The 57,671-nt window shown below is 44.7% G+C and carries 44 protein-coding genes (2 of these 44 running past the window's edge); 25 read left to right on the plus strand and 19 right to left on the minus strand.

What is annotated here, in order from left to right; genetic code table 11:
* Positions 1–8: the end of a type III pantothenate kinase gene (locus DN752_RS12545; RefSeq protein ID WP_112784266.1), read on the plus strand. It extends 763 nt beyond the left edge of the window; the window shows 8 of its 771 coding nt (coding positions 764–771); the start codon falls outside the window, past its left edge; it ends in the stop codon at positions 6–8.
* A 389-nt stretch (positions 9–397) separates the two neighbouring features.
* Here DN752_RS12545 and DN752_RS12550 read toward each other — a convergent pair whose 3' ends face one another.
* The 3 genes from DN752_RS12550 to DN752_RS12560 form a co-directional block, all read right to left on the minus strand.
* Positions 398–1,969 carry an Rne/Rng family ribonuclease gene (locus tag DN752_RS12550; protein WP_112784267.1) on the minus strand — a complete coding sequence of 524 codons (1,572 nt, stop codon included), beginning with the start codon at positions 1,967–1,969 and terminating at the stop codon, positions 398–400.
* 183 nt (positions 1,970–2,152) lie between these two features.
* A complete protein-coding gene (locus DN752_RS12555; RefSeq protein ID WP_112784268.1) occupies positions 2,153–2,971 on the minus strand; it encodes a tetratricopeptide repeat protein in 819 nt (272 codons plus the stop codon).
* 21 nt (positions 2,972–2,992) lie between these two features.
* Positions 2,993–3,301 (minus strand): HU family DNA-binding protein, encoded by a 309-nt coding sequence (locus DN752_RS12560; protein ID WP_112784269.1) that lies wholly within the window; start codon positions 3,299–3,301, stop codon positions 2,993–2,995.
* 158 nt (positions 3,302–3,459) lie between these two features.
* Here DN752_RS12560 and mutY point away from each other — a divergent pair, with 158 nt between their 5' ends.
* The 5 genes from mutY (at position 3,460) to DN752_RS12585 (ending at position 14,228) form a co-directional block, all read left to right on the plus strand.
* Positions 3,460–4,533 carry an A/G-specific adenine glycosylase gene (mutY, locus tag DN752_RS12565; protein WP_112786531.1) on the plus strand — a complete coding sequence of 358 codons (1,074 nt, stop codon included), beginning with the start codon at positions 3,460–3,462 and terminating at the stop codon, positions 4,531–4,533.
* A 116-nt stretch (positions 4,534–4,649) separates the two neighbouring features.
* Positions 4,650–5,123, plus strand: coding sequence for a single-stranded DNA-binding protein (gene ssb, locus DN752_RS12570; protein WP_112784270.1), 474 nt, complete (start codon positions 4,650–4,652; stop codon positions 5,121–5,123).
* Positions 5,124–5,190: 67 nt separating this feature from the next.
* Positions 5,191–6,540 (plus strand): gliding motility-associated protein GldE, encoded by a 1,350-nt coding sequence (gldE, locus tag DN752_RS12575; RefSeq protein WP_112784271.1) that lies wholly within the window; start codon positions 5,191–5,193, stop codon positions 6,538–6,540.
* Between the two features lie 1,705 nt (positions 6,541–8,245).
* Positions 8,246–12,745, plus strand: coding sequence for a glutamate synthase large subunit (gltB, locus tag DN752_RS12580; protein WP_112784272.1), 4,500 nt, complete (start codon positions 8,246–8,248; stop codon positions 12,743–12,745).
* A gap of 1 nt (position 12,746) precedes the next feature.
* A complete protein-coding gene (locus tag DN752_RS12585) occupies positions 12,747–14,228 on the plus strand; it encodes a glutamate synthase subunit beta (protein WP_112784273.1) in 1,482 nt (493 codons plus the stop codon).
* Positions 14,229–14,611: 383 nt separating this feature from the next.
* On the opposite strand, the gene DN752_RS12590 is transcribed toward DN752_RS12585, so the two are convergent.
* The gene (locus DN752_RS12590; protein WP_112784274.1) at positions 14,612–16,039 is read right to left on the minus strand and encodes a sulfatase family protein; all 1,428 of its coding nucleotides are present in this window, start codon (positions 16,037–16,039) and stop codon (positions 14,612–14,614) included.
* A 158-nt stretch (positions 16,040–16,197) separates the two neighbouring features.
* Positions 16,198–16,635 carry a VOC family protein gene (locus tag DN752_RS12595; RefSeq protein WP_112784275.1) on the minus strand — a complete coding sequence of 146 codons (438 nt, stop codon included), beginning with the start codon at positions 16,633–16,635 and terminating at the stop codon, positions 16,198–16,200.
* A 244-nt stretch (positions 16,636–16,879) separates the two neighbouring features.
* On the opposite strand from DN752_RS12595, the gene DN752_RS12600 reads away from it, so the two are divergent.
* A complete protein-coding gene (locus DN752_RS12600; protein ID WP_112784276.1) occupies positions 16,880–17,485 on the plus strand; it encodes a nitroreductase family protein in 606 nt (201 codons plus the stop codon).
* Positions 17,486–17,584: 99 nt separating this feature from the next.
* On the opposite strand, the gene DN752_RS12605 is transcribed toward DN752_RS12600, so the two are convergent.
* From DN752_RS12605 to DN752_RS12620, 4 genes are all read right to left on the minus strand, one after another.
* On the minus strand, positions 17,585–17,842 hold the full coding sequence (locus tag DN752_RS12605) for a DUF6952 family protein (RefSeq protein WP_112784277.1): 258 nt from the start codon (positions 17,840–17,842) through the stop codon (positions 17,585–17,587).
* Positions 17,823–18,137, minus strand: coding sequence for a thioredoxin family protein (locus DN752_RS12610; RefSeq protein WP_112784278.1), 315 nt, complete (start codon positions 18,135–18,137; stop codon positions 17,823–17,825). The genes DN752_RS12605 and DN752_RS12610 overlap by 20 nt, the downstream gene beginning before the upstream one ends.
* A gap of 96 nt (positions 18,138–18,233) precedes the next feature.
* Complete coding sequence (yjjX, locus tag DN752_RS12615) at positions 18,234–18,818, minus strand: inosine/xanthosine triphosphatase (protein ID WP_112784279.1); 585 nt, start codon at positions 18,816–18,818, stop codon at positions 18,234–18,236.
* A 60-nt stretch (positions 18,819–18,878) separates the two neighbouring features.
* Complete coding sequence (locus tag DN752_RS12620; protein WP_112784280.1) at positions 18,879–19,586, minus strand: YebC/PmpR family DNA-binding transcriptional regulator; 708 nt, start codon at positions 19,584–19,586, stop codon at positions 18,879–18,881.
* Between the two features lie 692 nt (positions 19,587–20,278).
* Between DN752_RS12620 and DN752_RS12625 the strand changes: the two genes are divergently transcribed.
* Positions 20,279–21,619 (plus strand): NAD(P)/FAD-dependent oxidoreductase, encoded by a 1,341-nt coding sequence (locus DN752_RS12625; RefSeq protein WP_112786532.1) that lies wholly within the window; start codon positions 20,279–20,281, stop codon positions 21,617–21,619.
* Between the two features lie 348 nt (positions 21,620–21,967).
* Here DN752_RS12625 and DN752_RS12630 read toward each other — a convergent pair whose 3' ends face one another.
* The 3 genes from DN752_RS12630 to DN752_RS12640 all read right to left on the minus strand — a co-directional run bounded on the left by DN752_RS12630 (position 21,968) and on the right by DN752_RS12640 (position 26,306).
* Positions 21,968–22,414, minus strand: coding sequence for a gamma-glutamylcyclotransferase family protein (locus DN752_RS12630; protein ID WP_112784281.1), 447 nt, complete (start codon positions 22,412–22,414; stop codon positions 21,968–21,970).
* A gap of 821 nt (positions 22,415–23,235) precedes the next feature.
* A complete protein-coding gene (locus DN752_RS12635) occupies positions 23,236–24,792 on the minus strand; it encodes a glycoside hydrolase family 43 protein (protein WP_112784282.1) in 1,557 nt (518 codons plus the stop codon).
* Positions 24,793–25,661: 869 nt separating this feature from the next.
* Positions 25,662–26,306, minus strand: a complete 645-nt coding sequence (locus DN752_RS12640; protein WP_112784283.1) for a CPBP family glutamic-type intramembrane protease — start codon at positions 26,304–26,306, stop codon at positions 25,662–25,664.
* Positions 26,307–26,740: 434 nt separating this feature from the next.
* Here DN752_RS12640 and DN752_RS12645 point away from each other — a divergent pair, with 434 nt between their 5' ends.
* The 7 genes from DN752_RS12645 to DN752_RS12675 all read left to right on the plus strand — a co-directional run bounded on the left by DN752_RS12645 (position 26,741) and on the right by DN752_RS12675 (position 36,666).
* The gene (locus DN752_RS12645) at positions 26,741–27,145 is read left to right on the plus strand and encodes a DUF4890 domain-containing protein (protein WP_112784284.1); all 405 of its coding nucleotides are present in this window, start codon (positions 26,741–26,743) and stop codon (positions 27,143–27,145) included.
* Between the two features lie 157 nt (positions 27,146–27,302).
* On the plus strand, positions 27,303–27,908 hold the full coding sequence (locus DN752_RS12650; protein ID WP_112784285.1) for a TIGR04282 family arsenosugar biosynthesis glycosyltransferase: 606 nt from the start codon (positions 27,303–27,305) through the stop codon (positions 27,906–27,908).
* 328 nt (positions 27,909–28,236) lie between these two features.
* Positions 28,237–29,562, plus strand: coding sequence for a MutS-related protein (locus tag DN752_RS12655; RefSeq protein ID WP_112784286.1), 1,326 nt, complete (start codon positions 28,237–28,239; stop codon positions 29,560–29,562).
* A gap of 101 nt (positions 29,563–29,663) precedes the next feature.
* A complete protein-coding gene (locus DN752_RS12660; RefSeq protein ID WP_112784287.1) occupies positions 29,664–30,011 on the plus strand; it encodes a TfoX/Sxy family protein in 348 nt (115 codons plus the stop codon).
* Between the two features lie 22 nt (positions 30,012–30,033).
* Positions 30,034–31,218: an MFS transporter gene (locus tag DN752_RS12665; RefSeq protein WP_112784288.1), complete on the plus strand. Its 1,185-nt coding sequence runs from the start codon at positions 30,034–30,036 to the stop codon at positions 31,216–31,218.
* Positions 31,219–31,765: 547 nt separating this feature from the next.
* Positions 31,766–34,942: a SusC/RagA family TonB-linked outer membrane protein gene (locus DN752_RS12670; RefSeq protein WP_112784289.1), complete on the plus strand. Its 3,177-nt coding sequence runs from the start codon at positions 31,766–31,768 to the stop codon at positions 34,940–34,942.
* Positions 34,943–34,962: 20 nt separating this feature from the next.
* Positions 34,963–36,666 carry a SusD/RagB family nutrient-binding outer membrane lipoprotein gene (locus DN752_RS12675; protein WP_112784290.1) on the plus strand — a complete coding sequence of 568 codons (1,704 nt, stop codon included), beginning with the start codon at positions 34,963–34,965 and terminating at the stop codon, positions 36,664–36,666.
* 472 nt (positions 36,667–37,138) lie between these two features.
* On the opposite strand, the gene DN752_RS12680 is transcribed toward DN752_RS12675, so the two are convergent.
* A complete protein-coding gene (locus DN752_RS12680) occupies positions 37,139–38,227 on the minus strand; it encodes a phosphotransferase enzyme family protein (RefSeq protein WP_112784291.1) in 1,089 nt (362 codons plus the stop codon).
* A 357-nt stretch (positions 38,228–38,584) separates the two neighbouring features.
* Here DN752_RS12680 and DN752_RS12685 point away from each other — a divergent pair, with 357 nt between their 5' ends.
* On the plus strand, positions 38,585–40,366 hold the full coding sequence (locus DN752_RS12685) for a sodium:solute symporter family protein (RefSeq protein ID WP_112784292.1): 1,782 nt from the start codon (positions 38,585–38,587) through the stop codon (positions 40,364–40,366).
* 69 nt (positions 40,367–40,435) lie between these two features.
* Here the strand turns inward: DN752_RS12685 and DN752_RS12690 are convergent, their stop codons facing one another.
* A complete protein-coding gene (locus tag DN752_RS12690) occupies positions 40,436–42,052 on the minus strand; it encodes a family 10 glycosylhydrolase (protein WP_112784293.1) in 1,617 nt (538 codons plus the stop codon).
* 55 nt (positions 42,053–42,107) lie between these two features.
* On the minus strand, positions 42,108–42,686 hold the full coding sequence (gldD, locus tag DN752_RS12695; RefSeq protein WP_112784294.1) for a gliding motility lipoprotein GldD: 579 nt from the start codon (positions 42,684–42,686) through the stop codon (positions 42,108–42,110).
* Positions 42,687–42,886: 200 nt separating this feature from the next.
* Between gldD and DN752_RS12700 the strand changes: the two genes are divergently transcribed.
* The 6 genes from DN752_RS12700 (at position 42,887) to DN752_RS12725 (ending at position 49,138) form a co-directional block, all read left to right on the plus strand.
* Positions 42,887–43,411, plus strand: coding sequence for a DinB family protein (locus tag DN752_RS12700; RefSeq protein ID WP_112786533.1), 525 nt, complete (start codon positions 42,887–42,889; stop codon positions 43,409–43,411).
* 456 nt (positions 43,412–43,867) lie between these two features.
* Entirely contained in the window at positions 43,868–44,872 is a 1,005-nt protein-coding gene (locus DN752_RS12705; RefSeq protein WP_112784295.1) for a glycoside hydrolase family 43 protein, read from the plus strand.
* Between the two features lie 310 nt (positions 44,873–45,182).
* On the plus strand, positions 45,183–46,205 hold the full coding sequence (gene pdhA, locus DN752_RS12710; protein WP_112784296.1) for a pyruvate dehydrogenase (acetyl-transferring) E1 component subunit alpha: 1,023 nt from the start codon (positions 45,183–45,185) through the stop codon (positions 46,203–46,205).
* A 275-nt stretch (positions 46,206–46,480) separates the two neighbouring features.
* Entirely contained in the window at positions 46,481–47,200 is a 720-nt protein-coding gene (locus DN752_RS12715; protein ID WP_112784297.1) for a tetratricopeptide repeat protein, read from the plus strand.
* Positions 47,201–47,299: 99 nt separating this feature from the next.
* Complete coding sequence (ribH, locus tag DN752_RS12720) at positions 47,300–47,776, plus strand: 6,7-dimethyl-8-ribityllumazine synthase (protein ID WP_112784298.1); 477 nt, start codon at positions 47,300–47,302, stop codon at positions 47,774–47,776.
* Positions 47,777–47,818: 42 nt separating this feature from the next.
* The gene (locus DN752_RS12725; RefSeq protein WP_112784299.1) at positions 47,819–49,138 is read left to right on the plus strand and encodes an aspartate kinase; all 1,320 of its coding nucleotides are present in this window, start codon (positions 47,819–47,821) and stop codon (positions 49,136–49,138) included.
* Positions 49,139–49,437: 299 nt separating this feature from the next.
* Here DN752_RS12725 and DN752_RS12730 read toward each other — a convergent pair whose 3' ends face one another.
* Genes DN752_RS12730 through DN752_RS12745 form a run of 4 tightly spaced genes read right to left on the minus strand, consistent with a single transcriptional unit; the run spans position 49,438 to position 53,799 of the window.
* A complete protein-coding gene (locus DN752_RS12730) occupies positions 49,438–50,076 on the minus strand; it encodes an AlbA family DNA-binding domain-containing protein (RefSeq protein WP_112784300.1) in 639 nt (212 codons plus the stop codon).
* Positions 50,077–50,088: 12 nt separating this feature from the next.
* A complete protein-coding gene (locus DN752_RS12735; protein WP_112784301.1) occupies positions 50,089–50,526 on the minus strand; it encodes a hypothetical protein in 438 nt (145 codons plus the stop codon).
* Positions 50,523–52,562: an excinuclease ABC subunit UvrB gene (uvrB, locus tag DN752_RS12740; RefSeq protein WP_112784302.1), complete on the minus strand. Its 2,040-nt coding sequence runs from the start codon at positions 52,560–52,562 to the stop codon at positions 50,523–50,525. Before uvrB ends, DN752_RS12735 begins: the two co-directional genes overlap by 4 nt.
* A gap of 52 nt (positions 52,563–52,614) precedes the next feature.
* Complete coding sequence (locus DN752_RS12745) at positions 52,615–53,799, minus strand: Lnb N-terminal periplasmic domain-containing protein (protein WP_112784303.1); 1,185 nt, start codon at positions 53,797–53,799, stop codon at positions 52,615–52,617.
* Positions 53,800–53,948: 149 nt separating this feature from the next.
* On the opposite strand from DN752_RS12745, the gene DN752_RS12750 reads away from it, so the two are divergent.
* From DN752_RS12750 to DN752_RS12760, 3 genes are all read left to right on the plus strand, one after another.
* Positions 53,949–56,150: a T9SS type A sorting domain-containing protein gene (locus tag DN752_RS12750; RefSeq protein ID WP_162633208.1), complete on the plus strand. Its 2,202-nt coding sequence runs from the start codon at positions 53,949–53,951 to the stop codon at positions 56,148–56,150.
* 116 nt (positions 56,151–56,266) lie between these two features.
* Positions 56,267–57,406, plus strand: coding sequence for an acyl-CoA dehydrogenase (locus DN752_RS12755; RefSeq protein WP_112784305.1), 1,140 nt, complete (start codon positions 56,267–56,269; stop codon positions 57,404–57,406).
* Positions 57,407–57,545: 139 nt separating this feature from the next.
* A protein-coding gene (locus DN752_RS12760; protein ID WP_112784306.1) for an AraC family transcriptional regulator crosses the window boundary here: on the plus strand, positions 57,546–57,671 show its 5' portion. It continues 804 nt past the right edge of the window; only the first 126 of its 930 coding nucleotides appear in the window; the start codon lies at positions 57,546–57,548; the stop codon falls past the right edge of the window.

The following is a 57,671-nucleotide window of genomic DNA, read 5'->3' on the forward strand; positions in this document are numbered from 1 at the left end:
ACAGCTAATATAGTCCCGCCACTTTGACCACTATCTGTCTCCTCTGTGTCTAATGTAGTTGTCAAATAAGTTAACTGATTTACCCAGGGCAAACGCGTTTAGTGTTTTGAAGGGAGACAATTTTCGTGTAGGCATAGCTATCATCCATGCCGCTGGCACTTTGCCCCGATTTGTACATTGGAAACCGCAGTAACCTATCTTACCGAATGGCGGGATGGGCTGAAAGAATGATTAGTTGGTTTGGTTGAGGTTAAACCCTGAATATGCGTTAGCAACTGAGCATCCTGCCTAATCCGACTTTGGCGGAGGGTCATACAGAAGGTGCAAGTGACAACCTGCACTTTTTGGATGTCTTGGAATTCGGGTTGCACATTATAGGCCAAAAAAAAAACGGAGCTTATTCGGCTCCGTCTTTTATATTAAGTTCTATTTCTTCTCCTGTTTCGTCCAGGAATTTATACTCCGTCACTGGTAATGAAGAATCTTTGATCAGTTTTACCCATTTGAAATATTTAAAAAACCATTTCATCCTTTTTGACATCATGCCTTGGGTAAAGTAGGCATGAAGATAAGGGTGTAAACCTATTTTTATTTTTGGCAAGTTTTGGTGTACAGCAGTGTACTCAAGATCTCTTTCCAATTTATCAGCTACCAGGATGGAGGCCTGGATTTTGCCTGTACCATTACAAGACGGACAGGTTTCTTTTGTTACAATATTGACCTCTGGTCTTACACGCTGCCGGGTAATCTGCATTAGACCAAACTTGGTCAGTGGCAGTATGGTGTTTTTGGACCGGTCATCTTTCATTGCTGTTTTCATGGCTTCATAGACAGTCCGTTTGTTATCGGCCTTTTTCATGTCTATAAAGTCAATGACAATGATGCCTCCCATATCCCTAAGGCGAAGCTGTCTGGCAATTTCTTTTACGGCGACCAGGTTGGTTTTTAATGCTGTCATTTCCTGGTCACTTTCTTGATTGGACTTGTTTCCACTGTTCACATCGATGACGTGCAGCGCTTCGGTGTGTTCGATAATCAGGTAGCCTCCATGCGGAAGGCTCACCGACTGTCCAAAGAGACTTTTTATCTGCTTTTCAATTCCAAAACTTTCAAAGAGCTTAGCTTTTCCGTTGTAAAGCTTAACAATTTTTTCCTTTTCAGGGGCGATCGATCTGATATAAGACCGAATCTGATCATAGATTAATTCATCCTCTACCGTGATTGCATCGAATGATTCGTTGAGCAGGTCTCTCACAATGGAGCTTGCCATACTCATTTCTCCTATCACCTTGTCTTTGCTCTTGGCTTTCATGAGCTTTTTCATTCCATCTTCCCAAGAGTCTACTAGATTTCTGAGGTCTTTGTCCAGCTCTGTGACCGATTGGCCTTCAGCGACTGTTCTAATAATGACCCCAAAATTATCGGGCTTGATGGAAGTAATCAGTCTGGCAAGCCTTCTTCTTTCTTCAGCCTTACGGATCTTTTTGGATACGTTGACTGCATTCGAAAAAGGCACCAATACCAAGTAGCGACCGGCGAGGGAGAGCTCACAGGATAGTCGTGGGCCTTTCGTTGAGATCGGCTCCTTTACAACCTGAACTAATATCTGGTTATTTTTAGAAAGGACTTGGGAAATCTTTCCCAGCTTTTCTATCTCAGGTTCTAGTTGAAACCCTTTGAGGGTAGGTTGCTGATTGTGATTGTTCCTGATCTGTTTGGTGTATTTGATCAAGCTTTTCACTTTCGGCCCCAAGTCCTGGTAATGCAAAAATGCATCCTTTTCGTATCCCACATCAATGAATCCCGCATTTAGGCCATTGACGATCTTACGAACCGTTCCCAGGTACATGTCCCCTACTTTGAACTGGTTGCTTTCTTCATCGGAATGAAGCTCTACCAGTCCTTTGTTCTTCAAAAGGGCTATGCGACTACCGTTTTGAGCAGAATCAATTACTAATTCCGTACTCAAATCGTGTCTCCTTTCTTATGTTAATGAACGTGTTTGTGTAAAAACTCAAAAAGAAGAAGTGTATTACTTCTTCTTATGTCTGTTTTTTCTCAGTCTCTTTTTACGCTTGTGCGTAGCGATCTTATGTCTTTTTCTTTTTTTACCGCAAGGCATAATCTTATGGATTTAAGTTTAACAATACTTTTATAGTTGTCCCAGATAGTTGTCGATACTTGAGAGGATCATCGGATCTTCCGTCATATCTTTTACTTTCTGAAACTGATTTTTTGCTTTTTTCTTTTGTTTCGCCTCGAAGTAGCTCACTCCCAAGTAAAACTGACCTTGGACATTGTCGGGATAATAACCTACTAAGTCCTCAAAACGTTCCACAGCCCTTTTGTATTGGCCGGACTGCATAGAAAGCACTCCCATATTATAGATCGCTTCTTCATTTTGGGGATCTTCTTCCAGTACCTCACGGATCATCATGATTCCCTGCATGGGATTGGAAGAAGACACATAGGTCATGGCCACCTTTGTCTTTAGGTCAAGTCGTTCAGGATTGGCTTCCAAGACTTGGTTCAGGTAATGTCTGGTCTTTTCGGCCAGGTCATTCATTTTTCCCTGATCCATTGCGAAACCGTATGCTTCGTAATAGGCATTTCCTGCTTTTTCTTTCAATGCCAAGTCCGAAAATTGCTCGGCTCCGCTTCCCAAATAGTAGGCAGCGCTGTCGTACATTCCGGCTTTTTGATAAAAAGCAGCTAATGAATCTGCAAATATAGTAAATTTTTCTTTACTTTCTGCTTTTTCCAGATTGGCAATCAGGCCACTAACCGTTCCGCGCTCAGTTTCCGGGAGCTGGACATCGTGTGCCTGCACCACCGAATCGGATGCCGCAACATCCTCCTGCCCGATGTTTTCACTGTTTTCCTCATTGTCAACCACCACACGGGGCAGGGAATACAAGATTCCTATGGCTACAATGACTACAACGACCAGGATGATTTGCGTCTTTTTCATACAGTCTCGTTCATCTCAGGATTAATCCTGAAAAGCTACCTCTTTAACTTTTTTACTGTTTTTGATTTTGTCGATAAACACTTTTGAAGGCTTGAACGCCGGCACATAATGCTCATCGATTACGATAGCAGTGTTTTTGCTGATGTTTCTGGCGATCTTTTTAGCTCTCTTCTTGTTGATGAAGCTGCCAAATCCCCTCACATAAATATTCTCTCCCTCAGACATAGAATCTTTTACTACTTTGAAGAATGCCTCAATGGTTTGAGTTACATCATCCTTCTGAATTCCTGTCTTGTCCGAAATCTTGGTAATTACCTCTGCTTTAGTCACTGTATTTAAATTTTAATTTGATTAAATTGCTTAACAATCTATTAACCAACTAATTTTGGGACTGCAAATTTAAATGATGGTTTTCAATATAAAAACAAATTGATGAAATTTAGCATCTTTTGTTCAACGAAAATCTCAAACATAAAATTCCAAAAGTTTTGACTTTCAGCCATTTTCACCAAAAGCTACTACAATGGTACCCCCAAAATAAAAGGGATCTGCCATGGAGAAATACCCAAAACCCATACATCATTTGGCTCTCAGAAATTATCTTGCAGCAGACTCGCGTGGCACAAGGACTCCCTTATTTTGAAAAATTTGTTAAGTTTTACCCCACTGTGCAGGACCTTGCCCAAGCACCAATAGAGGATGTGCTCCGACTATGGCAAGGCCTAGGCTACTACAGCCGTGCCAGAAATTTACACCATTGCGCCCGACAGGTAGCTGAAGAATATAACGGACATTTCCCCACTGACTATAAATCCCTTCTTCGTCTCAAGGGCATCGGACAATATACCGCCGCAGCCATTGCTTCCTTTGCCTACAAAGAAAAAGTCGCCGTGGTGGACGGCAATGTGTTCAGGGTCCTGAGTCGCTATTTTGGAGTAGATGCGGATATCAGTAGCACCAATGGCAAAAAACAATTCCAGCAATTGGCGAACAAGGCCATTCCGGATAGCCAGCCGGACGAGTACAACCAGGCTATCATGGAATTTGGCGCCCTTCAGTGCACGCCCAAAAAAGTGGATTGCCAAGTATGTCCACTGCAAGACAGCTGCTTTGCCCATGCAAACGACCAAGTGGAAATGTTACCTGTCAAAAGCAAAAAAATAAAAGTGACCACCCGGGCGTTTCTCTATCATGAAATCGACTGTGGAGACAAAAAACTGGTAAAAACCCGTGGACCAAAAGATATTTGGCAAGGACTGACCGATTTTCCCCTGGTAGAATTTTCCTCTCCGGAAAAAATCGATCCCGAAGCATCAGATTTATTCAAAGAACTTCAGGAATTTAAGCCCTTGGTCGATTTCCAAAGTGAAAAGACTTATAAGCATATACTGTCCCATCAAAAAATTTTTTCAAACTTTGTCACGTTCAATATAGCAGCCGAAAAGCAGACTGAAGTAAAAAAATGGGCTGACTCCAAGGGCTATCGGTTATGTAATGCAGAAGAACTGGAAGCATTGGGCAAACCACAACTGATCGTGCGCTATTTGAACGATAAAAAATAATCCTTAATTTAGATTAAACTCTTCGAGGGTTTTGTATAACCAATGTAGAATAATATAGACCCCCAGAAGCGTTTAGAGAGAAAATAAATTTAAATACTGAATACTAAAAGTAAATTATGGCCGGTGTAAACAAAGTAATATTAGTTGGCAATTTGGGCAAAGACCCAGAAGTGAGACATTTGGAGAGCGGCAGTGTAGTGGCCAACGTAGCACTAGCGACAACAGAAGCCTACAAAGACCGGAACGGAAACCGTGTAGAAAATACCGAATGGCACGACCTGGAAATGTGGGACGGCCAAGCAAAAGTGGCCGAGCAGTACCTCAAAAAAGGCAGCCAAATCTTCGTGGAAGGAAAAATCAAATCGGACACCTGGCAAGACGAACAGGGCAACAACCGCAAAAAAGTAAGAATCCGCGTACTTAGCTTCACCATGTTGGGCTCCAGAAACGCGGACGGAGGATCTTCCGGAGGAAATTACGGTGGCGCTGGACAATCTCCCCAGTCCGCTCCTAATAATGCACAACCCGCTGCATCCATGCCATCCTCAGGAGGTAACACTGATGAAGTAGAAGATGATCTGCCATTCTAATACAGTCAGTTATGAGTTTTGTAATGGATAAATCATTATTTTTGCCAATCAACATTTGAATCATTTAATGGACGATCCATACCCGAGTATTTTATTGCTGGCTGAAATCAACCAGGTTTCAGCCGGCTATATCATTACCAACAGTCTCATTTTTCTCTTTCTGCTATTGGGGTCTGCCTTGATCTCAGGATCAGAAGTAGCCTACTTTTCGCTCTCACACGATGACCTGAGTCTCCTCAATGCCGAGTCAGATGAAAAATCCGAACTGGTCATCCGATTGATCGAGGCACCGCAGAAGCTGCTCAGTACCATCCTGATCCTGAACAACATGATCAATATTGGCATCGTGACCTTGACGACCTTCTTCACCCTGACCCTTTTCGGTGCCAATGCCACCGGGATCGTAGTGGTGTTGATACAGACTGTCGGTATCACATTTGCCATTGTGTTCTTTGGCGAAATCGTGCCAAAGGTGTATGCCAATAATGCTCGGGTGGCCTTTAGTAAACTAATGGCCAAGACCCTGAATTTCTTCTCTATCATATTGGCCCCGCTTTCATCATTTTTGATGACCATCAGTAACATCATCGAACGACGTATCGAAAAAAAAGGCTATACCCTTTCAGTAAATGAACTCCACCAAGCCCTAGAAATCACTGCGGAGAACTCTACTGATGGCGAAAAAGACATCTTTAAGGGTATTGTAAACTTCGGCACCTTGTCGGTGAAGCAGGTGATGTGCTCCCGCATGGACATCACCGCAGTGGATGTAGAAATGGACTTTCATGAGCTGATGGACAAGATCAACAAAAGCGGCTACTCCCGTATCCCTGTCTATCGCGAAACCATCGATAATATAGAAGGCATACTCTATATCAAGGACCTCCTGACCCACATCGAAAAAGAAGAGGATTTTCAGTGGCAAACGCTGCCCCGCAAAGGGTTCTTTGTCCCGGAAAACAAAAAAGTGGATGCCTTGCTCAAAGATTTCCAAAATAAGCGCGTACACATGGCCATCGTCGTAGACGAATATGGGGGCACTTCAGGCCTAGTGACGTTGGAAGACCTTATCGAAGAAATCATCGGGGAAATCAACGACGAGTTTGATGATGCAGACGATATGTTTTACAAACGAATCGATGAAAGCACCTTTATTTTTGAAGGAAAAGTGTCGCTTAATGACTTTTGCAAAAAGCTCGAATTGGAGCCTCAGGTATTTGATGAGGTGAAAGGCGACAGTGAATCACTTGGAGGATTATTGCTAGAGCTCAACACCAAGTTTCCCAATGCGGGTTCCAAGATCAAGTTCGAGCACTTCACCTTCACCATCATGGCCGTAGATGCCCGCCGTATCAAAAAGGTAAAAGTGCACTTAGAGCGCCAAGAGGCCAAAGGTGCTGCCCATAATGAGGATTAAACCCGGGTTCTAAGACGTTGAGGAAGTAACGTAAAGTAGCTAACTTATGAGACAACCACATTATTACACATAGCGCACGATAGGGAAAATGCGGTAATCAATATGCTGAAGGCCTTAATCGCATTAGCCCGAGGCAAGTCCTTTGGGAAAGTGTCGAAAAAACATTCCCCTTATGCAGACTGAAAGCCTAGTTAAGCACTCCTATCCCGCCATACCCCGTTGTCCCGCCGACTCTGTCGCGGGACCACAAAAGTTGAGTCTCAGACTCAGTACCTCATGTTGCCAAGTCAGAGACTTTGCACAACCGACCTCGTCTTTGCACAATATCTCATTTTCCTCAGGCAGAGCAGGAAGTAGGCACGATCGGGTGACGGTCCATATTTTACTTTAAGATGAGATGATAAAAGTGGTAAAACCGGGGTGGATCTCGCTTGTCCACTGTACGAGGAAACCCATTTTCTTAACATCCCCATCAACTGTCCCAAAACCGAATGCTCCAACGGTCGACTAAGGGACTCACATCGAAGCGACTGATTTTGTCCGCCGCGGCGGATCAGGCCGTAATAGATAGGCTAATGCATATTCCGGGCAATGTCGTTTAGTTAGTGTGTATCTGGAAATACTGGTTTAATTATTTTTCTTGCTAAATTCTAAGATAGTTTTCATCTCTTTAGCTTTGTTACTTTTTTGCTGCAGGTCAAAAAAGTAACCAAAAAACCCCGCCGCTGTGCATCTATTGGCCTAAAATTAAAACCTTCTTAACTAAACGACATTGATGTTCCGGGTTAAACTTATCTAAATCATTCTCCCCACTTGGGCAGACAGGTGCGATGCTTTATTCGTCCTCTAAACCAACTGATGACCTTGCTCTTTCAGCATTTTCTGCGAATAGGTTGCTGCTATTCTATTGTACAAACATGGAAGAAAGTGCCAGCGGCACGATGGATTTAGTAACCTGCGGATTCATCCGCTGGATGTTAAGGCCTCCTCTACCTCCAGAAGGAGTGCCAGCGGCACGGATGATAGCTGCCCTACACGAATTAATGTTAAATGCGTTTGCCCTGGTCGCCTGCCTGTCTACTGTGTTAAGCTATCATGGTTCTTACTGTCGGGTTAAAAATGGGACACCTGTTATAATTGGTGTTTCATGATCAAAATGCAGTTGACAAAGTAGTCAATAAGGTAATTGAATTAATACCCCCTTATACTATACCAATTCAATTCAAATTTACAGTTAAAATCCCCCAACACCACCACAACTTTAAATTCCCCCAAATAGTGCATAAATACTTAAACTCCTGCATCATTGCCCTGCCGATCTGACACAAATCAATACAATTAGGTTTTTTTTACATTTTTAGCAATAATTTCTTTGTAAGAGCTCGGAACTTGAAATTTTTTGAAAAAATTCAATTGTGAGTAAAAATACTGGAAATTCGATTTTTTGAACCATATTTTAGTTGATTTACATTTTTTTCAAAAAAAACAATTAAAACCGAAACCTATTTCAAGCAGTTTTACATAAAATTACAAATACTCAATGTGTATCACTCCCAAATTTCCATTTTAATAATTGTAAAAATCAAGGGGCAATTTGGTTATTAATGCATTTTTTTCGTTCTTTTGTTGCCGAGATTTTAAAAAAAGAAAAATTCTTTGTAATTTATTCAATCGAATTTACAAACCTATCTAAATAACACTAACTATGAATGAAGGATTATACCGTTCACAGTTTGAGCATGACGCCTGTGGGATTGGCGCTGTGATCAACGTGAAGGGCGTGAAAAGCCATGAGACGATCAGCGATGCGCTATTTATGCTGAGCAATATGGAGCACAGAGGAGGGAGAGGCAGTGATCCTAAAACCGGTGATGGAGCGGGCGTTTTGATTCAAGTACCCCACGATTTTCTTAAAATAGTGACCCATCGTGCCGGCTTTGAGCTCCCTGAAGAAGGTAGCTATGGCGTTGGCATGACATTTTTCCCAAAAAACAAACAGCTACACAAAAAATCAAAAATACTGCTCAACAAAATCCTTGAAGAAATGGATTTTGAACTAATCGGTTATAGGACAGTGCCTGTGGACGAAACCATACCGGGATCTGGCGCACTTGAGGTAATGCCCAATATCGAGCAGCTATTTGTAAGACATAAGGAAGGACTCGTAGGAGCCGCACTGGAGCGTAAGCTTTATGTGCTGAGAAACTACGCTTCCGAGGCCATTAATTCCAGTATCCCAGGAGTAAACAGGTCTTTCTATTTTGCCAGTTTCAGTTCCAGGACCATTATTTATAAGGGTCAACTGAGAACGGATCAGGTATTGCCTTTCTACAAGGACCTTCAAAACAACAAAATCACCTCTGCCCTTGCATTGGTGCATTCTAGGTTCTCGACCAACACGTTCCCTAACTGGAGATTGGCGCAGCCATTCAGGTACCTGTCCCATAATGGTGAGATCAACACCATCCGTGGCAACCTGAACAAGATGCGTTCGAAGGAGTACCTGATGAAGTCCTCCTTGTTTACAGATGATGAACTGGATAAGTTGATGCCAGTGACCAATTCCACCTATTCGGATTCTGCAAACTTGGATGCCATGGTCGAATTGCTCACCCTAAGTGGCCGTTCTTTGCCACACGTCATGATGATGTTGGTACCGGAGGCTTGGCAGGACAATAAGGCCATGAACAAGGCCAAAAAAGCATTCTATAAGTTCCATGCAGCTCTTATGGAGCCATGGGATGGCCCTGCTGCCTTGCTCTTTACCGACGGCAAGTCACTGGGTGCGACACTTGACCGAAACGGACTGAGACCATTGCGTTACTTCACTACCAGTGATGACCGTTTGATCCTTTCTTCCGAAGCAGGTGCTCTCCCAATTCGTGAAGCTACCGTAACCGAAAAAGGACGTATCAGCCCTGGCAGGATGATCCTTGCCGACCTTGAAAAAGGTAAAGTGATGTTTGACGAAGAGGTGAAAGCGGAAGTTTGTGAAAACAAACCTTATGATGCTTGGGTAAGAAAAGAGCGGCTGAAGCTGAGACTGATGCCTACGCCCAAAAAGCTTTCCCAGCCTTACAATACACAAAATATCAAGCAGCGACAATCTGTATTTGGGTTTACCACAGAGGATGTGAACACCATCCTTGCACCAATGGGCGATACCGCCTACGAGCCGCTGGGCTCCATGGGTGCGGATACTCCTCCGGCGGTTCTTTCCAAACAGAGTCAACATATCTCGAATTACTTTAAGCAGCTATTTGCACAGGTAAGTAACCCGCCGATCGACCCGATCAGGGAACGGCTGGTAATGTCTCTCTTTACCAGACTGGGCGAGAGTTATAATATCCTGGAAGAAAGCTCGCTTCATACACGTCAGATCCACATTTCGCAGCCTGTATTGCTGAATGAGGATTTGGAAAAAATCAAACACTTGGAGAGCAAAGGCTACCGTGCCAAGACGCTTTATGCCCACTTCGTGGCCGACCACAAGCCAGGCAGAATGCTCGAAGCACTGGACAAGCTCTGCCAAGATGCCGTAGATGCCATCAACGATGACTATAACATCCTGATCATCTCCGACAGAAATACCTATGAGGGTATTGCCCCCATACCATCCTTATTGGCCATTGGTGCTGTTCACCACCACTTGGTGAATACCAAGATGAGGACCAAAGCAGGATTGGTAGTAGAGGCGGGAGACATCAAAGAGACACACCACTTTGCCACGGTGATCGGATATGGTGCTAGTGCCATCAACCCTTACTTGGCACTGGAGACATTGGTACATCTCAATGAGACCGAGCAACTTTCCAAAGTTTACGAACAGCAAGAACTTTTCGAAAACTATCAAACTGCCATTGGCAAGGGCTTGCTAAAAGTACTCTCCAAGATGGGAATCAGTACCTTGCAGTCTTACCAAAGTGCGCAGATTTTCGAAGCAGTGGGCTTAGGGCCAGAGGTCGTTGAGAGATGCTTTAAAGGCACTATTAGCCGTATCAGTGGAATTTCTTTTGATGAATTGGCCGAAGAAGTACTTACCCGTCATAATGCCGCTTACGGCTATGAAGGGCCAAGGCTGGAAACTGGAGGTATTTACCAGTGGAAACGAAGGGGTGAAAAGCACCTTTTCAATCCAGAGACCATCCACTTGCTGCAAAAATCCACTGCAAACAACGATTATGGACTATATAAGAAGTTTGCGGAAAAAATAAACAACCAAACCAAAGATGCCCTGACCATCAGGGGGCTGTTTGAGTTTAAGAAAAGGATCTCCATTCCCATCGAGGAAGTGGAGCCCGTAGAAATGATCATGAAGCGATTTGCTACTGGAGCGATGTCGTTTGGGTCCATTTCCCATGAAGCACACTCCACGCTGGCCATTGCCATGAACAGAATCGGTGGCAAGTCCAATAGTGGTGAAGGTGGAGAAGACGAAATCCGCTTCGAAGTAAAGGAAAACGGCGATTGGGAAAGATCAGCGATCAAGCAGGTGGCCTCCGGTAGATTCGGCGTGACCAGTAACTACCTGACCAATGCCGAAGAGCTACAGATCAAAATGGCCCAAGGAGCCAAGCCTGGTGAAGGTGGACAGCTTCCTGGCCATAAAGTGGACGATTGGATCGGCCGTGTGAGACACTCCACTCCGGGTGTAGGTCTTATCTCGCCTCCACCGCACCACGATATTTATTCCATTGAGGATTTGGCACAGCTCATCTATGATCTGAAGAATGCCAATAGAAAAGCACGTATCAACGTGAAGCTGGTTTCCCAAGCGGGCGTAGGTACCGTAGCGGCTGGTGTGGCCAAGGCGCAGTCGGATGTTATCCTGATTTCAGGTGCCGATGGCGGTACAGGTGCTTCACCACTAAGCTCGATCAGACACGCTGGCCTTCCTTGGGAACTTGGATTGGCAGAAGCCCACCAGACTTTGGTGATCAACAATCTCCGAAGCCGTGTGACTTTGCAAACTGACGGACAGGTAAGAACAGGCCGTGATCTGGCAATCGCTGCCATGCTTGGAGCTGAAGAGTGGGGTATCTCCACTGCGGCACTCGTAGTGGAAGGCTGTATCATGATGAGAAAATGCCACCTGAACACTTGTCCTGTAGGTATCGCCACACAAAACCCAGAACTGAGAAAGCTCTTTACCGGTAATCCGGACCATGTAGTGAATTTCTTCAGGTTCCTTGCGGAAGATTTGAGGGAGATCATGGCCTCGCTTGGTTTCAGAACGGTAAATGAAATGGTAGGCCAGTCCAATGTGCTTAAGTCTACTGGCCACCTGAACCACTGGAAGTGGGATAAGCTGGATCTTAGCCCTATTTTCCATATGGTAGAGGTTCCTGAGCATGTAGGGATCTATAAGCAGATCGATCAGGATTTCAAACTGAAGAAAGTCTTGGACAGAAAACTGATCAAGGCAGCACTTCCAGCACTGGAACAAGCCAATTCGGTAAAAGAGAAATTCCAGATCAAGAATATCGATCGTTCGGTAGGCGCTATGCTTTCCAATGAAATCTCCAAGATTTATGGAAGCCCAGGTTTGCCGGATGATACCATCCATTACAAGTTCAGTGGATCAGCCGGACAGAGTTTTGGTCTTTTCCTTGCCCAAGGGGTTACATTCGAACTGGAAGGTGAAGCCAATGATTATTTCGGAAAGGGACTTTCTGGTGGTCAGTTGGTCGTTTATCCTAGCCGAAATGCCAACTTCAAAGCAGAAGATAACATCATCATCGGAAACGTGGCCTTCTACGGTGCCACTTCTGGTAATGCCTATATCAATGGTAAAGGCGGTGAGCGTTTCTGTGTAAGAAATTCCGGCGTAAAGACGGTAGTAGAAGGAATCGGTGACCACGGCTGTGAATACATGACCGGTGGCCAAGTGATCATCCTTGGCGAAATCGGAAGAAACTTCGCAGCTGGTATGAGCGGAGGTGTAGCTTACTTGTTCAAGGAAAACGCGAAACAGATCAACCAAGAAATGGTAGACCTTGATCCGCTTTCCGAAGAGGACTTTGTGATCATCAAGAAGGAACTTGAACTTCACCACAAGTACACCAATAGTAGCGCAGCAGCAAAATTCCTTGAGAACTGGGACACGGAGAAGGAGAAATTCATCAAAGTATTCCCTAGGGACTACAAAGCCGTGCTACAAAAGAAAGCTGAAAAACAAGAAGAACAATCAAAAACGTTAGTGTAAGATGGGCGCGAAAGACGGATTCCTAAAATATAAAAGAGAACTAGAATCAGATAGAGACCGTAACCAAAGGGTCAAAGACTATAACGATATACATATTCCGATCAAGCCTGAAACCCTGAACAATCAGGCGGCCAGGTGCATGGACTGCGGCATTCCTTTTTGTCATCAAGGGTGCCCACTGGGCAATATCATTCCGGAATTTAACGATGCCGTTCACCGCAAAGAGTGGGGTGAGGCATGGGACATTCTGAGAAGTACTAACAATTTCCCGGAATTTACCGGTAGAATCTGCCCTGCTCCATGTGAGGCCAGCTGTGTATTGGGTATCAATAAAGATCCTGTGGCGATCGAATTGATCGAAAAGAACATTGCTGAAAAGGCTTATGAAAATGACCTGGCCAAGCCAATTGTTCCTGAAAACAGAACCGGCAAAACCGTAGCGGTAGTGGGTGCTGGCCCTGCAGGAATGGCAGCAGCCGACCAGCTGAACCAAGCCGGCCATGAGGTGACCTTGTACGAAAAGGACCAAAAGGTAGGTGGACTGCTAAGGTACGGTATCCCGGATTTCAAGATGGAAAAATGGGTGATCGATCGCAGGGTGAAGCTGATGGAAGAAGAAGGTGTAAACTTTGCGACAGGCACAGAGATCGGCAAAACCATTACCGCTGATGAGATCCTAAGCAAATATGACGCAGTAGTACTTTCTACGGGTGCTCAAGAACCTAGGGACCTAAAAATCAAAGGCCGTGAGTTTACTGGTGTACACTTTGCCATGGAATTCCTTGGTGAGCAAAACCGAGTGGTAAGTGGCGAAAGAAAAGATGAAAATCCTATCAGTGCCAAAGACAAGCACGTGATCGTCATCGGTGGTGGTGATACAGGAAGTGACTGTATCGGTACCTCAAACCGTCATGGCGCAGCTTCCGTGACACAGCTGGAGCTTTTGCCTAAGCCTCCACAGCAGCGAGCGCAGCTCAACCCTTGGCCGGAATGGCCAATGACCCTAAAGACCACCACTTCCCACGAAGAAGGTGCCGAAAGGGTTTGGTCTGTGTTGACCAAGGAGTTTACCAAAGATGACAAGGGCAATGTGAAAGGCCTGGTTTTGGTAGATATCGAATGGAAAGAGAAGGATGGTAGAATGCAGTTTGTGGAAGTAGAAGGTACCGAAAGGACCGTTCCATGCGACCTTGCCCTACTGGCTATCGGCTACACAGGACCTAAGCTAAATGGCATGTTGGAGGCATTTGGTGTGGAAGCAATGGAAAACACCCTGCCAAAATCAAAAGACTACCAAAGTACCAACAGCAAGGTGTTCTTGGCGGGAGATATGCGCAGGGGCCAATCCCTTGTAGTATGGGCCATCTCTGAAGGTCGTGAAGCAGCCGTGAAGGTGGATGAATTCCTAATGGGCAAATCCAACCTCCCACGTAAAGATAAATCGTTCTTCGAGAACGTAGAAGACGCTGAATTCTGTGAATAACAGTAGTTTAGTTTATTTAACATAAGTTTGTTAATTCGATGAAAAGCTCTCCGCCTTGGCGGAGGGCTTTTTTCTTTTTTGGGTGGACTTGTCCATGTCCCAGACTGGAAAATGGGGCAAGCCATTTTTCTGGAGGAAAGCCTAGCTCAGGACCAAGCAAAATTTCTAAGGGGATGAATTTCGACATGTTTTTATAGAAGAATATTTCATCATTGAGAAGAATGCCCCCAACTTTACCACTTGACCCATTACCCTCCCATGGATTGCCAGGTATTCAGATATTGGGCGGGGATGGAAGATCCCTGTGACCTGTAACACTGGATTACAAATCCGGTACTACATCGTCAACGCAAGTCAACTATCATAACCGGCGATCTACCTGATCAATAATCAGCGCCTGTTTGACTATTTTCTACTCCTTTTAGCCATTCTTGAAACTCTTCTGCCATTTTTGCAGCAATAAAAGGAAATTGCTGAATGATGTTTTCCTGCTCGCTTGGGTCATTCACCAAATCATAAAGTTCAAATGGCTGATCATCTCCATCTCTCACCAATTTATATTGTTCTCCCACCCAAGAGACCCGGAATTGGTCCAAATAGATAAAACCAATTGGCTTTTCTCGATGCTGTGCGTTTCCAAGCAGCGTGGGAAGAAAACTTTCTCCATCGATGGGTCGGTGGTCATCAGGATAAGGGATATCCAGGATGTCGAGTATCGTAGGAAGATAATCACTGGTGACGGCTGGAAAATCCACTCTTTTTCCGCCTTCCCATGTACCTTTCCACAGTGCAAAGGCCGGCACTCGTACACCTCCTTCATATAAACTCCGTTTTCTGTCCCTGAACTTCCCTGCACTTCCCGGGGTGTTCCTTTCAGGGCCATTGTCACTGCAGAACATTATGATGGTGTTTTCTGCGATACCTTTCTCTGTCAAATGCTCCCATAGACGACCGATCTGTTCGTCCATGGCTGTGATGGTGCCGTAATACAACTGCTCCTCAAAACTCAAATCAGCATAGCGATCGCGATGAGCCTTATCAGCGACTACCGGAAGATGAGGAGTGTGGTACCATACCGTAGAGAAGAAAGGCTTATCTTCCTCGATAGCTTGATCTATAAAAGGCACAAGCCTGTCCGTGATCACTTGGGCATCATCTCCAGATATATTGGTTTCTACCTGAAGTTCTTCTCCTATCCAGTAATGGGTGCCATAATCTGAAAATACTCGGCCTGTATTTTCCCTGGCTTTCCAGCCATATCTCAGGCTCTCCCCATCTTCAAAGTTTTCAGGCTTTTTCAACGGGTCAAAAGTAGGGACCTTCGACTCTGAGCAGAAATAGTGGTCGTAGCCATTCATGCTTGGTGTACTATAATGGATTTCTTGATCAGGCTTACCACCCCTATTGGCATCAAGTGTGGCTTTGGTCAACGTACCCAAGTGCCATTTCCCAAAATGGCCAGTGGTATACCCCTGTTCCTTTAGGATCTCGGGGAGGGTTATTTCCTTCTCTTTCATATGACCTTGGTTGGCATTGGCGATACCCATTCTTACTGGATTTCTTCCTGTGATCAAGCTGGCGCGAGTCGGGGAGCAAACTGGTGACGCAGAGTAAAAGCGATCAAAGACAATCCCCATATTGGCCAGCTTGTCCATATGGGGTGTTTGTAAGGTTTCGTTACCGTTAAATCCTGCATCCATCCAGCCTTGGTCATCCGTCATGATGAGGATAATATTGGGATGTTGGGCATATCCAGGGTGACAGGTAAGAAGAATAACTGCCGTAGCCAGCAATGGTAATAGACGATTCATAGAGATGTTATTTAGGCAAACTAGACTAATATTAACCTGTTTTAACTAAATTTCCAATAATACACCTGCCAATCAACGACCAAAGAAAAGGCTGTCCGTGAGAAGACAGCCCGCAAAGCAATAATTGTAAAGTGAATGAAGGTGATGTATCTTCAATTCTAACTACCGGGATTTTCATTATAGCTGATCATCCAGTTGATGTCAAACTTATCGGTGAACATCCCAAAATAATCTCCCCAGAACGTGTCCGCCATAGGCATAGTGACTTTTCCGTCTTTGGAGAGCTCGTTAAAGTAACGATCAGCATCTTCCTTCGTATCTGCCGTTATGGAGATGGTGATGTTATTACCGATGACAGTAGGCGGGGCCCATTCGCCACCCGAGTCACTTCCCATCAAAATCGTGTCAGGACCGATGGGCAAGGACACATGCATGACCTTGTTTTTTTCTTCTTCCGTAAGGGTAACGCCTTCTTGGGGAGGCATATCTGAAAATTTTCCAATAAAGGCAAATTCTCCACCGAAAACAGACTTGTAAAAGGTAAAGGCTTCTTCACAGTTGCCTAGAAAAGTGAGATAAGGATTTACTGCAGGCATGGTTATTTGGTTTTGATTATAGATAACAATGATGATGAAGATACTATTTCTGCCAGCTAATCACTAGTTATTTTTAAGGTAAAATTGGTTATATTCCCTCATTCGTCAGTTTTTTTGGTGATTTTCAACACATGAATTTACATGTGTGGTAAGTGATTAAAACTAAGTCCAAACTAATTTTGTTGTTCTATATCGTACCAACAAGTTCAACAACAAAACACCCACCAATTTATCAATTTCATTTATGGAAAAACCGATTTTCAACATCGAAGAAGTGAACAACATTATTAGAAACCGTCGCTCCATGTTTGTGGCACAGTTTAAAGAAAATGATCCTGTAGATGACAGTATCATAGAGGACATGCTGGAAAATGCCAATTGGGCACCTACGCATAAGCTTACTGAGCCATGGAGGTTTACGGTGTTTAGCGGAGAAGGGCTGAAGGAGCTGGCAAGGTTCCAGTCAGAGCTTTACAAAGAAAGGGCAGAAAAGAATGGGACTTTCAAAGAAGGAGTCTTCGAGAAGTTGCAGCAAAATCCGCTTAAATGCAGCCATGTAATTGCCATAGGCATGAAAAGGCACCTTACAGTCGGTATTCCCGACATGGAGGAAATCGCAGCAGTATCCATGGCCGTCCAAAACATGTATCTCACAGCCAGTGCTCATGGACTAGCTGCTTACTGGGGCACAGGCGGGGTGACATTCTATCCAGAAGCGAAGCCTTATTTTGGCTTGGAAGAAGATGATTTGCTTATGGGGTTTTTCTTTGTGAGTAAACCTACCATTAATGGCTGGCCTGAAGGAAAAAGACAGCCTATCGAGGACAAAGTCACTTGGGTGAGGGAGTAAGTACTCTGCCTAATCTAAAAAATGGCTGCCCCATAAATCTCTTTCATTACGCTTCTGCTCGTGATGAAGGTCTATTTATATGGGGCAGCCTCCTTATTATTATTTGTCAATGGATCCCATGACCCTTTTCATAAAGGTATTCATGGCCTCCTTCTTATCCATTCCATCTTTGATCATTTTATTGACCTCGAGGGTTCCGTAGAGGTTGGATAGGAGCTCTCCCATCACTTCGATTTCCTCGTCTTTGAGCGAGGAGATTTCTGTCATGTTTTCTAAAAGCTCGATGGTTTCGTTTACCCAATCTTCGTCGTTTTCCTCGATAAAGGTAAGGACGTGCTTAATTATTGGCAATCTCATCTATCAGTTCTTTAAGGTTCGCTTCTTTATTTGTTTGTGTCTGGTTGATCAGCTCACCGCCTTTGAACGACGCGAATGTCGGCAAGTTATTTACTTCTGCGAGTTTTCGGGATTCAGGTAGTTTCTCTGCATCCACGTACAAGAAGGTAATGCCTTCATAATCGCCTGACAAGCGCTTCATTTTTGGCTTCATGATCCGGCAGTTACCGCACCAAGTGGCGCCATACTGAACGATCACTTTATCATTGTCTGCAATGATTTCCTTCAAATTGTCTTGTTCTAGTTCTTGTAACATATCGTTTTTGATTTAGCTGTTTTTCTGATTTGCTAACACAAAGATAGTGTCTATAGTTTTTTGAAACCAATTGATAATACCTATCACTGATTGGTTTTATTTATAAAGTTTGTCACTGATAAAAGGAATCAATGCCAATACCACTGCTTGCTCATAGTACTCTGTTCGGTCGATAGTGCCATTGGTCAACATGCCCACGGCTCCATTTCCTTGTTTGGAGTTTTCCCGGTCAAAAACCTTGTCATCAGCAGCGCCAAGTTCCATGCCACCTCGGATAAGTTTGCTGATGGCCTCAGGAAGAAAAAAGGTGGAGGTTTTTGCTTTCCCCAATTTTCCGTTTCTATCCATGACGGTCACCCAGGCATAAGCTATCATTTCGTTGTCGACTTCTTCGACCCCACCTTCTATCCCTACCCAATAATCGGCCTCGGGGAAGGTGTTTTTGGCGTTCTTTGCCCTGTTAAAGGCTCCTCGATAGGTCTCTTCATCCCCAAAGGGCTGGTCACTTACCTCTGAGTTAATGTTTAATCCCTCCACAATAAAATGGTGTTCTCCGAATGCCCGTTGAAAACCATTCTCTGTACATTGAACCTTGACGGGATTTTTACTGCCTACGACCACGAGTAATTCTCTTTCCCGCTGTCTCTCGGGCTGGATATTTTTTCTTTTCGGAAATGCCATGTTATTTCTATAAAAATAAAAAAAGCCTTTGGAGCTTTTCCAAAGGCTTGGATTGGTATTTTAAGCAATGTTATGATAGACGTTATTGACATCATCGTCGTCTTCCATGCGCTCGATCATCTTGTTGACTTCTTCTTCTTGCTCCTCTGTAAGCTCTACAGTCGTGGTGGGAAAACGCTGGAAATCTGCACTGGTCACCTCTATGTTTTTATCTTCTAGGGCCTTTTGCATATTGCCAAAGTCTTCAAATTCGGTGTATATGAAAATTTCTCCTTCGTTTTCGTCAATGTCCTCCAGTCCAAAGTCGATTAGCTCAAGCTCCAGTTCTTCCATATCATATTCACCTTTGGGAAAACGGAAAACCGCCTTATGGTCAAACATAAAGCTCACAGAACCTGAAGTGCCCAAAGAACCTCCGCCCTTGGTAAAGTAATGCCTTACGTTGGCCACCGTCCTATTGATATTGTCCGTGGAGGCTTCTACCAAGATCGCCACACCGTGGGGAGCATAGCCTTCATAGACGACCTCCTCGTAGTTACTTTGGTCTTTGTTACTGGCCCTCTTTATGGCGGCTTCGATACGGTCCTTTGGCATGGCAGCGCCTTTGGCATTCTGCATGACCGTTCTAAGCTTCGGATTGCTATCTGGGTCGGGACCTCCCACTTTTACTGCTGTAACGATCTCTTTGCCCAGACGGGTAAAGACCTTGGACATCTTGCTCCAACGCTTGAATTTTCTCTCTTTTCTAAATTCGAATGCTCTTCCCATACATATTTACTTTTCAGGTGCGTAAAAATAACAAATCTTTTGAATTGCCTCATCATTTATGTACTACCAAATCGCAATTTGCGTAACTAGTAGTGAGATGTGAGTCTTGAGAGACATGAGACATGAGACATGAGACATGAGACTTGGGTCCTGGGATAATCCTCCCCGCCGCGGCGGGGAGGTTAGGTGGGGTTATTTTGGAGCAAAGAGAAACACAATAGGATTTTAGTAAACGACTAGCGATTACAATAATTGACAATGAAATCTAATAATTAATCAGGACAACACTAATCAGGGAAGTACACTATATAAGTTTGGGAACAGCTGTACCGAGGGCTGTGCCCCGAGGGGATTCTCGATTGACTAAATTTACGTGTAAGTCGATCAACCAATTACTATGAAAATCGTACTGTAGGGAGGATCATTTATACTACTGACAAAAACTGCATAAATCAGGTTAGTCTAGCTTAGAGCAGATGTGTTGACTGTTAATATATTGCTTGTTTTGCTGATAAATAATCAATGTATGAGTGTATTTATTGTTATTAATGAAAAAATTAGCCTCGTATGATTTCATTTTGATTAGGATTTTATACCTAAAATAGGTGTTTTCACCAATGGTATTTTTATATTTGTTCAACCCCGCTGAAATAATCTTTTCTATCTGACCTTACATCTAAACAATGAAAGTTATGGACAATGCAATTGTAAACCATCCGATTCCAAATCTACCCATTTCTAACCGACCAAAGCTGGTGATTCTTGGTGGAGGCTTTGCAGGTCTGAAACTAGCACGAAAGATGGTAAAATCCGATTATCAGGTTATCCTATTGGACAAAAACAATTACCATCAGTTTCAGCCATTGTTTTACCAAGTAGCCACGGCCTCTTTGGAGCCGAGTGCGATTTCTTTTCCATTGCGGCGGGTATTTCACCACACTCCAAATGTCTCGTTCCGCATGGCAGAAGCCCTTGAAATAGACCAAGAGGGCAAGCGGCTGTTCACCAATGTCGGTTATGTGGATTATGATCAGCTCGTGCTGGCCATGGGTGCGGACACCAATTACTTTGGGATGGATAATATCATGGAGTATGGTACGCCGATGAAGACTGTATCCGAAGCATTGTATGTCAGAAACAGGATCATTTCCAATTATGAAAAGGCCATTAACATCGAAGATGTCAATAAGCGGAAAGCACTGATGAACGTGGTGATCGTAGGTGGTGGCCCTACGGGTGTGGAGCTGGCAGGTGCCATCGCTGAGTTACGGAACAACGTGTTTCCTAAAGACTACCCAGAACTCAATTTTAGTAATATGAGAGTAGTACTGGCTGAAGCCGGTCCCAAACTTTTGGCGGGAATGTCAACACAATCCAGCGAAAAAGCCGTGGTCTACCTCGATAAGCTGGGCGTAGAAGTCATGGTCAATGCCGCCGTGGAGGATTATGACGGCTTGACCATCAAGATCAAAGATCATGAAAGTCTAAAGACTAAAACGCTGCTCTGGGCAGCAGGAGTGAAGCCCAACCATATCAAAGGCCTTCGCGAAGACCAGATGATCCGAAATGGACGACTTATCGTGGATCAATATAGCAAACTGAAAGATGCAGAGGGCATTTATGTCATCGGAGACCTCAGCGTCCTTACAGATGGCGACTATCCAAAAGGCCATCCTCAAGTAGCTCAAGTAGCCATACAGCAAGCAGATAACTTAGGGAATAACCTGAAGGCCATCGCTGATAACCGCTCCATGAAAAAATTCAAATACAAGGACCTGGGCTCCATGGCCACTGTGGGGAGAAAATTGGCGGTCGTGGACCTGCCTTTTATCAAGTTTCAGGGGTTCACTGCTTGGATCACTTGGCTCTTTGTCCATTTGATGGCCATTGTGGGTGTGAAGAACAGAATACTGATCTTTATGGATTGGGCTTGGAATTATCTTTCATTTGATCCGGCCTTACGACTGCTTATCCGGCCCCGGTATGTCAAGCCCAAGGAGCAGGATGAATTGGTAGAGGAGAAGCACGATTAGAGGGAAGTAGTGGGATATGAGTCTTGAGTAGTGAGATCTGAGACTTGAGACATTAGTAATGAGAAAATGGGGCATCGAGTAGCAAGACGCAAGTAGCAAGAATAGCCTCGCTCATCTGGATTTGTAATTTGGATGTCAGATAAAGGGGATTTGTCATCCGCAGTGCTAAGAGTTGTGCCGGGGCTCTGCCTCAGCACAAAAAGAGTATTGCGCCGCTGACTTAGTAAATCAAACCTCCGATTTCATCCATTCAGCAAGAAGCTAACTGCCGAAAACAAGCTAAATACACAATAAGGTGTGTTTCGTTAACATCGTTTCACTCCTAAAAAACCACAGTTCAATATTTCTTTAAAACAGTTCGTTTGGTAATCGGTTCATTATGCTGGTGAGGTAAGTATTGGGGAGTTTTAGTGCCTTTCCGCCGCGGATGATGGTGTCATAATAGGTCTGATCGGGAAAAATATTGGATACGTTTTGTGGTGAAATAAAGGTAAAGGCGGTGACTTCGCCATTTTTTGTTTGGACTTTTACTGTTTCAAAATCATAGCTTTTCTCAGAAGTCAAGAAATGAGAAACGTCGGCTTCGGCAATTTCATAGATGACACCGTAAACATTTTCATTTGGACTGGGGACGATATTGGCACGTGCAGACCCGTCGGGGTTGGGGTGATTAAAGCGAAATCCGTAATGAGGAAGCATACCGATGCCGATAAGCTTAGGAGGATGTTGCAGTCTGCCGACAAGGGTGGACTGATCCAGATTGCTGGCATAGCCAAAGTACAGACGTGTGGACATATCAGGGAGCTATTTTCAATGAAGCTAGTAAAAAAAATGGAGATGTCCATGGTGAGGCAGGTTGTTTGCAGGGCAAACGCATTTAGTACCTTTTAAGAAAATAATTTTTGTGTAGGCATAGCGATCATCCGTGCCGCTGGCACTTTGCCCCGAGTTGTGCATTGGTAATCGCAGTAGCCTAGGGTCAAGTCAACGCTTAAATGACGGGAGAGGTTAAACCCGGAATCAATGCCGTTTAGTTAGTATGTACCTGGAAATATTGGTTCTATTGTTTTTCTGCTAAATTCCAAGATGGTTTTCATCTCTTTACCTTTGTCACTTTTTTGCTTCAGGTCAAAAAAGTGACCAAAAAACCCCGCCGCTGTGCATCTATTGGCCTAAAATTAAAACCTTCCCTCATGCAGGCAAACTCCTCCTTTTCTAGCAGCCAACATTCTTTTTGGCTAGTATTTCGTCAAACAAGCCTGCCTTCTTGCCTGCCCGCTTTTTAATTTCTTAACGCCCAATACCTGCAAGGCGGATCCATTTTGTACATATTTTAAAAGGCCATGGATTAAAATCCTCTCTCAATGGACGATCCGTATTGGAAAATCTTCTTAACTAAACGGCATTAAACCCGGAATATGCAGTAGCAACTGCGCATTCTGTCCAATCCGCCTTTGGTGGAGGGTCATATAGAAGGTGTAAGTGACCACCTGCACCAAAAATGGTTACACGCAAAAGGGTAAGTTCCATAGGAACATTTTTTTAAAGGCGTTTGCCCTGAGGTTGTTTGGATTGGCCAACACAACCAAAAGCAAAGCCCCTACGCCAGCCAATAGTTACCAGTCATACACCAGCTCAAACCGGCTAAAGCTACCTTTCCCTTCTCCTTCGACGAAAAGCCCTGGTTTTACGCCCCATTGCCAGAACTCCAGAAATTCACCTTTGAGCAGGCCATTTTCCGTCGCGTCCACTGACAGCTGCTGCCATTCCCCATCTTCCTTTTGATAGGCAAAACGTACTTCATGGCCGTTTTCCACCTGCGCTTTGAGGGTGACCTGTTCGCGTTTCACTGTTACTCCTTCCCCCAGTGCGGTATACTTCCCGTCCCTAATCTGAAACACCGCTAGTTTGCCGTTTTTCACACCAGCTCCCAGCATATTGGCATGGGTACCATAGAGCATCAACCCTTTTAGGTGATCGGCATCGGTTGGTATTTCGGCCACCACCTGATAGGCGGGCTTTTCAGGCACCACACAAAGTGCCGTTGCCCAAGCGTCCTGCAGGCGTGCTCCTGAAAGCTGTAATTGCCCATTTCCTACCTGCGCCACAGGATCATTGCTGGCCAGATCCCAGCGCCACCAACCTTTCAGCTGGTCCCCGTCAAACGCATCTTCAATGGAAATAGGATCCACTCCACCATCACTGTCTGCCATCAAATCCACGGTTTTAAAGTAAGGCCAACCAGTCTTCTCATCCCAATAAAAAGGACTGAGCAATGCCGATCTGCCCATATACGGAAATCCCTCCCTGGCATAGGCATGGTAAAGGTAATACCAGCTGTCATCACCTGTGGATACAGGCGTGCCATGCCCCGGACATTTCCAATTGCCAAAGTCCGTCAAAATGGGATTTCCCCCATACTTTTCCCAAGGGCCTTCCATCCGCTTTGCCCTGGCCACCCCGACCTTATAATCGCATCCCCCACCACAACAGGCGGCACCAGAATACAGCAGGTACAGGTACTCCCCTTGCTGCACAATGGACTGCCCTTCGATTCCCCCGCGTTCCCAGGTATTCGCTTCGGCGGTCACCACGGGAAAAGCTTCCCCTTCGAGTGCCAGGCCATCACTGGAAAGCTTGGATCCCAGCAGTTGGATAGGCTTGTCGGGATTGAGCCCGTAGGCCTTCCAGGTAATATAAAGCTGTCCTTTCTGATCAAAAACGTAAGCATCGATGCTTTCCGATCCCCATTCGATCAGCTCGCCATGGTCGGTAAAGCCCTTGCTGATATCAGCAGTACTGGCCACACCGATACAGGAGATACCGTCCTTTCGCCGGGCAGTATAGTAACAGAAAAATTTCCCGTCTCTATAAAAGAGCTCTGGTGCCCAAAAACTGCCCATCGTCCACTCCGGAGCTTCCATGAACACATAACTCTCAAAGGTCCAGTTGGTAAGGTCTGTAGAGGAATAAATGGGATATACCGGTGCCCAGTCATTGGAGGTGCCACAGGCATAGTAGGTGCCGTCCACTTCGATCACCGAAGGGTCCGGAAACTCTCCACGGATAACGGGATTTTGGATGGCAACAGGGGATTCGGAGGCTTGTTCAGTCTTCGTCCCCCCGCATCCCCACAGGAGGGAAAGGAATAAAAATAAAATAGGTTTTTGCATAGGTTTATCGATTTAGTAGGCCTAATATAGGTATATTTTTCGGTGAATGGTGAGGGATGGATACTGTATATGTACCCCTTAGCCCTCAATTTACTTCACTTCGGACAGTGGAAAAGTCCCCCTAGACCCCTAAACAATACTCTTAACCCTGATTATGCATTAGGAATCGTAGTGAGAGCTGAAATTGCAAGAAAATCAGTTAGTTTGGAGGCATTAGCGTAGCACCGCTACGGTTATGCCGAAAACTAAAGTGAAACGGCTGATTTTGAAGCAGTTTCAGGTCGCAACAGATAGGCTAATGCATATTCCGGGCTTAAGTTAATGGAATTAAGTGAGGTCAGGGTGACAAGCGTGTTGTACTTCCCCTAACTTAAGAGCGTTGGGCCCCTAAAAGGAGGGATTTACCCCGCACCTGACGACATTAGTGAAGCGACCGGGCAGTATTGAGCATCTTCCATTAATGATATACCGTCAAGTATGATCCAATCGCTAAACTTAAATTATATATGAAAAAAACAGTCCTATTGACCGAAAGGGTAAAAACACTATAAGCCTGAGCTCGACTTATTTTTAGTATAAAAAGCGTCATACGAACCCTTTTTAGGAGGATGTGGGTTGGAAAAGGGTATGGCAATCCCGAAATACTGAGTCTGCCACGGCTTCCACCCGCTCAGGCCTACCTCTAAGCCTCGCAGTGCATGTTCCGACCACTGTACGGAAACGGTTTTATAATCGAACTGAGGTTATAAGCCTGATATTCTTCTGCATATAATATGACGTGAATTACATTAAAAAAGAATAGTGTAGCTATGGCAAGAAGAGTAAAGCCTATAACTTTCATGATAGGGGTATTATTTAATGATAAATAGCTACACCTCCATAAACAAAACCTCCGGAATGATAACTACCGCATTAAACGCCCCGTGAAACAGGATACACCATTTTATCCCGTGATTTAGCCGGATATAGCTTAGGATAAGCCCTCCGATAAACTGGCTTCCCACCAGAAAAGGAATCAGGAAAAAGTGGTTTCCGAATTCAAAATTGGTGAAGTTGCTTAAATGAATTAACGCAAAGAAGGCTGAGGAGGAATAGACGACCATTTTCAGGTTGGGTGTAAATTTCTTACTGATCATAATCAGGAGGTATACCAAATAAATCATAAAGGCCAAACCAATAAACCAATCCGAGAAGGCGATTATCAGTGACAGTACCAGCCCCCACCAGATGGAGGATTTTTTTAGGTTAAGGTGTAGACGGAAAATAGGTTCTTCCATTAATGGGGCTAGGATGATTCCACCTACGGCAAAGAGCCATTTGTTTTTTTTTATTAAGCCTTCAAATATATGGCCCAAGTCCTCTACGTCCAGTAAGCTGAGCAAAAGGGTGAAGGGGAGCATACACAACACGGCAATGATCAGTAGGAGCATGAATTGCTTGAAACCTATATCCGTGTACTCTTTGGCTTTTCGTGGTTCGGTTAGGAATTGTTTGAATTTGGTAATGGTATCCATTCTGTGAGTAGTTTGCTTTTCATATTGTCACCACATTAGTTCGTCTAGCTAGATGGAGGATCTTTGGCGAGATAAAAACTCGAAATACTAAATTTGATTATCGGGTTTGTAGACGAGTAAGTAAATAGGATAGTTCTCAAAGAAACCGCTGAAATCTCAGAAAAGCCTTATTTCATTCTGGGTATTCTGTTCGTTCGGTGAGAAATACAATTCATTGGCAAGAAAGTGTATAATCAAAATACTAGGTTTTACACTTTAGCTTTGGTTACTAGCTGCGATCCATTGTAAGGTCTTCATAAACAAGTTATTCCATTTCCGACTTCAAGGCAAAAATACGACTACGCAGATGTACGCATGGTTAAAAAAATTCTAGGACGGATTAAACCAAACTAAAATAGTGGGGTCAAAGGAGTATAAAACAAAACATAAAAACCATGAAAAAGCTATTATTTGTAATTGCCCTAATGACATTTACGGTTTTTGCCGCCGATGCACAACAGCGAAAAGGAAGAAAAGAAATGTCTCCCGATAAAATGGCTGAGCGAATCACTGACAAAATGACCGAAGAACTCGACCTGGATGAAGCACAGCAAAAGGAGGTCTATGAACTTAACCTTAAAAGTAGCGAAGAGCGCATGGAAGCTAGGGAGAAAGCTAAAGAAGAGCAAGAAGCCAATCGCGAGCAAATGAAAGCAGATCAAGAAGCACAAGAAAAGGCGCTTCAAGAAATCCTTACTCCCGAGCAACTGGAGAAGTGGAAAGAATACCAAAAAGAGTCCATGGATAATAGACGGGGTAGGCGAGGAAGAGGTCCCGGTCGACCAGGAGGTGAGAAGTAAGTGACTATTGGTAACTGTTAAAATTCACTGTTTTTAGTTAATTAGTGCTAAGAAGACCAGATTTGGTCTTCTTTTTTTGGTTTTGGCAGTAGTTTTGATAACCTATTTGTCAAAAAATCTGTTTAATATTGATTACCCGAATATAACAGTTAGTACTATGAAAGAACATGCGATAATAATTTTTCAGGAAAATCCAGTGCCAGGAAAGGTAAAAGCCAGACTTGGCGAGGTCATTGGTAGTGAAAAAGCGGTGGAAGTTTATGAGTACCTACTCCAGCATACACATGATTTGGTACGGGATTACCCGGCAGATGTGTTTGTTTACTTCCTTGACAAAGTAGATGACGATTACCTCCTAAATGACCAATATCACCTTGGATTGCAGGGTGAAGGGCTCTTGGGGGAACGGATGCAAAGGGCATTTACCGATGTCCTGAGCAAAGGCTATGAGAAAGCCTTGTTTATCCGAGTAGCAGGGACAATGGAGCTTTCCATTGATATTTTGGACGAAGCTTTTGAATCCTTGAGTTACCAGGATTTGGTGGTGGGCCCTGCCCATGATGGCACCATTTACCTGTTGGGAATGAGCCAAGTTTATGATAAAGTGTTTGACCATAGCGATTGGAAGTCAGATAGCCTGATAAGTGAATTGAAACAAGAGGCGAAACAGATGGATCTGGAAATGCACAAACTTCCTGAACTCTATGAGGTAGAACAATACGAAGATCTCAAGAGCTTAAAGGGGCTTCTAAATATCCAGTAATAAATCGATGAAATAAGGTTCAAGGTGTGGTCTATGGCCGCACCTTTTTAGTTTAAACCCAGATTATGCATTAGGAATCGTAGTGAGAGCTGAAATTGCAAGAAAATCAGTTAGTTTGGAGGCATTAGCGTAGCACCGCTACGGTTATGCTGAAAACTAAAGTTAAACGGCTGATTTTGAAGCAGTTTCAGGTCGCAACAGATAGGCTAATGCATATTCCGGGTTTAAACCCAGATTTGCAGTTCCCTTGAGCCATGGAGCGGTTATGAACAGTGTGGCAACCTTTTAGGGTTGCTTTCACGTATTAATAACTAAAACCTTCTTACTTATGGCTTTTGAGATTGATCCGCAGACCATCAGAGATCTGGAACTTTTCAATGAAAAACCTGATGGCAAAAGCATCTTTTCCTTTTTTAACCGTACCCAGACTTTTGGCGGGAAACTCCAACTCAAAGGCCTGATGCAATCTCCTTTGGACAATATAGAGGAACTTCAGGCGCGTAAAAGCATCATTGGTTTTTTTATGGAAAAAGAATTTCCCCTTTCTATCAATTCCAGTCAAATGGACTTTATCGATCACTACTTCCGCGTCAACAAAACCGTCCTGAAACATAATGCACTTGATGGTTATTTCCAGAGGAAATTTATCAGACAAAACAACAAAAATGACCAATACCTGATCGAAACAGGCATAGAGAAAATGATCTTTTTATTGATTGCCTTGACTGATGCTTTAGGAAAAATCCCTAAGGTAAAAGTTCCTGTAAGCCTACGTCAGTACTTCTCCCTGATCCAAAGCTATCTGGACAAACCCGCCATCAAGACAATGCTGAAGGAGCTTGGACCAAAGCCCCGCAAAATCCAACATTACCGCTACGATTACCTTTTTAGGGACAAATACCAACTCGAAACACAAGACTTGGTCAAAACGGTATACCTCTTCGATGCGTTTAATGCCGTCGCCAAAACGGCAAAAAATCACCAGCTATGCTTAGCGGACTATTCGGAGTCTTCCGAGCCGCAGCTGACCATCACCCAACTATTTCACCCATTCTTAGAAAAACCAGTAAGGAATTCGATCAGTACGAAGTCGCATCAAAACATTTGTTTCCTAACCGGCCCCAATATGGCCGGAAAATCCACCTTTTTAAAATCCGTGGGCCTGGCTATTTACCTTGCGCACCTTGGCTTTCCGGTTCCGGCGACCAGCATGAAAACGCCTATTTACAAAGGGCTTACCACTACGATCAATTTACCGGACGATATGGGACTAGGCTACAGTCACTTTTATTCAGAAGTAAACCGGATCAAAGATGTCGCTCTTCATATTCAGCAAAAGAAGCAAGTTTTTGTGATTTTCGATGAGCTCTTCCGAGGTACCAACGTAAAAGATGCCTATGAAGCTTCTCTGGCAGTCCTGGAGGCATTTTCATGCATCAAGGGCAGTACATTTTTCATTTCGTCCCATATATTGGAAGTCGCCGAAAAGCTTCACACAAATCAAAATATCCTGTTCAGGTACTTTGACGCCGGCCTGAAGGATCAAAATCTCCATTATACCTATCGCCTATGCGAAGGAATCTCCCACGAGCGCCTAGGGATGTACATCTTACAGAGAGAAAATGTTATCGATATCCTTCAATCTTTGAAATAAGCGGCAGAAATGGCTGGACAGGTGACTTCTGCCATTCTTATTGGCCCCATTGACTTCATCAATTTAATTGGTTAAATTACGTATCACCTATAAGCAAAAGAATGGCTTTTAACACGCTTTTGGCAAATCGTATAGAAAATTTACTCTCCCGGACAGACCAGTCTTTCAAAACTAAAAAGATGATGGGAGGCATATGTTTTATGGTCAATGACAAAATGTGCATTGGTGTGCACGAAGACCGTATCATGGCCAGAGTAGGGCCAGACCATTATGAAGAGGCGCTCCAGCAAGCCGGATCCATGGAAATGAATTTTACGGGAAAGAGTATGAAGGGGTATGTTTTTGTAGATGGAAATGTTGTAGACACGGAACCGCAATTGGAATATTGGGTAGAGAAGTGCCTTCTATTTAATCCAATAGCTAAATCCAGCAAAAGAAAGAAAAAGTAAATTTTTTGGCTAGTTTTGGGCCATGACCAGACACCGCCCTATTCTACTGATCATCGTCATCGCCCAGTTTTGCTGTACTTCTCTTTGGTTTGCCAGTAATGCAGTGATGGAAGGCTTGTTGGCAGATTTTGGCTTGGAGCTAACTGCCTTGGGGCACCTCACTTCTGCCGTTCAGCTTGGGTTTATTGTTGGTACGCTGATATTTGCCCTGTTATCCGTAGCGGATAGATACGCTCCATCTACTGTGTTTTTTATTTGTGCCTTGGCTGGAAGTATTTTTAATCTCGGAGTATTATGGAACGGCAACACTCTGGCCACGCTCATTGCGTTCAGAAGCCTGACCGGTTTCTGCTTAGCGGGCATATACCCAGTGGGCATGAAAATAGCAGCAGACCACTTCGAAAAAGGACTAGGGAAGTCCCTAGGATATTTGGTTGGAGCGCTGGTTCTTGGCACAGCTTTTCCTCATTTTCTGAAGGCATTTACTGGTGCCCTACCTTGGAAAATGATCATCATCTTTACTTCCATCCTAGCTACACTGGGAGGTTTTGCCTTGTTCCTTTTGGTGCCCAATGGCCCATACAGAAAGGCGGCGGCCAAACTCGATTTATCCGCTAGTTTACATATTTTTCGAAAAACGGGGTTCCGGGCAGCTGCTTACGGTTACTTTGGGCACATGTGGGAGTTATATACCTTTTGGGCTTTTGTTCCTGCTATGCTCAGCGCCTATTCTACCTTACATGGACTACCTTCATTTGACGTTGCATTATGGGCATTTCTGATCATTGGCGTTGGGGGTATTGGCTGTGTATTTAGCGGGCTGCTCTCCGTATCGTGGGGCAGCAAGCGCATCGCGTCCATGGCGCTTACCGCATCTGGTTGCTGCTGCTTGATCTCTCCATTGATGTTTATGTTGGATATTCCGGCGTTGTTTTTATCATTTTTGCTTTTTTGGGGCGTCGCCGTCATTGCCGATAGCCCTTTGTTCTCCACTTTGATAGCCCAGCATGCTCCTGCCCATATCAAAGGCACTGCCCTTACGCTGGTCAATTGTATAGGATATGCCATCACGATTTTTAGCATTCAGTTGATCAATGTATTGATGATAGATTTGGACATTCAATATGTATTCATTTTCCTGGCCATTGGGCCTGTTTTGGGGTTAATTGGATTGTCCCGAAATCAATACCGTTCAGTTAAGAAATAATTAAGAGAATATCACCTTGACATCAACAAATTTGCCCAATTCAACATTAACGAAAACTAGCGCCCCAACCAATAGTATTCGCTGGTCCTCCACTGTCCGTGAGACAAATCGTCTTCTATCTCAACAGGTAAATAGTGAGCATTAATAGCAAAAAAATGCTTTCAAAAATCACATCCTGCACTATTTTTTACTAAACAATAATAATCCATTTCCATTTAAGAAAAATCTTTCCCTTTATTAAGTGTTTTATAATTTATCAATGAACAATTGATTTTTTAACAAGTTGGAAATTAACATTAGCGTAATGCATTAATAAATTTTATATAAAATGTATTTCTATTTAATTTAAAAAATATATACATTGGTATCAGTTCATTGAAAACTTATGCTAATTTTTTCCAAATCGAGCATTCTGTACTCATTAATTTGGGGAAAATCACCAGCTATAATAGTAATCACCAATTATAATCTTTATCGCAAAACGGTTCATCAATTTCTTGATGATTTCAACACTCATTAAATACTATTTTACCCTTAACAAAACTTTATGAACGCTAAAACTTTACCATTACTCAAACCAGTAGCGGCTTTAGCTTTGGTCGGTTGTTTCCTACAACCGATTGCAACTAAAGGTGCCCTTGCTGGAGAGATGACAGGGGAATCTCCCCTAAGCGCAATTAGCATGGCAGAAGGGACAGTCACTGGTACTGTCACCAGTAGTGAAGACGGAAACCCAATCCCAGGAGTAAGCATTACTATCGTGGGGACCTCCAAAGGAACCATTACGGACCTTGACGGAAACTACAGCATTGTGGCGCAAGAGGGACAGACACTGAAGTATTCCTATTTAGGATATACCGTTCAGACCATTACTGTGGGAAGCCAGACCTCTATCGATGTGGTGCTGGAGCAAGACACAGAGGAGCTTAATGAAGTGGTCGTAACAGCCTTCGGTATTGAAAAGGACAAAAAATCCCTCGGATACGCCGTCCAAAAAGTAGACGGAGAGGACATTACTACCGTAAAAGCTTCTCCCAGTGCAATATCCAATCTGAAAGGACGTGTGGCTGGGGTCAATATCACCGAGTCCGGATCAGGACCTGGAGCAGGTGTTCGTGTGATTATTCGGGGTAACAATTCCCTTACCCAAAGCAATCAGCCTCTCTATGTAGTGGACGGTATCCCCATGGATAACTCCAGTACTAACCAAGGTGGAGACATGTACTCCAGTGTCAATACCGGCTCGGGTATTTCTGACCTCAACCCAGATGATATCGAATCCATGACCGTGTTAAAAGGCCCTAATGCGGCTGCATTGTACGGTTCCAGAGCTGCCAATGGTGTGATCATGATCACTACCAAAAAGGGTAAGGCCAGAAAAGGAATAGGTGTGGACTTCTCCAGTAGTGCTGTTTTCTCCAATCCTATGCTCTTACCGGAATTTCAAAACGAATATGGACAGGGAACACAAGGTCGGACACCAACCGATTATGCAGAACTGCGTACCACTGGAGGTTCTTGGGGTGGCAAGCTTGATGGAAGCGACCAGCTCTACTGGGATGGCACCACCAAACCTTACTCCGCACAGCCGGACAACGTGGAGAACTTCTTTAACACTGGCGGTAACTTCGTCAATACTATTGCCCTGACAGGGGGAACGGAGAAGGTAACAGCTAGATTCTCCTATACCAATACCTATAACGAGGCAATGGTGGAAAATTCTTTTCTGAAAAGGGATAACTTTAACCTAAGAGCAACTGCCAAACTTTCTAGTAAATTATCTCTGGATGCCAAAGCCACCTACACTAGTCAATTTACCAGAAACAGAATACAACAAGGATCCCAGGGTCTTTTAGGCGGTGTGTTCAGTATGCCTAGGAATGCCATTATGGACGACTTCCGTGATTACCGCGACGAAGAAACTGGATTGGTACGTAACTATGGAGAAAATGCCAGCAATCCTTACTGGACACTTAACTATGACAAAGCAGAGGACACTCGAAACAGGTTTATTGGATTTGCCAAAGTACAATACCAGTTTACCGATTGGCTCTCTGCCCACGCTAGGGTAGGTACTGACTGGACGGACATTCGCTTTGAAAGTGCCACGCAGCCTGGGCATTGGTTTTATCCTGACGGACGTGTCGGCTTCTCCAATAACCGCTACCAAGAAACCAACGCTGATTTCTTGTTCATGATCGATAAAAACATCACCGAAAAACTAAGAGTGACAGCCAATATAGGTGGTAACCACTTGAAACAGCTTTCACAAGGAATGAGCCTCAATGGCCAGAACCTCAGAATCCCTACCAAAACAACCATAGGTAGTGCTGATCAAGTGAACTACAGTGCCAGCGTACCCACGGAGCGCGTGACCAATTCGCTCTATGCTTCTGCATCTTTTGATTATGCTGGATTGGTTTTTCTGGATATTACAGGAAGAAATGACTGGACATCTACTTTGCCATCTGACAACTGGTCTTATTTCTATCCATCTGTAAACTTGGCAGTAATGGTCAGCGAATTTATCGACCCAGACCAGACACTGATGGATTACTTAAAGATTAGGGGTAGCTGGGCAAGTGTTGGTAAAGATGCCTCAGCATGGAGCCTACAAAACAGCTACAACTTGAAAAACAAAAACAACAGCTACTTGGGCATTACCACCCTGACCGTTCCTTCCGTATGGTATGACCAGAATCTTAGCCCAGAATTCACCAAGACCTATGAGGTGGGATTGGACGGTAGCTTTTTCAAAAACCGACTGTACTTTGATTTTGCCTACTATGACATCAGCTCAACGGACCTGATCGATATTGTGGAAACTGATAACCTTGCTGTCAATCCTCTTGGCCGGGCAGAAGTACATACCAATGTGGGTGAAATCACCAATAAAGGCGTTGAAGTAATGCTTGGAGGTACCCCCGTTGAGAATGAACGCTTTACTTGGAATACCAACATCAATTTCTCACATAATAGAAACGAATTAAAGGAGTTTTTGCCAGATGCCATTAACCGTCAATGGAACGTGAATAATTCCGGCTCCGCCGAAACACGTGCTACCGTAGGGGCAGGGTATGGAGAGATCTGGGCCACGGACATCATGACAGATCCAGAAACCGGTGATTGGATCCTCACTGCGAGCGGCATGCCACAAGCTACAGCCCAACGTGTAAAGGTTGGAGACTTCCAACCGGACTATATCCTAGGGTTCAACAACTCATTTAGCTACAAGGATTTTACCTTGAAATTCCTTATTGACGGGCGTTTTGGTGGTGAAATGTATGCCGCCACGCAGTCGGCCATGGACGGTGCGGGCATTTCCACAAAGACCCTTCAATACAGGGAAGAAGGCATCATCGTAGATGGAAAGATCGAGAATGAAGATGGCACCTTCACCGATAATACCCAGTCCATTACTGCCCAGCAGTATTGGGGAGCGATGAGCGGCATCGGGTCTAACTACATCATGGACCAGACCAATGTACGGCTACGAGAACTGTCACTTACCTACCGTCTGCCTACTGCCTTCTTGGGCAATAGTGTGGTGAGGTCAGCTTCTATCAGCTTTATCGGGAGGAACCTGTTTTTCTTATACAAAGGATTTGACGGAGGCTTTGATCCTGAAGCTACACTGGGCACGAGCAATGCGGGCCAAGGCTACCTTTATTACGCCATGCCTACAGCAAGATCCCTTGGATTTAACCTGAACGTGAAATTTTAATTTCCCTTAACGAGCCAATTATGAATATTTTACATAAAACAACATTAGTGGGACTGATGACATTGACCCTCGGAGCTTGTACATCCGACTTCGAGGAAATGAACACCAACCCCAACCTGATCGGCGAGGATGATGCCAGCGCAAAATACTTCCTTACCGAATTGATGATAAGGCCATACATCCCGGCCAGATACAATTACTGGAGAGCAAATCTGCTCCATACCGACCGGTATGCCGGCCACTTTACCTTAGGCCAAAATGGCAACTGGTGGAGTGATGAGCTGGGCTATTCTTATAACGTGGCCTATACCGACGCTGCTTGGGACCATTACAATGGCCTGTTAGGGACAGTGAAACAGTTACTGGAATTTACAAAACCTGGCGGAGCCTTCGAAAATGAGCTTACCCATTCGGTGGTGCTCATCTTGAAGAGTCACTTCTTCCAACTCTATACCGACACATTTGGGATGATTCCTTATAGTGACGTCTTTTCTGAGGAAAATGTGTCCTTACCGAAATTTGATTCCCAAAAGGACATCTACAAAGGCATCATTGCTGATTTGGATGCGGCCATGGCAGTCATCGGTGACAATACCAGTACCGGAGATGCCTTGGAAGACCTTGGTGACAATGATGTCATCTATGGTGGCGACCTACAGAAATGGAAGCGCTTTGCCAATACCCTGAAGCTTAAAATGGCCATGAGAGCACAAGGAGCTGAGGGTGACGACTTCAGTCAAGCGGCTATCAATGAAGCACTGGCTGCACCACTGCTGGCCGAAGGTGAGAGTGCCCTGATCGAGAAAGACCTGGAAATCTCCCAGTGGGACTACTCTGCCTATTCGGATGTATGGCACAATTTCGGAGCGGGGTCAGATTGGGTATTAGGACAAGAACTGATTGATTATCTAAGAGACAATAATGACCCGCGCTTGGAGCAGTATGCCAAGCCAGCAGAAGGTGGCGAGTTCACCCTTACCCGTCCTGACCAAGCTGAAGACGAGGAAGGCTATACCTTGTTTCCCAAAAGGACCAACTTCCTTAGAGAAGTCTTCGACAAATCCGACGCGGAATATACTTGGGATGATCAGGGCGACGCGATCGTGGTCACCATGCCCGAAAACACCAATTTTATCGGCCAGCCAGTAAGGCTCAGTGGAGAAATATCACCTATACTTGAGTTTGGCTTTTTTAGCAAACCAAGTGACCTGGTGATCCAGCAGAAAAACCAAGGTGGCTCTGCTACACCAGAAACAGTGTTGCTTTCGGCAGAATCCTACTTCCTTCAGGCTGAGGCTGCTCTTACAGGAATAGGTGCTGGCAATGCGCAGGACCTTTACCAACTGGGTATCAAAGAAGCCATGCGGGTATGGGCAGTTGATGATGCGGCCATTGATGCGTTCTTGGCTGCTGAACCTATCGCTCAGCTGGACGGTACTGTGGATGAAAACCTGGAAAAAATAGCCATTCAGCGATGGATCGCCCATTATACAGATGGTTATGAAGCTTGGGCGATTGTAAGGGATACGGGATATCCTGCTTCTCTAGCTGCCGGAGTGAGTGATTATGAGCTATATGGCCCCGGTACCATCACCGCAGGTGCTTATCCTCAACGGTTAAGATATGGCAGTAGTCTTCAGGCTACCAATCCAGATAATTATGGAACAGCGATAGACTTGCAAGGGCCTGATATGCAAGGAACTAAGCTATGGTGGGCTAAATAAAGTCGTAAAAACAACTTAATATCAAAAAAAGGCTACTTCGTATACGGAGTAGCCTTTTTTGATTTAACCCGGAAAATGCATTAGCCTATCTATTGAGGGCTGAAACTACTCCAAGATCAGTTGTTTTGCTTTAGTTTTTGGTCCATTCTGGCAGCTAGACAGATTTACCGGGCGCTCAGACCATAGCCGTCAGGATAATGTATGCAAGTTGTTGAAAACCTATATTCTTATTGATATCTGCGTTATTCACAAATGGCCTAGGGGGATTTTAAATCCCCATTATCTCGGTTCGAGATGACAAATCTCGAACAGCTAAGTTTATGTATTTGTGGTAGTTGGTGTGCTGATATCAGCTTAAACTGATAGCTATTGGCGCTCAGACTGGGTGCTTTATAGCGGTACAATGATCGCTTCATAAGCCAACTCATTTTCAGGAGGAGGCATATTGAAAAGGGAACACTGATCACTTATATCAGCCCAACTCCTTCTCTGCCAATGCTGTTATCTCCTCCCGCTTACTTTGCAAAGCCCGTAGCAAGAGGCCTTGGTTTTTGGCACGGTGGAGGTTTTGTTCGGGATAGCTGATGGGATAGTAGATATTGCCATTGAGGTAATCCGTCAAGAACCGAAGCCCCATGATACAGGCCATCATTTCCCCGCCAAAAGGGAGGGATGCCTTTTCTTCGGTGGTCAGTTCTCCACTTAATGCTTCTCCAAAACCTTTCAGCAAGGCGGCATATTTATCCAAGTCCACATCTATATTTTCCCAATCCGTGGACGCTTCTTCTTCAGTACAGGCCACCGTACGCACCAAATCCCCAAAATCATAGAAAACATACCCCGCCATCACCGTATCCAAGTCAATCACCGCATTGATTTTACTGAAGTCTTGTGCATAGATGACATTGTTGATCTTGGTGTCGTTATGGGTTACGCGAAGCGGGAGGATATCTGTGTATTTTCGGTATTTTCGCACCAACAAAACCTGTTTTTTGTAAAAATCAACCCACTCACTTACTTCTCCTTCCATAGCCACCTGAGTGTCCTTGAGGGCATTTTCGAACTGGCGGTACCTTAAAGAAAGATCGTGAAAGCCCTCTATCACTTCCATTAGTCCACCTGCTTCAATAACAGAGCAGGCCTTTATAAAACCTCCAAAAGCCTTGGCTGCCAGGTACGCTTGCCGGGAATTTTCTGCCTTGTCGATGCACGCCCCATCGATGAAGGGAAACAACCGGTAGAAGCTCTCACCATGATCAGAAAAAAGCGTTCCAGCAGACGTCTTCATCGGTAAAGGAAGCTTGAAATCCAGCTCCGCTTCATTCAAATGATCTTTTACCTGCTGAAGGTTTCCTGCTATCCTATCAGGAAAGGGGAATACCGACTGATTGAAACTTTGAAGAATGAATCGCTGCTTAGGCCCATCCACCAAATACGTCTTATGAATATGGCCTGATCCGTAGGGACGTATTGTGGTGTCAGTTGCATCATGTCCAAAATTCCCCAACAGCTGACCAATTATCAATTGTATGCTTTTACTCGTTATACGGTCTGTAATCATGCTTATCTACTCGAATGCTGGTCAGCTATGCTTAACCATTTTAATTTAAAATAGTTCACCAATCTTAAATTCAAAAGATTTTGAAACTTTTATGTATTAAAAACGAACGTAAAAATAAAAAATTAATATTGTAATATATCTTTTCACTAATATTTCTTTTATTTGGGTAAATAAAATTTCAAGCCATGTAAATACTTTTTTTGTATTTCATGAATAATTGAATACATTAGTAAAATTTCTTTGTTAAGTGGGTTTAATTAAATATAAAATTTTATAAAACTAGTTTTGACAAAGAAATTAGTCATCAAAAACTGATTAGCGATTACAGTCAACATCATCAAAAGACATTACTAGATTATGAACATTTCTCCTATCGACTGGGGCATAATAGCTGCCTTTTTCATCATTTCGTTGCTGATAGGCATATTTACCTCCAAAACCGCCGGTAAAAGTTCTAAAGACTTCTTCTTATCAGGAAGAAACATGCCTTGGTGGCTCCTTGGTGTGTCCATGGTGGCCACTACCTTCTCTGCTGATACGCCAAACTTGGTTACGGACATTGTCCGGGTAAACGGTGTGTCCGGCAATTGGGGATGGTGGTGTTTCCTTCTTACGGGTATGCTCACCGTTTTCGTTTATGCCAAGCTATGGAGAAGATCTGAAATCACCACGGACTTAGAGTTTTATGAGCTTCGGTATGGCGGCAAGCCAGCAGCCTTCCTAAGAGGCTTTAGGGCCATCTATCTTGGTGTCTTTTTTAACATCGTGATCATGGCCACCGTTTCACTTGCTGCTATTAAGATCGGCGGTGTGATGCTTGGTTTGACACCCGTGCAGACCTTGCTGATCGCTTCCATCGTAACGGTAATTTACAGCTCCCTTGGAGGCTTGAAAGGTGTTTTGCTGACGGATTTCTTCCAGTTCTTTATCGCCATGGCCGGTGCTATTGGTGCGGCAATTTACATCCTTGATTTACCGCAAATTGGTTCTCTCGAAAACCTACTGACCCATCCCAACGTTTCCGATAAGCTTTCATTCTTTCCTGATTTCAGCAATATGAATGAAGTAATTCCGATGCTTTTGGTGCCTATTGCCATCCAGTGGTGGGCCACTTGGTACCCCGGCGCAGAGCCAGGAGGAGGGGGATACATCGCCCAAAGGATGCTTTCTGCTAAAAATGAGAAAAATGCCATTGGCGCCACCCTTTTCTTTAATGTGGCCCATTACGCACTCCGACCTTGGCCATGGATCATCATTGCACTTTCCTCATTGATCATCTTCCCAGAAATCAGTGATTTGCAAAAAGCTTTTCCACATATGCCTGCAGATAAGTTGGGGAATGACTTGGCTTATTCCGCCATGCTGACTTACCTCCCTACTGGACTGATCGGAATCGTCTTGGCCTCTTTGATCGCTGCGGTGATGTCCACGCTTTCGACCCACCTGAACTGGGGATCGTCCTATGTGGTTAATGACTTCTATCTGCGATTTGTGAAGCCTGAAGCTTCCGACAAGGAACTCGTAAATGTAGGAAGGATTTCCACTGTGGTACTTATGGGCCTTGCCGCTTTATTGGCATTGTCGCTTTCCAATGCCCTGGAAGCCTTCAATATCCTCCTGCAAATTGGCGCAGGAACAGGCTTGATCTTTATCTTGAGATGGTTCTGGTGGAGAATCAATTCCTATACAGAAATCTCTGCGATGATCATTTCATTTATCGTAGCTCTTTTCTTTGAGACTATTAATCCTAAATTCAACATAATCAGTATCCCGGAAGGAATGGAATACCTGAAGTTGCTTTACGGCGTCAGTATTACCACTGCCACTTGGGTGACGGTAACGTTGGTCACCAGACCAGAAAAGGAAGAAGTACTACTTTCTTTCTACAAAAAAGTCAAACCTGCGGCTTACGGATGGAGAAAAGTCCTGGACAAGCACCCAGAAGTAGAAGCGGAACAAGGCCAGCTACCATTTGAGATCGGCCTTATGGTAACAGGTTCTGTGGCCATTTATGCTGCACTATTTGCCATTGGCTTCTGGCTGTATGATAATGTCCTATCAGCTAGCATCGCCACGGTCATCAGTGCCGTTGGCTTTTACATCCTGTTTAGAGGCTGGAATAAAATCAAGCTGTTTTAGCGTTTGTAAAATTATAAGTAAATGAAAAAAAGCTGCCTATTTCGATAGGCAGCTTTTTTTGAGAACTACTTACGGCTTCCATACTTTCATCTGGGACAGCTCACCATAATTTCCCCTAAAGCCCACTGCGAGGTATTGGTAATTTTGGATCATAAAGCTATCGAAGGCAAAGGTCTTGTTATCAAATGAAGTGCTCGTACGCTGACTTTCTATAAGCTCCCATTTGCCATTGGGCGACAGACCAAAGAGCACAACAGCTTCGGATAGGTAGGCATTGGTAATTTTTAATTGCAGTCCTCTGTCCGCCAGATGGGAACTCTCCACTTCTGGCAACAGGTTTTGCATTACACCATAACTGACTTGCAGGGCTGGGGTTAACACCGGATTGGTATAATTATTTTGGAGTAGGAGGTTAGCCACATCCCGGTTATTGCCCATCATGGACTTGGCCCTGAAAAATACATTTCCTTCTATACCAGGCGTACTCCTCCCTAAGGCTACTTGATTGGGGATTTCGAAACTGCTGTCCCAGCTGTCATCACCATCGCTTCGGATTTTATAAGAGGCATTGCCCACATAAATTTTCGTCCCGTTAGCATTTTCAGACCACCATTTGATAAGGGTTTTATAAGAAGCCGCAGGAAAATCCATGCTCCAATAGATCTGTGGAGCGATATAATCGACCCAGCCATTTTTCATCCATATCAATGGATCTGCATATAAATCATCAAAGTTGGTATGGCCGGCCCTGGTCTCCGAACCACGAGGGTCTACCGAGGCATTGCGCCACACACCAAAAGGACTTACCCCAAACTGCACCCATGGTTTTTCATTCTTTATTTCCTGATGGACAGCTTTTATCAACTTATCCACATTGGCGCGTCGCCAATCGGCCAAGGGTAGGCCATTGCCGTATTGGCGATAGGCTTGTTTATCATCAAATTCTACCCCACTGATTTTATAAGGATAAAAATAATCGTCAAAGTGAATACCGTCCACATCATAATTTTCGGTTACTTCTCCTACTACTCCCACTAAGTGCTCTCTAACTGCTGGTAGACCGGGGTTGTAATAAAGTTTGGTGCCATATTTTACCATCCAGTCAGGATGTCGGTAGTAATCGTGTGAGGGACTAAGTTCGTCCACATTAAGGTTAAATGATGCCCTGTAGGGATTTAACCAGGCGTGAAATTCCATGCCTCTTTCGTGTGCTACCTGGATCATCCATTTCAGGGGATCCATCACGGTGGCAGGGGCTTTTCCTTCCTTTCCGGTCAGGTACCGCGACCAAGGAGCCAGCTTACTGGGATAAAAAGCATCTCCCGCCGCCCTAACCTGGACAAAAACCGCATTGAAATTTCGCTGCTTATAGAAGTCCAATATCTGGATAAAATCACGCTGCTGCTGTTCAAAGCTGTCCGTACTGGAAGATGGCCAGTCGATATTGGCCACCGTAGCAATCCACACGCCCCTCATTTCACGCTCAGGAGGAGTAAACATCGGCATTGTCTCTGGTGCTGGCGCATCGTTAGGTTGCTCCACAGGGACAGGAGACTCTTCAGGAGTGGTTTCGGCTGGCGCAGATGGCACAGGAGACGGTGCTTGGCTGACCTTCTTGGAGCCCGCACAGGAAGCCATCATCAGCACCAAGGCGATGATACCGTAAAACCGCATCGTAATTTTCATGAATTAAATCGTCAAACTTTAGTGATATAGGCCATCAAGTCTCAAAAACCAGACCTTAATTTTTAAACTCCAAGGTATTTATCAGGTGGGTCATGTCTTCTTTGATGTATTCGATTACAGGAGCCAAACTGTCGTTTTTGACCGCAGTGTTAAAATACAATGCCCCTCGTAGAAAATTATCGGTAGAATCAGTCACAAAAAACTGAAACTGGGTAGGTACTTCACCGCTGAGTTCGGCCACTACGCCGACATAGCCTTTCGGCGTCCGGGTTACAGCCTCGTCGATGCTATAGGCTTTGATTTGGTGTTTTGCGGTCAGCCTAAATGCATCATCCAGAATGTCCCTGAGCCTGGCCTCATTTCCATTGATTGCTTTGTATGTCAGGTGGACTTTTGCCCCTAAGGAATGATAGGCCAAATTGATCCAATATTTTTTATCCAAATTAAAAGTATCTGCTTCTACCTCAGTGTGAACAGAACGGTCAAACTGGTAAGGATAATTGTCCGGTAGCTTTACAAATCCCTTTTCGGGAAGGTCAATCCGGTTATACCCCTTGGGCTTTGGCAAGTAGTCACCGTCTCCACAGGCTACCAATGCCAATAACACCATGCCGAAAATCACGCTGTTTCTCATGCTGTCAAAGTTAGGAAAATGATCTCAATCTCTCATTTTACGTGGGAGATATTGTCTATTCTCTTTATTTATTGATTAAATTAGGTGAATAAAACCCCATAATTGGCAGCATTGTAAGGTCACTCTTACTCATGGAAGATGATCTAGGAGAGGTGACTGTTGCCTACTGGCTATTGAGTACTAACCAAAACCCACATATTATGATCAAAATTTTCAAACCCATCGTTTTATCACTTTGCTTGATGCTGAGCGCTTTTTATTCCAATGCCCAAACCAATCAAGAAGAGTTTTCCTCAAAGTGGAATACCATGAAAGGATATACGGTAGAGATTCTGGAAGCCATGCCCGATGACAAACTTGACTTCAAGCCTGTGGATGATGTCATGAGCTTTCGTGAAATGGTCATGCACATCGCCGGCGCCAATATCATGATGGCCAATAACTTTCTCAAAAAAGGTGATGCAGGCGTGGACATGGAGAAAAAAGACATGAGCAAAGCGGAGCTTAAAGAAGCCGTGGAAAAGTCTTTTGACTTTGTCGCTGAGACGGTGGCATCCCTGACTGATGATGAGCTTGCCGAAGAAGTGGAGGTTTTTGGCGGAAATAAAATCACCCGCAGACAAGTAGAAAATCTTATTGACACCCATGGCATCCACCATAGAGGAAATTTGATCGTTTACCTTAGATTAAATGGCGTTGAGCCACCTGCTTTCCGGGCTTGGTAATTGAGATTGTTTCTCAGGGATTGCCTAGTATTACTCGGATAGTTGAGGTGAACGATGCCTAATGCATAGACCGGCCAAAACAATCCATAAAGTGATTTTCTAAGTAATTCCTGAGAAACCTTTCCTTTGCCTCCAGTAGGCCACGTAGGTTATTGGACAAAGGCCACTGTTCTTCCGGCAGCTCTGTAGTGAAGACAAGGGCATTGAGCTATTGGCTCAATATAACCACCAACCGAAGTTTTTTTGTGCACGGTTTACGTTAACCCGATAAGGGGGACACAGGGCATATTAGGCTTATACTCCACTATGCTCTATCCCTCCACCTTAGTGGCCCGGCAATTAACTGGTAGTCGTACAGAAACAAGTGTTATTTTTCGTGTATTTATTACACTTTATATTTTTGTAATGGATCAATATTGATATCTTTACCCAAATTGATCAACCAAATACATCAAAATGAACCTCATTAAAATAGCCTTAGCAGTGGTTTTGGCCATTTCCTCCACTGAAAACATCATCGGACAAGAACTGCAATTTGATAACCCCATTGCTGAGCAACGAGCTGATCCATGGATATACAGAACAGATGATGGTACCTATTACCTTATCGCCACAGTTCCTGATTACGACCGCATCGTCCTTAGGAAGGCCAGCACCATCAACGGTCTAAAAACTGCCGAAGAAAAAACGCTATGGACCAAACACGATAAAGGTGTGATGGGGCACCATATCTGGGCTCCTGAGCTGCATAAAATAGATGGCAGGTGGTACATTTACTTTGCTGCCGGAGAAGCAGAGAACATCTGGAACATCCGTATGTGGGCGCTGTCCACTGACGAAGAAGACCCTATGGAAGGAGACTGGAAAGAAGAAGGCCAGGTCAAAACAGCTATTGAATCCTTCTCATTGGATGCCACCACTTTTGAGCACCAAGGCAAGAGGTACATGATCTGGGCACAGAATGTCCGCGGTGGGGAGCATGGCACGGCCTTGGTCATGTCCGAAATGAAAGATGCCACTACCCTTACTGGCCCAGAAGTGATCCTGACAGAGCCAGAGTTTAGCTGGGAAAGGGTAAAATACAACGTCAATGAGGGGCCTGCGGTGATCAAAAATGACGGGAAAATTTTCGTCACCTACTCGGCCAGTGCCACAAATGATAATTACTGCGTAGGGCTATTATGGATCGATGAAGACGCTGAGCTGCTGAACGAATCAAATTGGAACAAGTCACCGGGGCCGGTATTCTACACCAATGAGGACGTCAAAAGATACGGCCCTGGACATAATTCTTTCACCACTGCTGAAGACGGCGAGACACTGATAATGATTTACCACGCTCGTGATTACAGAGAAATCCAAGGCCATGAGCTGTCCGATCCAAACCGTGCCACCCGAGCAAGAGTCGTAAGGTGGACACCAAGTGGTTTCCCGGATTTCATGCAGAAGGTAGGGGATTAAACCCGGATTCTAAGAACTTGAGGAAGTAGCGTAGCTAGCTTATTTGCCAACCACATTAGGCACATTGGCCATGCATAAATCGGGTTAAATGAATGTGATCACTAAATTTAGTAGAGAGGTCTTTTGGATATTGGGCGATTGTTTTTGGTAAGCAGTTTTGGACACATTGAGCCAATATTTCCCCTTTCAATCATCCATATAAAAGCAGATATTTGAGGAATCGCTTTCCAGATTGGCAAAAGACTTTGCTAATCAGTGAATACTTATTTATATTTGAGCCCCGAAAAATGCGTATTTTATAACTATCGATATGGCGAAAAAAAGTTCGACAACCACTAAATCCAAAGTAAAATACTCCAAAGAGACCTATACCTTTTGGTATGAGAGCATGTTGCTCATGAGGAGGTTTGAAGAAAAAGCCGGCCAACTTTATGGTCAACAAAAAATCAGAGGTTTTTGTCACCTATACATAGGTCAGGAAGCTTGTGCTGCTGGAGCGATCACAGCGCTTGAAAAAGACGACAAGTGGATCACTGCTTACAGGGACCACGCCCATCCATTGGGACTGGGAACTGATCCAGGTGCCGTGATGGCCGAATTGTTCGGCAAAGCTACCGGAACCACCAAAGGTAAAGGCGGATCCATGCACATCTTTGACAAGGAGCGTAACTTCATGGGAGGTCATGGCATCGTAGGAGCACAAGTACCTATGGGACTTGGAATTGGTTTTGCCGAGAAGTACAAAGGCACCAAAAACCTTTGTATCTGCCATATGGGTGATGGTGCTGTGAGGCAGGGTGCCGTACATGAGTCCTTTAACCTGGCCATGCTCTACAAAGTGCCTGTCATCTTCGTTATCGAAAACAACGGCTATGCCATGGGTACATCGGTGAAGCGATCTTCCAATGTGGATGACCTTTCCACACTCGGAGAATCTTACGATATGCCTTCTTTTGCAGTGGACGGCATGAATGTAGAAGAAGTGCATGAGGCAGTAGCCGAAGCCGCTGAAAGAGCCAGAAAAGGCGATGGACCTACTTTATTGGAAGTAAGAACCTACCGCTACAAAGGCCACTCCATGTCTGATCCCCAGAAGTACAGAACCCGTGAGGAGGTCGAGGAGTATAAAGCAAAAGATCCTATCGAGCAGGTGAAGAAGACTATCATGGATAATAGCATCCTGAGCGAAGACGAAATAAAGGAGATCGATGACAAAGTGAAAAAGCAAGTAGCTGATGCGGTGAAGTTTGCGGAAGAATCTCCATGGCCTGACGGACAAAAAGCATTTGAAGATGTCTATATGCAAGAGGATTATCCTTTTGTCATGGAATAAGGTATTCTGAAAAACATATAATAAAAGCCAGCTGATCACGGTATCAACCATTAATCTGCTGGCTTTTTTTATGATTGCTTCCTTGGTCTTCCCAATAGACAAAAAAATTCCCGATTAAACAATCATCTGAGAATTTTAGAAGCTATGAAGAATCATTACACCCTATACAAAAAAGTAAAAAACTATGGCCATTTGAAAATGTGCCTCCATAAAAAACAGTAGGTTTTGGGATTATATGAAACATAATCTATATTTGCGACTGAAATTTTAAAAGAATGGCTAAGAAAGAAATAAAAAAAGGACAGCATAAGGAAGAGCATGATCACGATTTGCTCGAAAACCCAGAAGCTATTGCTGATTCGTTGGGGAAAGGTGAAGCTTTCTTGAAGAAAAACTCACGCATTGTGGGAGGAATCCTGATCGCAGGCATTCTGGTAATTGCAGGTATCCTTTACTTCCAGTTCAACACTGCCAATAAAGACAAGCAAGCTCAAGCTGATATGTTCCAAGCAGTATATTACTACGAGCAAGACAGTCTGGACTATGCCCTTAATGGCGATGGAGTCAATGATGGCTTCCTGCAAATTTTGGACGAATACAACGGCACCAACTCTGCCAATCTTGCCCATTTTTATACAGGTTCTATCTATCTCACACAAGGAGAATTCCAGAAAGCGGTAGACCACTTAGGGGACTTTTCTGCAGATGACTTCTTTGTACAGGCTAAGGCATACAGCCTTTTGGGGGATGCGCATATGGAGCTTGGCCAAACCAGCGAAGCCATCAGCGCTTATGAAAAAGCAGCCAATTATAAGGTGAATAAGTTCTTCACTCCGATGTACCTTAATAAACTAGCTGTGGCCTACGAATCCGCGGGACAGTTGGACAAGGCCATCAGTACATATGGCAAAATCGAAAAGAACTATCCAGAATCGTACGAGTTTACTTTAGCACGAAAGCACAAAGCATGCTTGGAGGGCCTTGCTTCTAAGTAATGCTTTAGTCATATAACAGCATTAAAAAGAGTAAGGCCAAGAGGTCTTACTCTTTTTGTATTTATACCCATTTAGAAAATACCATATAACAGATAAATCATGGCAACATCACTGAAAAATCTTAGCCAGCACTCTGACACCAATATCGCCGATATCAGCAATAGAAAGTTTGGGATTGTGGTTTCCGAGTGGAACGAAGAGATCACCGAATCCCTCTATGAAGGAGCCGTGGAAACCTTGCTGATCCACGGAGCAAAAAAAGAAAATATCTTCCGCAAAAATGTTCCCGGATCGTTTGAACTTACCCTTGGTGCCCAGTGGGTGGCAGAGGTGAAGGAAATCGACGCGGTCATTTGTCTCGGATGTGTCATCCAAGGCGAAACCAAGCACTTTGACTTTATCTGTGATGCCGTGGCGCATGGTATCACCAATGTGGGCCTTAGGTACAATAAGCCTGTTATCTTCGGAGTACTCACCCCAAATAACCAACAGCAGGCGCTGGATCGTGCTGGAGGCAAGCATGGCAACAAAGGTGATGAAGCGGCCATCACGGCCATCAAAATGCTGGGATTCTAATCCGTAACAAAACAAACCATTAACATACATTCCACTTATCCCATGAAAATCATGAAATTTGGGGGCACCTCTGTGGGCAAACCCGAAAGAATGCACCAGGTAAAAGACCTGATCACACGAGATAGCGAAAGAAAAATCATTGTACTTTCTGCGCTTTCTGGAACGACCAATGCCCTTGTAGGTATCGGCGATGCTCTTGCTGAGGGCAAAAAAGACTTGGCAAAGGAGCGCATCGATACATTGCATGCCCATTATCAGGAATTTTACAAAGAGCTGCTCGAATCAGAAGCAGGTCGCAAAAAGGCAGAAAAAATCATCAAAGAGCACTTTGAGTTTTTAAATATCATCCTCAAAATCTCTTTTAATGAAGCCATAAACAGAGACATCCTTGCGCAAGGGGAATTGCTGTCCACCAAGCTTTTCTACACGTTGCTAGAGGAAAAGGACATTCCAGCCATCTTCCTTCCTGCCTTGGAATACATGAGCATTGATGAAAATTCCGAGCCGGAAGTCGCCAAAATCAGCGATCGCCTTAAATCGATCCTCAAAAACTACGATAAGGACACACTCTTTGTCACCCAAGGATATATCTGCAAAAATCACCGCAACGAAGTGGATAACCTGAAGCGTGGCGGAAGTGATTATACTGCATCACTCATCGGTGCTGCGATCAAGGCCAGCGTGGTGGAAATCTGGACAGACATCGATGGCATGCACAATAACGACCCAAGAGTGGTGGACAAAACCCGTCCTATTGCCGAGATGTCATTTGATGAAGCCGCTGAGCTTGCCTATTTCGGAGCAAAAATCCTCCACCCTGCTTCTATCTGGCCTGCACAAACGTACAATATCCCTGTAAAACTCCTAAATACCATGCAGCCAGAAGCTCCCGGTACCACTATTACCGCTGAGGAAACAGGCAAAGGGGTAAAGGCCATCGCCGCCAAAGACGGTATCATCGCCATAAAAATAAAATCCAGCAGGATGTTATTGGCCTATGGGTTCTTAAGAAACATATTTGAGATTTTCGAAAAGTACAAAACGCCGATCGATATGATCACTACCTCTGAGGTGGCAGTATCGGTAACCATCGATGATGAAACTCACCTTAAGGAAATCATCATGGAGCTGGAAAAATTTGGCAGTACGGAAATCGACTATAACCAGACCATTGTCTGTGTAGCCGGTAATATGATCGCCGAAAACATTGGTATGATCAACGAAGTAGTTGCAGCATTACAGGACTTTCCTGTGAGGATGGTTTCCTATGGTGGTAGTCGAAACAACGTCTCTATTCTTGTAGGTTCCAAATTCAAAAATGAAGCCCTCCAACGACTCAATGACGAGTTGTTTCAGTGGTAAAATATTGATTTAGCTTATATATTCTGAACTCGATTATCAAAGTGATATCAAGCCGTCCTTGTGAGTTTGTCTAAAGCCAAGCAGGCCTGTCTGCCGCTAGGTAGGGAAGCATGACGGAGCTATCTTCGTTTACAAAGGAAAGATGGCTTCATTCCGCCTTCGCAACGACGGTGTTGATATTAATTATAAATCGGGCTAAGATTGCTAGTTTGTATCCTCATGGATTTCGCAGATGATCACTGGTACAGGACCTAAAATCAGTGAATACCTGTGCTATCCGTGAGGTTTTTACGTTGATTCTAATTTCCTTTCAGCTTAAAAAGGTCCTCCTGCTCTTGGGGGATCACCTGCAGTACATTCGCAAGCACCAATCTCACGAGGGTCTTAGAAGCGATAAAACGTGGTAACCGCGCCACTTTTGAGTATTCCTTTAGAGTGATCGCTTCTCGCTCTCCAAGGGCTTGCATCAATTTGGTTTCCTTTTCACCATAATTGAAGATAATGTCCTTCTCTTTTTTGCCCCTCCTTAGTATTTCCCACACTTCCTTGCTCGCTTGGACTGTCCTGTCCTCCACTCTTACAAATGATCTTTTACGACCTTCTTCGTACAGGTAGTGAGGTCTTTTGGGACTTCTATAAAAATGGTAAACCGCCACGCCTTTTTTTTCTGTTATGGGAAGGACCACATGCTCAAAATCCACCAGTGGGCGGATCATTTCCTTTATGGCTTTGTTTAGCACATAGACATCTTCTTCCACATAGCGCTGGCCACTCACTGTCCCGTCGTCATCCACCCCCACAAGCAGATGGCCGCCTTCGGTATTGGCAAGGGCGATCACTTCACGAACGATCTTTTCAGGGTGAGCAACCTTCTTCTTGAACTCGATGTGTAGGCCTTCACCTTGGCGGGCCAGCCTAGTGACCTCCTGAAGTGTCATGTCTAGCTTGTTTTAGTTGATCAATATTCCAATGGCGGCCCTCAAACCTGCCACATTGGTCACGGCATAATAATCCACCATTCCCTCTAGCCGCACACGGTAAGAGAGGTTAACCGTATAGCCGGCCCCAATTGCTACATCACTGTCCTTACCGATCAAGCCTCTTACCCGTAGAAAAGCAGGTTCTAGCGGATAATACCTTCCCCCAAGTGTCACTTGATTGGGCCGGTTATAGTTAAATTCATATCCTCCGGAAAAGGAAATATTATACCAGTGAAAATAGTTGGCTTCGAGTCCTATCTGATAGCGTTTGATTACTCCTGGGGCATCTGTGCGTGCCAAATCCAATCCTCCAGAAACCAAATAACTGCCTTCGGCCTGCTGTGCCATCACTGCCTGTCCTCCCCACAGAAATAGTGGGAACGCAAGTAGCATTATCATTTTTTTCATCCATCCATTCGTTTGAGCTCTTCCAGTCGTTTTTTGAGTCCCTGCCACTCATCGCGTAAGCGCGCCGCTTCCATAAAGTTAAGTTCCTTGGCGGCTTTATCCATTTGCTTTTGTGTTTGGGGGATCAGCTTTTCGAGCTTGTCCTTGCTCAAATATTGTACCACGGGATCTGCCGCATAGGCATTTTCTTCCGTAAAGTGATCATCATAGAATTTGGCATTTTTCTTACTGTCTGCCACCTTGGTTTGCCCCATGATTCTGTCCTTGGACTTGATGACGGTAGTAGGTGTGATGCCATGTTCTTCGTTATAAGCCATTTGGATGCCTCTCCTCCTTTTGGTCTCGTCCATGGCACGCTGCATAGACGCCGTCACCCGATCAGCATACATGATCACCCGGCCATTTTCATTCCGCGCTGCACGGCCAATGGTCTGCACCAAACTACGTTCATTTCGAAGGAAGCCTTCCTTGTCAGCATCCAAAATAGCCACCAAAGACACTTCTGGCAAATCCAAGCCTTCCCGCAGCAGGTTTACCCCCACCAGCACATCGAAAACCCCAAGACGCAGCTCACGCAAAATCTCTACTCGGTCCAGGGACTTTACTTCGGAGTGGATATAGCGGGACTTGATCCCTGCTCTTTCCAAGAATTTATTGAGCTCTTCGGCCATTCGTTTGGTAAGGGTGGTCACCAAGATACGATCACCTTTTTTGATCGTCTGGTCGATTTCTTCCAATAAGTCATCTATCTGATCTCCACTAGGCCGCACCTCAATCAGCGGATCCAGTAGGCCTGTAGGGCGGATGATCTGTTCGACCACCACACCATCGGTCTGGTTCAGTTCATAATCCGCAGGAGTGGCACTTACATAGATGACCTGATTGGTCAGGGATTCGAATTCATCAAACTTCAGTGGGCGGTTATCCAAGGCCGAAGGCAGTCGAAAGCCGTATTCCACGAGGTTTACTTTTCTGGAACGGTCACCTCCCCACATGGCACGTACCTGGGGCACTGTCACGTGACTCTCATCGATCACCAACATATAATCATCCGGAAAGTAATCCAACAGGCAGAAAGGCCGTGCCCCTGCAGACCTACGGTCAAAATACCGGGAATAGTTCTCCACTCCCGAGCAATAGCCCAATTCCCTGATCATCTCCAAGTCAAATTCCGTTCGCTCCCTGAGCCTGCTGGCTTCTTCCAGCCGCATGTCTTTTTCGAAAAAAGAAATCTGGCTCATCAGGTCATCCTGAATCTCTTTAATGGCCACATCTATGGTTTCCTTGCCCGTCACAAAAAGATTGGCCGGGAAAATGGTGATCTGCTTTTCACTGCTGATCCGCTTTCCCGTCTCGGGATCAACACGCTGGATGCCCTCGATTTCGTCGCCCCAGAAATAAATCCGATAGGCGAAGTCCGCATAGGCCACAAAGATGTCTACAGTGTCTCCCTTTACCCGGAAAGTACCATGCTTAAACTCCGCATTGGCACGGCTGTATAGGATGTCCACCAACTGAAACAATAGCTGGTTTCGGGGAATGCGCTGGCCCTCTTCTAGGTTCACCACATTCTTCCCGAATTCCTCTGGATTACCGATACCATAAATACAAGAAACCGAAGCCACCACAATTACATCCCTTCTACCGCTCAGCAAAGCCGAAGTGGCACTCAATCGGAGCTTTTCGATTTCCTCATTGATGGACAGGTCTTTTTCGATGTACACACCACTGGTAGGAATAAATGCCTCTGGCTGATAGTAATCGTAGTAGGAGATGAAATACTCCACGGCATTGTCCGGAAAAAACTGCTTAAATTCCCCGTACAGCTGTGCTGCCAAGGTTTTGTTATGGCAAAGCACCAAAGTTGGCCGCTGCACCTCTTGGATAACATTGGCCACGGTGAAGGTCTTCCCCGAACCCGTAACTCCAAGCAGTACCTGCGAGGGCTCTCCACTGGAGATTCCTTCGGAAAGGTTTTTGATTGCGTTTGGCTGGTCGCCGGTAGGGCTATAATCTGAGATGATCTTAAAATCCATAGTATTTCTTCAGTATCCTTACACTAACGTTTTGGGACGGGCAAAAAGTTTTTCAGTCCTTGACTATCCGCTTTTGGGCTTTGAACTTTTCCAAATTATAATACAGGAAATTGCTCCGCAAGATCACCACCAATATCAGCGGAAGGACACTTGGGTGGAACGATTGCCAGCCCAAAATCCAGAACACCACCGCCGCATCGGCCATGATCAGCGCAAACAACAAATACTTTTTGACCCACTGGGCTGGATGCTTCATCCCCAGCCCATACACCAATAGTCCATGAAGGGGAAAAGCCCACAGCAAATTCCAATTGTACTTAGTGGCCGTATGCTCCGTAAAAAACCAGAGCAATACCACCACAATCCCCACCACCGACAATATCCCAAAGAAAGTCTGGTCAAAGCCAATGAAGAGCTTTTTCTTTCTAAACCCTATAAAAGTGAGGACCATGAAAAGAATCGCTATCCCCCAAAACAAAAAGTAAGGATTAAAGAAGCTAGGCGCAACAGCTACGGGTGGCAGGTCCAAAATCGTCCTCTGGCTTTTTACCAGTGGTCTGGTAGGACCATCCCCCACGATCTCCGCTCTGCCAAATGCCGCTTCCATATAATCCGGCAAATACTGCTTTTCACGTTCACTGGCCTCCACATCGATCACACTGCCCAAGGCCAGGTCAATTCCTAGGTCGCCCCAAGGAAGTGGATACACATATTCATCTATCAAGTCCCGAAAGGTTACTTCCTCTTCTCCTACAGGGTCGTTCCACTCCAATTGCTTGCCCAGTACAGTCTCCAGCATATCGCGAATCCGCGTGGCACAATTGTCATAAAAAAAATCATAGCGGTAATAACGGTTGTCCGGCTGGTAATTGACCTGTAGAAATTCCACCATTTTGGCAGTCTGCTGCTCGTTGAGGTCGAGCACTTGCTCACGCACCGCCTGCCCCAGATAGTTATAGTGACCAATAAACCGATCATAAGGACTTACTGACAGCCAATAGTCCAATTTACCCCTGGCAAATTTCATATAGAAACTAGGGTTGAAGTCAAAGGTTCCATAATTATACACCAAGTCCCTGCCCGTTTCCATATCGGTAACCCGCACGGCGCTATGACCAAAGACACTGTAAAGTTCTCCGCCTGGTTCACAGGTCAACAGGCTCACCCTATAATTTTTTGCATATAATTGGCTAAAGCCCAATAGGATAATGGTAAAAAGTAAGACGGATTTCTTCATTGTCAGACTTATATTTAAGGATGATGTTGTTCAATTTTTTACAACCTGATGACTACACAATATTGGCCAATCAGGCAGGTTTAAATCCAAAACGAATTTACAAGATATTATTCGTAATTTTCATTGTATCTGGTATATTCTCCACCCCTGTGCATGGTCAAGAAGTCGGTGCTTATCGGACGACTGCAAGCGGGGATTTTGACCAAGTGGCCATTTGGGAAGTCTATGATGGCAGCAGCTGGGGAACTGCCGGTCGGCCTCCCGAAAATACCAATGACGTTTACGTGGATTTTGGTCACGAGGTCACCCTCAGCCAAAATGAAAATGTCAAATCACTCTACTTGAATGCAGAAGCGGAGACAGGCGAAAAACTGAATATAAACGGTTTTGAGCTATCACTCTATGGTAGTCTGAATGCTTTTTCTGGAGCTGCGCCAGGCTCACCCTCGGGAACTTGGAACAATATCGACTGGATCGGCAACAGTGAAGAGAGCAAACTGGTATTCAGGGGAGGTTCGAGAATCGCTGTGCCGGACGGAGCGTGGAGTGCTTTTTCTGTAAGGAGCCGATATACCGTAGTTTTCGCCCCCGACCCAGGAGCTGCCCTTACGGTTCAGGAAGCTATCAAGGCCAGTAAGATTGTGATCGCCTCGGGAAGAGTCGTCCAAGAAGCACTAGGAGGAACCTGCTCCACCTTTTCATTTAATAATGACCCCGCCGTGCCGGGAGCTTATGGTAGCCTTATCATCGAGGCCAATGCCAGCTTGGAGAGCTACTGCAATGAGGGAATTGTCCAGCGGTCTGCTTCCGTACCAGCCCAAGAAGTCACGATACAGGACGGTGGGACATTGGTACTACATGGCTCAAATCCAGAAATCAATGCGGCCACTATCAATCTGATGGGGGAGGTTCGTTATGCTGGTGCTTCAGGAGCACAGGAATTTATCACTAGCACTATGACTGGCGCACAGCAACCAGTAAACTACCATGAGGTCACTTTTGAAGGCAACGCAGAAAAAATACTTCCGTCTACACTCATTCTCACCGGAGACATGACCAATACCGGCACAGGAAACATCAAAGCGAACACGACATCACTTTCCATAGAAGGACAAGCAGACCAAGAAATCGCCGGTATGGCACTACTCATTAAGGACCTCGAAGTGGACAAGCCAACGGGAAAGGCCTCCTTTGACAATGACCTTACTATTTTGGATGACTTCATGATGACGGCAGGGGAATTGGATTTTGGTGGAAATGAAATGACCATCAATGTATCCGGATCCGGGCAGTATCAGTATCTGGCAGGTCAGTGGCATGATCTCCAAGCCCTTCATTACCGCAGCACCCCTCATCCCCTAAACGCCACTAATGCCAGTTTTCCTTTTGTGGACAAGTATGAAGGAGGGACACGATTACTTCAGCTTGAAGGAAGCAATTTACCCGGTGGCGAAACCCTTTCCATAAATTACACCCAGCTTCCCGGTGTGGACCATGATGCGGATTTCTTTGACAATGATGGGGCTTGGATACTGTACCAATTGTATAGCTATTTCAGCTTTTCGGGATTTACAGCGGGAAACAGTGATATCAATATTCGTATCTCTGCCGATGATCTGGTGGTAGATGATGTGGATGATCTGAGAATAGTCGCTGACCATGAGCCTGCTCCTGGCAGCCATCAAAGTGGCCTAGACGAAAACGGCATCTTCTGGGCAAGAAGAACCGTAATGCGCAATGAAATAAACAACAATAAGTTCACCATCGGGAGCAATCGTGTGGCCACGGTCTTGCCCATCGCTTGGTTAAGCTACCAAGGGCAAGCCAGTGGTAACAACAACGTCCTCAAATGGGAGGTAACCACAGACAATCAGGTGAAAGGTTTTACGATCTATCGCTCTGCCGATAATGTGGATAACTTTATTCCCATCGGCACGATCATGGCTAAAGGCACCACTGAGCAGGATTTTACCTATCAATTTACGGACGAAAATCCACCTTATTATGGATATTGCTATTACAAAATAGCCAGTTTGTCACGTGGAGGCAAAGAGGATTTTACACCGGTCTTCCAAGTGCGAAGAAACCCAGCAGCCACCGAACAGGCCATCATTTATCCCAACCCGCACACAGCGGGCAACATCCACTTCGTGATCCCTGACAAAACTGACCGTCGCCTTCATTGGGAGATACTGAATGCGCAAGGAATGGTGGTGTTTTCACTTGATGGCAGCAGGGAACAGACGCTCCAGCGAGTCAAAGAAAAATTAGCCACCCTTCAAAGGGGAATTTACATCATTCGTATCCTCGGCGATCGGGAAAACCATACCCTCCGATGGATCAAAAAATGACCCGAAATATTTCGTTCGAAAATCTGTCGGACTTTCCTTTATGCTGGGCGTCAAATTGCTACGTATCATTTTTTACGTTATATTCCTAGACGAATTTTAATGTAAACCCAAATCGTATGAATTTTACCCTGACTGAAGAACACTTAGCGGTGCAAGCTGCCGCCAAGGATTTTGCCAAAACGGAACTCCTTTCCGGTGTAATAGACCGTGACACCAACGCCACCTTTCCCCATGAACAGGTCAAGAAAATGGGAGAACTGGGGTTTTTGGGCATGATGGTCGCTCCTGAATACAATGGAGGAGGGATGGACACCCTTTCGTACGTGCTAGCCTTGGAAGAAATCTCCAAAATCGACGCTTCCGCCGCCGTGGCCATGTCTGTCAATAATTCATTGGTCTGCTGGGGACTGGAAAAGTATGGCACTGAGCTCCAAAAGGAAAAATACCTTAAACCTCTGGCAGCAGGGGAGATCTTGGGGGCGTTCTGTCTATCAGAGCCTGAGGCCGGGTCCGATGCCACTTCCCAAAAGACCTCTGCCGAAAAGAAGGGGGACCATTACATCCTGAACGGCACCAAAAACTGGATCACCAATGGCGGCACCGCCAGCGTGTACTTGGTCATGGCGCAGACCAATCCATCGCTAAGGCACAAAGGCATCTCCACCTTCATCGTGGAAAAGGACATGGAAGGATTTCAGGTAGGCAAGAAAGAGGATAAGCTGGGAATCCGAGGCTCCGACACCCATTCACTGATGTTTAACGACGTAAAAGTACCTGTCGAAAATAGAATTGGTGAGGATGGCTTTGGCTTCACCTATGCCATGCACAGCTTGGACGGAGGACGAATAGGCATCGCCGCACAGGCATTGGGCATCGCCGCTGGAGCGTATGAACTGGCACTTGACTATTCCAAGGAACGGAAAGCATTTGGAAAACCCATCAGTCAACACCAAGCCATCCAGTTTAAGCTGGCCGATATGGCCACTGAGATAGAGGCAGCAAGGCTACTGGTCTGGAAAGCTGCTTGGCTAAAAGACCAAGGCAAGTCCTACGCCCAGGCCAGCGCCATGGCAAAATTATACGCTTCTAAGGTCGCTATGGACGTAACCATCGAGGCTGTACAAATTCATGGGGGCTATGGATTTGTCAAAGAATACCATGTAGAAAGGCTAATGAGGGACGCTAAAATCACCCAGATTTATGAAGGAACAAGCGAAATTCAAAAAATAGTTATATCCCGTAATCTATTAAGATAAAAAATAAAAATCGAAAATCGACGTTGTAACCTACGAAATTTATACGTTAATTCGGTTCTTCTTGAATTTTTCGTTAAATTTATTATATTTTAATTAAAAAAGTCATACTTTTACAAGTATCAACATAATATTATCTGTCATGGAATATTACAATAAAGTCATAGAATCCGTGGGCGTGCGGTATACGAGGGGAAACAACTACAAAGTAGAGCGACCTATTACCGTGACGGACTACCTAGAACCGGAAAACACCGTTATTTTATTG

Source organism: Echinicola strongylocentroti (assembly GCF_003260975.1).
Taxonomy (GTDB): domain Bacteria; phylum Bacteroidota; class Bacteroidia; order Cytophagales; family Cyclobacteriaceae; genus Echinicola; species Echinicola strongylocentroti.

Excerpts from the sequence above, each read along its gene's own strand:
- DN752_RS12555 (WP_112784268.1), bottom strand. The coding sequence starts at position 2,971 with ATGAAAAAGACGCAAATCATCCTGGTCGTTGTAGTCATTGTAGCCATA.
- ssb (WP_112784270.1), top strand. The coding sequence starts at position 4,650 with ATGGCCGGTGTAAACAAAGTAATATTAGTTGGCAATTTGGGCAAAGAC.
- gldE (WP_112784271.1), top strand. The coding sequence starts at position 5,191 with ATGGACGATCCATACCCGAGTATTTTATTGCTGGCTGAAATCAACCAG.
- gltB (WP_112784272.1), top strand. The coding sequence starts at position 8,246 with ATGAATGAAGGATTATACCGTTCACAGTTTGAGCATGACGCCTGTGGG.
- DN752_RS12585 (WP_112784273.1), top strand. The coding sequence starts at position 12,747 with ATGGGCGCGAAAGACGGATTCCTAAAATATAAAAGAGAACTAGAATCA.
- DN752_RS12590 (WP_112784274.1), bottom strand. The coding sequence starts at position 16,039 with ATGAATCGTCTATTACCATTGCTGGCTACGGCAGTTATTCTTCTTACC.
- DN752_RS12595 (WP_112784275.1), bottom strand. The coding sequence starts at position 16,635 with ATGCCTGCAGTAAATCCTTATCTCACTTTTCTAGGCAACTGTGAAGAA.
- DN752_RS12600 (WP_112784276.1), top strand. The coding sequence starts at position 16,880 with ATGGAAAAACCGATTTTCAACATCGAAGAAGTGAACAACATTATTAGA.
- DN752_RS12605 (WP_112784277.1), bottom strand. The coding sequence starts at position 17,842 with ATGAGATTGCCAATAATTAAGCACGTCCTTACCTTTATCGAGGAAAAC.
- DN752_RS12610 (WP_112784278.1), bottom strand. The coding sequence starts at position 18,137 with ATGTTACAAGAACTAGAACAAGACAATTTGAAGGAAATCATTGCAGAC.
- yjjX (WP_112784279.1), bottom strand. The coding sequence starts at position 18,818 with ATGGCATTTCCGAAAAGAAAAAATATCCAGCCCGAGAGACAGCGGGAA.
- DN752_RS12620 (WP_112784280.1), bottom strand. The coding sequence starts at position 19,586 with ATGGGAAGAGCATTCGAATTTAGAAAAGAGAGAAAATTCAAGCGTTGG.
- DN752_RS12625 (WP_112786532.1), top strand. The coding sequence starts at position 20,279 with ATGGACAATGCAATTGTAAACCATCCGATTCCAAATCTACCCATTTCT.
- DN752_RS12630 (WP_112784281.1), bottom strand. The coding sequence starts at position 22,414 with ATGTCCACACGTCTGTACTTTGGCTATGCCAGCAATCTGGATCAGTCC.
- DN752_RS12635 (WP_112784282.1), bottom strand. The coding sequence starts at position 24,792 with ATGCAAAAACCTATTTTATTTTTATTCCTTTCCCTCCTGTGGGGATGC.
- DN752_RS12640 (WP_112784283.1), bottom strand. The coding sequence starts at position 26,306 with ATGGATACCATTACCAAATTCAAACAATTCCTAACCGAACCACGAAAA.
- DN752_RS12645 (WP_112784284.1), top strand. The coding sequence starts at position 26,741 with ATGAAAAAGCTATTATTTGTAATTGCCCTAATGACATTTACGGTTTTT.
- DN752_RS12650 (WP_112784285.1), top strand. The coding sequence starts at position 27,303 with ATGAAAGAACATGCGATAATAATTTTTCAGGAAAATCCAGTGCCAGGA.
- DN752_RS12655 (WP_112784286.1), top strand. The coding sequence starts at position 28,237 with ATGGCTTTTGAGATTGATCCGCAGACCATCAGAGATCTGGAACTTTTC.
- DN752_RS12660 (WP_112784287.1), top strand. The coding sequence starts at position 29,664 with ATGGCTTTTAACACGCTTTTGGCAAATCGTATAGAAAATTTACTCTCC.
- DN752_RS12665 (WP_112784288.1), top strand. The coding sequence starts at position 30,034 with ATGACCAGACACCGCCCTATTCTACTGATCATCGTCATCGCCCAGTTT.
- DN752_RS12670 (WP_112784289.1), top strand. The coding sequence starts at position 31,766 with ATGAACGCTAAAACTTTACCATTACTCAAACCAGTAGCGGCTTTAGCT.
- DN752_RS12675 (WP_112784290.1), top strand. The coding sequence starts at position 34,963 with ATGAATATTTTACATAAAACAACATTAGTGGGACTGATGACATTGACC.
- DN752_RS12680 (WP_112784291.1), bottom strand. The coding sequence starts at position 38,227 with ATGATTACAGACCGTATAACGAGTAAAAGCATACAATTGATAATTGGT.
- DN752_RS12685 (WP_112784292.1), top strand. The coding sequence starts at position 38,585 with ATGAACATTTCTCCTATCGACTGGGGCATAATAGCTGCCTTTTTCATC.
- DN752_RS12690 (WP_112784293.1), bottom strand. The coding sequence starts at position 42,052 with ATGAAAATTACGATGCGGTTTTACGGTATCATCGCCTTGGTGCTGATG.
- gldD (WP_112784294.1), bottom strand. The coding sequence starts at position 42,686 with ATGAGAAACAGCGTGATTTTCGGCATGGTGTTATTGGCATTGGTAGCC.
- DN752_RS12700 (WP_112786533.1), top strand. The coding sequence starts at position 42,887 with ATGATCAAAATTTTCAAACCCATCGTTTTATCACTTTGCTTGATGCTG.
- DN752_RS12705 (WP_112784295.1), top strand. The coding sequence starts at position 43,868 with ATGAACCTCATTAAAATAGCCTTAGCAGTGGTTTTGGCCATTTCCTCC.
- pdhA (WP_112784296.1), top strand. The coding sequence starts at position 45,183 with ATGGCGAAAAAAAGTTCGACAACCACTAAATCCAAAGTAAAATACTCC.
- DN752_RS12715 (WP_112784297.1), top strand. The coding sequence starts at position 46,481 with ATGGCTAAGAAAGAAATAAAAAAAGGACAGCATAAGGAAGAGCATGAT.
- ribH (WP_112784298.1), top strand. The coding sequence starts at position 47,300 with ATGGCAACATCACTGAAAAATCTTAGCCAGCACTCTGACACCAATATC.
- DN752_RS12725 (WP_112784299.1), top strand. The coding sequence starts at position 47,819 with ATGAAAATCATGAAATTTGGGGGCACCTCTGTGGGCAAACCCGAAAGA.
- DN752_RS12730 (WP_112784300.1), bottom strand. The coding sequence starts at position 50,076 with ATGACACTTCAGGAGGTCACTAGGCTGGCCCGCCAAGGTGAAGGCCTA.
- DN752_RS12735 (WP_112784301.1), bottom strand. The coding sequence starts at position 50,526 with ATGAAAAAAATGATAATGCTACTTGCGTTCCCACTATTTCTGTGGGGA.
- uvrB (WP_112784302.1), bottom strand. The coding sequence starts at position 52,562 with ATGGATTTTAAGATCATCTCAGATTATAGCCCTACCGGCGACCAGCCA.
- DN752_RS12745 (WP_112784303.1), bottom strand. The coding sequence starts at position 53,799 with ATGAAGAAATCCGTCTTACTTTTTACCATTATCCTATTGGGCTTTAGC.
- DN752_RS12755 (WP_112784305.1), top strand. The coding sequence starts at position 56,267 with ATGAATTTTACCCTGACTGAAGAACACTTAGCGGTGCAAGCTGCCGCC.